This window comes from Streptomyces himalayensis subsp. himalayensis, from assembly GCF_013778455.1.
GTDB lineage: Bacteria > Actinomycetota > Actinomycetes > Streptomycetales > Streptomycetaceae > Streptomyces > Streptomyces himalayensis.
In genome coordinates this window covers 344,869-393,971 of the sequence record NZ_JACEHE010000005.1, presented here as the reverse complement: position 1 = coordinate 393,971, position 49,103 = coordinate 344,869, and the positions used below count along the sequence as shown (strand labels likewise).

At 70.6% G+C, this 49,103-nt stretch carries 43 protein-coding genes and 1 tRNA gene (1 of these 44 running past the window's edge); 23 read left to right on the top strand and 21 right to left on the bottom strand.

Annotation, left to right across the window (positions count from 1 at the left end):
- A partial coding sequence (locus H1D24_RS11810) for a penicillin acylase family protein (RefSeq protein WP_181657383.1) occupies positions 1–797 on the top strand: 797 nt, incomplete at its 5' end.
- Positions 798–902: 105 nt separating this feature from the next.
- On the opposite strand, the gene H1D24_RS11805 is transcribed toward H1D24_RS11810, so the two are convergent.
- On the bottom strand, positions 903–2,219 hold the full coding sequence (locus tag H1D24_RS11805; protein ID WP_181657382.1) for an exo-beta-N-acetylmuramidase NamZ family protein: 1,317 nt from the start codon (positions 2,217–2,219) through the stop codon (positions 903–905).
- A gap of 185 nt (positions 2,220–2,404) precedes the next feature.
- Here H1D24_RS11805 and H1D24_RS11800 point away from each other — a divergent pair, with 185 nt between their 5' ends.
- Together H1D24_RS11800 and H1D24_RS11795 are read left to right on the top strand one after the other, a co-directional pair.
- The gene (locus H1D24_RS11800; RefSeq protein WP_181657381.1) at positions 2,405–3,172 is read left to right on the top strand and encodes an SDR family oxidoreductase; all 768 of its coding nucleotides are present in this window, start codon (positions 2,405–2,407) and stop codon (positions 3,170–3,172) included.
- Between the two features lie 186 nt (positions 3,173–3,358).
- The gene (locus H1D24_RS11795; RefSeq protein WP_181657380.1) at positions 3,359–3,952 is read left to right on the top strand and encodes a TetR/AcrR family transcriptional regulator; all 594 of its coding nucleotides are present in this window, start codon (positions 3,359–3,361) and stop codon (positions 3,950–3,952) included.
- Positions 3,953–4,086: 134 nt separating this feature from the next.
- On the opposite strand, the gene H1D24_RS11790 is transcribed toward H1D24_RS11795, so the two are convergent.
- From H1D24_RS11790 to H1D24_RS11765, 6 genes are all read right to left on the bottom strand, one after another.
- Positions 4,087–5,301, bottom strand: coding sequence for an acyl-CoA dehydrogenase family protein (locus tag H1D24_RS11790; RefSeq protein ID WP_181657379.1), 1,215 nt, complete (start codon positions 5,299–5,301; stop codon positions 4,087–4,089).
- A gap of 8 nt (positions 5,302–5,309) precedes the next feature.
- On the bottom strand, positions 5,310–6,458 hold the full coding sequence (locus H1D24_RS11785) for a phosphotransferase family protein (RefSeq protein ID WP_181657378.1): 1,149 nt from the start codon (positions 6,456–6,458) through the stop codon (positions 5,310–5,312).
- A gap of 257 nt (positions 6,459–6,715) precedes the next feature.
- The gene (locus H1D24_RS11780; protein WP_181657377.1) at positions 6,716–7,033 is read right to left on the bottom strand and encodes a DUF202 domain-containing protein; all 318 of its coding nucleotides are present in this window, start codon (positions 7,031–7,033) and stop codon (positions 6,716–6,718) included.
- Positions 7,030–7,422, bottom strand: a complete 393-nt coding sequence (locus H1D24_RS11775) for a YidH family protein (protein ID WP_181657376.1) — start codon at positions 7,420–7,422, stop codon at positions 7,030–7,032. The genes H1D24_RS11780 and H1D24_RS11775 overlap by 4 nt, the downstream gene beginning before the upstream one ends.
- A gap of 52 nt (positions 7,423–7,474) precedes the next feature.
- A complete protein-coding gene (locus tag H1D24_RS11770; RefSeq protein WP_181657418.1) occupies positions 7,475–7,996 on the bottom strand; it encodes an NUDIX domain-containing protein in 522 nt (173 codons plus the stop codon).
- A 55-nt stretch (positions 7,997–8,051) separates the two neighbouring features.
- Entirely contained in the window at positions 8,052–8,945 is an 894-nt protein-coding gene (locus H1D24_RS11765; protein WP_181657375.1) for a DMT family transporter, read from the bottom strand.
- A 221-nt stretch (positions 8,946–9,166) separates the two neighbouring features.
- On the opposite strand from H1D24_RS11765, the gene H1D24_RS11760 reads away from it, so the two are divergent.
- The 5 genes from H1D24_RS11760 (at position 9,167) to H1D24_RS11740 (ending at position 15,049) form a co-directional block, all read left to right on the top strand.
- Positions 9,167–10,822: an FAD-binding dehydrogenase gene (locus H1D24_RS11760; RefSeq protein ID WP_181657374.1), complete on the top strand. Its 1,656-nt coding sequence runs from the start codon at positions 9,167–9,169 to the stop codon at positions 10,820–10,822.
- Between the two features lie 184 nt (positions 10,823–11,006).
- Positions 11,007–11,951 carry a hypothetical protein gene (locus tag H1D24_RS11755; protein WP_309484279.1) on the top strand — a complete coding sequence of 315 codons (945 nt, stop codon included), beginning with the start codon at positions 11,007–11,009 and terminating at the stop codon, positions 11,949–11,951.
- Positions 11,952–12,035: 84 nt separating this feature from the next.
- Positions 12,036–13,568: an APC family permease gene (locus tag H1D24_RS11750; RefSeq protein WP_181657373.1), complete on the top strand. Its 1,533-nt coding sequence runs from the start codon at positions 12,036–12,038 to the stop codon at positions 13,566–13,568.
- Positions 13,569–13,647: 79 nt separating this feature from the next.
- Complete coding sequence (locus H1D24_RS11745) at positions 13,648–14,406, top strand: molybdopterin-dependent oxidoreductase (protein WP_374064212.1); 759 nt, start codon at positions 13,648–13,650, stop codon at positions 14,404–14,406.
- Positions 14,390–15,049: a cytochrome b/b6 domain-containing protein gene (locus tag H1D24_RS11740; RefSeq protein WP_181657372.1), complete on the top strand. Its 660-nt coding sequence runs from the start codon at positions 14,390–14,392 to the stop codon at positions 15,047–15,049. The genes H1D24_RS11745 and H1D24_RS11740 overlap by 17 nt, the downstream gene beginning before the upstream one ends.
- Before the next feature lie 95 nt (positions 15,050–15,144).
- Here the strand turns inward: H1D24_RS11740 and H1D24_RS11735 are convergent, their stop codons facing one another.
- Together H1D24_RS11735 and H1D24_RS11730 are read right to left on the bottom strand one after the other, a co-directional pair.
- Positions 15,145–16,542 (bottom strand): GntP family permease, encoded by a 1,398-nt coding sequence (locus H1D24_RS11735; RefSeq protein WP_181657371.1) that lies wholly within the window; start codon positions 16,540–16,542, stop codon positions 15,145–15,147.
- Between the two features lie 110 nt (positions 16,543–16,652).
- Positions 16,653–17,177 (bottom strand): gluconokinase, encoded by a 525-nt coding sequence (locus H1D24_RS11730; protein WP_181657370.1) that lies wholly within the window; start codon positions 17,175–17,177, stop codon positions 16,653–16,655.
- A gap of 130 nt (positions 17,178–17,307) precedes the next feature.
- Here H1D24_RS11730 and H1D24_RS11725 point away from each other — a divergent pair, with 130 nt between their 5' ends.
- Positions 17,308–18,009, top strand: a complete 702-nt coding sequence (locus H1D24_RS11725) for a FadR/GntR family transcriptional regulator (protein WP_181657369.1) — start codon at positions 17,308–17,310, stop codon at positions 18,007–18,009.
- Positions 18,010–18,061: 52 nt separating this feature from the next.
- Here the strand turns inward: H1D24_RS11725 and H1D24_RS11720 are convergent, their stop codons facing one another.
- Together H1D24_RS11720 and H1D24_RS11715 are read right to left on the bottom strand one after the other, a co-directional pair.
- The gene (locus H1D24_RS11720) at positions 18,062–18,481 is read right to left on the bottom strand and encodes a YchJ family protein (protein WP_181657368.1); all 420 of its coding nucleotides are present in this window, start codon (positions 18,479–18,481) and stop codon (positions 18,062–18,064) included.
- A gap of 302 nt (positions 18,482–18,783) precedes the next feature.
- Positions 18,784–18,868: transfer RNA gene (locus H1D24_RS11715), tRNA-Leu, on the bottom strand.
- Between the two features lie 215 nt (positions 18,869–19,083).
- Between H1D24_RS11715 and H1D24_RS11710 the strand changes: the two genes are divergently transcribed.
- From H1D24_RS11710 to H1D24_RS43545, 3 genes are all read left to right on the top strand, one after another.
- Positions 19,084–20,418 (top strand): M20/M25/M40 family metallo-hydrolase, encoded by a 1,335-nt coding sequence (locus H1D24_RS11710; RefSeq protein ID WP_181657367.1) that lies wholly within the window; start codon positions 19,084–19,086, stop codon positions 20,416–20,418.
- Between the two features lie 204 nt (positions 20,419–20,622).
- On the top strand, positions 20,623–20,856 hold the full coding sequence (chpH, locus tag H1D24_RS11705; RefSeq protein WP_181657366.1) for a chaplin ChpH: 234 nt from the start codon (positions 20,623–20,625) through the stop codon (positions 20,854–20,856).
- 135 nt (positions 20,857–20,991) lie between these two features.
- A complete protein-coding gene (locus H1D24_RS43545) occupies positions 20,992–21,690 on the top strand; it encodes a chaplin (protein ID WP_181657365.1) in 699 nt (232 codons plus the stop codon).
- A 143-nt stretch (positions 21,691–21,833) separates the two neighbouring features.
- Here H1D24_RS43545 and H1D24_RS11695 read toward each other — a convergent pair whose 3' ends face one another.
- Positions 21,834–22,022 (bottom strand): DUF5703 family protein, encoded by a 189-nt coding sequence (locus H1D24_RS11695; protein WP_067272272.1) that lies wholly within the window; start codon positions 22,020–22,022, stop codon positions 21,834–21,836.
- A gap of 47 nt (positions 22,023–22,069) precedes the next feature.
- Between H1D24_RS11695 and H1D24_RS11690 the strand changes: the two genes are divergently transcribed.
- Positions 22,070–22,753: a hypothetical protein gene (locus tag H1D24_RS11690; RefSeq protein ID WP_181657364.1), complete on the top strand. Its 684-nt coding sequence runs from the start codon at positions 22,070–22,072 to the stop codon at positions 22,751–22,753.
- A 106-nt stretch (positions 22,754–22,859) separates the two neighbouring features.
- Here H1D24_RS11690 and H1D24_RS11685 read toward each other — a convergent pair whose 3' ends face one another.
- Together H1D24_RS11685 and H1D24_RS11680 are read right to left on the bottom strand one after the other, a co-directional pair.
- Complete coding sequence (locus tag H1D24_RS11685; protein WP_181657415.1) at positions 22,860–25,526, bottom strand: helix-hairpin-helix domain-containing protein; 2,667 nt, start codon at positions 25,524–25,526, stop codon at positions 22,860–22,862.
- A 26-nt stretch (positions 25,527–25,552) separates the two neighbouring features.
- Entirely contained in the window at positions 25,553–26,536 is a 984-nt protein-coding gene (locus H1D24_RS11680) for an aldo/keto reductase (RefSeq protein ID WP_181657363.1), read from the bottom strand.
- 261 nt (positions 26,537–26,797) lie between these two features.
- Here H1D24_RS11680 and H1D24_RS11675 point away from each other — a divergent pair, with 261 nt between their 5' ends.
- Complete coding sequence (locus H1D24_RS11675) at positions 26,798–27,862, top strand: LLM class F420-dependent oxidoreductase (RefSeq protein WP_181657362.1); 1,065 nt, start codon at positions 26,798–26,800, stop codon at positions 27,860–27,862.
- A 266-nt stretch (positions 27,863–28,128) separates the two neighbouring features.
- On the top strand, positions 28,129–28,917 hold the full coding sequence (locus tag H1D24_RS11670; RefSeq protein ID WP_181657361.1) for a ferritin-like domain-containing protein: 789 nt from the start codon (positions 28,129–28,131) through the stop codon (positions 28,915–28,917).
- A 285-nt stretch (positions 28,918–29,202) separates the two neighbouring features.
- Here the strand turns inward: H1D24_RS11670 and corA are convergent, their stop codons facing one another.
- Positions 29,203–30,201, bottom strand: coding sequence for a magnesium/cobalt transporter CorA (corA, locus tag H1D24_RS11665; protein ID WP_181657360.1), 999 nt, complete (start codon positions 30,199–30,201; stop codon positions 29,203–29,205).
- A 137-nt stretch (positions 30,202–30,338) separates the two neighbouring features.
- Here corA and H1D24_RS11660 point away from each other — a divergent pair, with 137 nt between their 5' ends.
- The 4 genes from H1D24_RS11660 to mshC all read left to right on the top strand — a co-directional run bounded on the left by H1D24_RS11660 (position 30,339) and on the right by mshC (position 34,085).
- Positions 30,339–31,028 carry a histidine phosphatase family protein gene (locus H1D24_RS11660; RefSeq protein WP_181657359.1) on the top strand — a complete coding sequence of 230 codons (690 nt, stop codon included), beginning with the start codon at positions 30,339–30,341 and terminating at the stop codon, positions 31,026–31,028.
- Between the two features lie 205 nt (positions 31,029–31,233).
- The gene (locus tag H1D24_RS11655) at positions 31,234–31,824 is read left to right on the top strand and encodes a DUF3090 domain-containing protein (RefSeq protein WP_181657358.1); all 591 of its coding nucleotides are present in this window, start codon (positions 31,234–31,236) and stop codon (positions 31,822–31,824) included.
- Positions 31,788–32,612, top strand: a complete 825-nt coding sequence (locus H1D24_RS11650; RefSeq protein WP_181657357.1) for an SCO1664 family protein — start codon at positions 31,788–31,790, stop codon at positions 32,610–32,612. Before H1D24_RS11655 ends, H1D24_RS11650 begins: the two co-directional genes overlap by 37 nt.
- 243 nt (positions 32,613–32,855) lie before the next feature.
- A complete protein-coding gene (mshC, locus tag H1D24_RS11645; protein WP_181657356.1) occupies positions 32,856–34,085 on the top strand; it encodes a cysteine--1-D-myo-inosityl 2-amino-2-deoxy-alpha-D-glucopyranoside ligase in 1,230 nt (409 codons plus the stop codon).
- Positions 34,086–34,631: 546 nt separating this feature from the next.
- Here mshC and H1D24_RS11640 read toward each other — a convergent pair.
- Complete coding sequence (locus H1D24_RS11640; RefSeq protein ID WP_181657355.1) at positions 34,632–35,651, bottom strand: PAC2 family protein; 1,020 nt, start codon at positions 35,649–35,651, stop codon at positions 34,632–34,634.
- A 242-nt stretch (positions 35,652–35,893) separates the two neighbouring features.
- Between H1D24_RS11640 and H1D24_RS11635 the strand changes: the two genes are divergently transcribed.
- From H1D24_RS11635 to H1D24_RS11625, 3 genes are read left to right on the top strand one after another with little or no spacing between them, the layout of a single operon-like run.
- Positions 35,894–36,943, top strand: coding sequence for a sugar ABC transporter substrate-binding protein (locus tag H1D24_RS11635; RefSeq protein ID WP_181657354.1), 1,050 nt, complete (start codon positions 35,894–35,896; stop codon positions 36,941–36,943).
- Between the two features lie 23 nt (positions 36,944–36,966).
- Positions 36,967–38,490 (top strand): sugar ABC transporter ATP-binding protein, encoded by a 1,524-nt coding sequence (locus tag H1D24_RS11630; protein ID WP_181657414.1) that lies wholly within the window; start codon positions 36,967–36,969, stop codon positions 38,488–38,490.
- Positions 38,487–39,518, top strand: coding sequence for an ABC transporter permease (locus tag H1D24_RS11625; RefSeq protein WP_181657353.1), 1,032 nt, complete (start codon positions 38,487–38,489; stop codon positions 39,516–39,518). The genes H1D24_RS11630 and H1D24_RS11625 overlap by 4 nt, the downstream gene beginning before the upstream one ends.
- 86 nt (positions 39,519–39,604) lie before the next feature.
- Here the strand turns inward: H1D24_RS11625 and H1D24_RS11620 are convergent, their stop codons facing one another.
- The 5 genes from H1D24_RS11620 to H1D24_RS11600 form a co-directional block, all read right to left on the bottom strand.
- A complete protein-coding gene (locus tag H1D24_RS11620; protein ID WP_181657352.1) occupies positions 39,605–40,276 on the bottom strand; it encodes a FadR/GntR family transcriptional regulator in 672 nt (223 codons plus the stop codon).
- Positions 40,277–40,657: 381 nt separating this feature from the next.
- On the bottom strand, positions 40,658–42,283 hold the full coding sequence (locus tag H1D24_RS11615; RefSeq protein WP_181657351.1) for a glycerol-3-phosphate dehydrogenase/oxidase: 1,626 nt from the start codon (positions 42,281–42,283) through the stop codon (positions 40,658–40,660).
- Positions 42,284–42,291: 8 nt separating this feature from the next.
- Complete coding sequence (glpK, locus tag H1D24_RS11610) at positions 42,292–43,872, bottom strand: glycerol kinase GlpK (RefSeq protein WP_181657350.1); 1,581 nt, start codon at positions 43,870–43,872, stop codon at positions 42,292–42,294.
- A 147-nt stretch (positions 43,873–44,019) separates the two neighbouring features.
- On the bottom strand, positions 44,020–44,808 hold the full coding sequence (locus H1D24_RS11605; RefSeq protein ID WP_181657349.1) for an MIP/aquaporin family protein: 789 nt from the start codon (positions 44,806–44,808) through the stop codon (positions 44,020–44,022).
- 450 nt (positions 44,809–45,258) lie between these two features.
- Positions 45,259–46,023: an IclR family transcriptional regulator gene (locus H1D24_RS11600; protein WP_181657348.1), complete on the bottom strand. Its 765-nt coding sequence runs from the start codon at positions 46,021–46,023 to the stop codon at positions 45,259–45,261.
- 260 nt (positions 46,024–46,283) lie between these two features.
- Here H1D24_RS11600 and metH point away from each other — a divergent pair, with 260 nt between their 5' ends.
- Positions 46,284–49,103 carry the 5' portion of a methionine synthase gene (gene metH / locus H1D24_RS11595; RefSeq protein WP_181657347.1) on the top strand. Its footprint extends 699 nt past the window's final position, so 2,820 of the gene's 3,519 nt are visible here — the first part of the coding sequence; it begins with the start codon at positions 46,284–46,286; the stop codon falls past the right edge of the window.

The following is a 49,103-nucleotide window of genomic DNA, read 5'->3' as shown; positions in this document are numbered from 1 at the left end:
AGCAGGCCAAGGACTACAGCGCCGCCAACTTCAGCCTGGGGGCCGTCCATCGCGGCGATCTCCTCGACGGGCGCGTGAAGAAGCTCGTCGAGAAGGGCGGGGTCACCCGGGCCTCGCTCACCCGGGCGATGGCCGACGCGGCGGTCACCGATCTGAGGGGCGAACAGGTGCTCCCGGAGCTGCTGAAGGTGCTGCGCTCCGCACCCATCAGCGATCCCGCGCTCGCCAGGGCGGTGCAGCAGCTGGAGTCCTGGCGGGCGGCGGGAGCGCAGCGCAAGGAGACCTCGGCCGGCTCGCACACGTACGCCCACACCGACGCGGTGCGGATCATGGACGCCTGGTGGCCGCTGCTGGTGGACGCCCAGTTCAAGCCGGGCCTGGGCGATGACCTGTGGGACGCGCTGACCGCGCAGCTCACGGTCGACGAGTCGCCGTCCGCAAGCCACGGTCCCACGGGCGGGCATGCGGGCTCCGCGTTCCAGTACGGATGGTGGGGCAACGTCGACAAGGACCTGAGGAAGGTACTCGGGGAGCCCGTGGAGGGCGCGCTCGGCCGTGCCTACTGCGGCGACGGGGCACTCGACGCCTGCCGCGGCGTGCTGACCGACACGCTCACGCGGGCCGCCGCCAAGCCCGCGACCGAGGTCTACCCGGGCGACGACAGCTGCGACGCGGGCGACCAGTGGTGCGCGGACGCGATCGTCCATCGCCCCCTCGGCGGCATCAAGCACCGCGCGATCCAGTGGCAGAACCGCCCGACGTACCAGCAGGTCGTGGAGTTCCCGGCCCATCGGTAGCGCACCTGGGGCGGCGGGCCTGGGAGGTACGGTCCGCCGCCGCACGGCGCCTGTCGCCACCAACGGCCCGCCACGCGCGCGTGAGCCCGGTCCCGTACGGGCGCGTCAGCGGTAGAGCAGATAACCGGCGCGCACCCGCCGGAACGCCGCGAGTTCGCTCTGCCAGGCCGCCACCACCTCGTCCGTGTCCGCTCCCGCGTCGATCATCGTGCGGACCTGCGTACTGCCCGTCAGCTTGTCGATCCAGTTGTCGGAGCGCCACGCGAAGCCGCTCCACACCCGCTTCGCGGTCACCAGCAGCGCGATGCCGGTGCGCACCGGGTCGTACGCCGCGTGGTCTCGGACATGGATCTGCACGCCGCCCACCGTCTTGCCCTGGAACTTGGAGAACGTGGGCGCGAAGTACGCCTCGCGGAAGTCCACGCCCGGCAGTTCGAGGGCGTTCGCGGACTCGGCCCAGCGGCGGTCGATGCCCTCCGCGCCGAGCAGCTCGAAGGGGCGCGTCGTGCCGCGCCCCTCGGAGAGGTTGGTGCCCTCGAAGAGGCAGGCCCCCGCATAGACGAGCGCGGTGTCGGGCGTCGGCATGTTGGGGCTCGGCGGGACCCAGGGAAGCCCCGAGGTGTCGTAGAACTCGGTGCGCTTCCAGCCGGTCATGAGCACGGTGTCCAGCGGAACCGGCGTCCCCAGGAACTCGCCGTTGAACAGGCGCGCGAGCTCCGCGACCGTCATCCCGTGCGCCTGCGAGATCGGCTGCCGGCCGACGAACGTCGCGAACTCCTTGTGCAGGACCGGCCCTTCGGCGCTGCGGCCCGTCACCGGGTTCGGGCGGTCCAGGACCACGAACCGCTTGCCCGCGAGCTGCGCGGCCTCCATGCAGTCGTAGAGCGTCCAGATGTACGTGTAGAAGCGCGCGCCCACGTCCTGGATGTCGAAGACGACCGTGTCCACACCGGACGCGGTGAAGATGTCGGCCAGCGGCCGCCCGCTCTTCAGGTACGTGTCGTACACCGGCAGTCCGGTCGCCGGATCGTCGTACCGGCCCTCCGAGCCGCCCGCCTGCGCCGTCCCGCGGAAGCCGTGCTCGGGCCCGAAGACCGCGATCAGGTTGACGCGCTCGTCCTCATGCATCACGTCGACGATGTGGCGTACGCCCCCGCTTCCGGTGCCCCCGCGGGTGACCCCGGTCGGGTTGGTCACGATGCCGACCCGTTCGCCGTCCAGCAGCGCGTAGCCGTCGGCGGCCAGCTGTTCGAAGCCGGTGCGCAGCGGGCGGCCGCCCTCCGCCGCGGCGGCCGGTCCGGCGGACAGCGGTCCTGCGACGGCTGCGGCTCCCGCTGCCGAGCCTGCGGCGAGCAGGCTGCGTCTGGACACGTCACGTCTGGACAGGTCGCGTCTGGACTCGTTGCGTCTGGACTGGTTCATGGTGCTACCTCCGTGTTCTGAGTGATCGCGGAAGATCGCATGGCCTCGCACGCTAGCGCGCATGCCGTTCGCCGGGAACAGGGCGTTCCCGGCAGCGGGGAGCGGCGTTCCCTCTTCCCATACCCCTTCCGTTCCTCCTGACCGACTGCTTAGTCTGTACTTCGCAGTCGAGTCGAGGGAGACCGATGGTGGACACCCTGCAGGGGTCGGGAGTCGTCGTCACCGGAGCCGGTGGCGGCATCGGGGCGGCGCTGGCACGCAGATTCGCCGCGTCCGGGGCGCGCGTCGTGGTCAACGACCTGGATCCCGTGAAGGCGAAGGCCGTGGCCGAGGAGTTCGGCGGCATCGCGCTGCCGGGCGACGCGTCCGCGATCGTGGCGGACGCACGGGACGCACTGGGCGGCACCGTCGACGTCTACTGCGCCAACGCCGGGCTCGCCTCCGGAGGCACGGAGGGCGCCGACGAGGAGGTGTGGGCCACCGCCTGGGACGTCAACGTCATGGCTCATGTGCGCGCCGCCCGGGAGTTGCTCCCCGGCTGGCTGGAGCGCGGCGATGGCCGCTTCGTCTCCACCGTCTCCGCCGCCGGACTGCTCACCATGGTCGGCGCCGCGCCCTACAGCGTCACCAAGCACGGCGCGTACGCCTTCGCCGAGTGGCTCTCGCTCACGTACCGGCACCGCGGCATCAAGGTCCACGCGATCTGCCCGCAGGGCGTACGCACGGACATGCTCACCGCTTCCGGATCGGCCGGCGAACTCGTGCTGGCTCCCACGGCGATCGAGCCGGATGACGTCGCGGACGCCCTCTTCGCGGGCATGGCCGAGGACCGCTTTCTGATCCTGCCGCACCGCGAGGTTGCCGAGTACTACCGGTTGCGGGCCGCCGAGCCCGATCGCTGGCTGACGAGCATGAACCACATCCAGCAGAAATGGGAGGCGGCCGGGCAGTGACGGCTGTTCCGCGCGTGCGGCGGGTTCGTCGGTCCGCGTGCGGCAGAGCAAACGGTCCGCGTGCGGTGGGTCCTGCCCGACACGCCGGAGTCGGCAAGTGGGAAGATCCTCTCGCGGGATGTGCGTTCCGGACCAGGGGACGCGTGACGCCCCGCGCGCAACGACACGGAAAGGCAGGTGGCGGCAGTGCCCAGGACGACGGACGGAGACGGCACGCCCGTCCCGCGGCGGCTGCTCGCCGCCGCCACCCGGCTCTTCGCCGAACGCGGCTACGACCGTACGTCGGTGCAGGAGATCGTCGAGGCGGCCGGGGTCACCAAGGGTGCGCTCTACCACTACTTCGGTTCCAAGGACGACCTGCTGCACGAGGTGTACGCGCGCGTGCTCCGCGTCCAACAGGAGCGCCTCGACGCCGTGGCGGACACCGACGCACCGGTCGAGCAGCGACTGCGCGACGCCGCGGCCGACGTCGTGGTCACGACCATCGAGAACCTCGACGACGCGGCGATCTTCTTCCGCTCCATGCACCACCTGAGCCCCGAGAAGAACAAGCAGGTACGGGCCGAGCGGCGCCGCTACCACGAGCGGTTCCGGGCTCTTGTCGAAGAGGGCCAGAAGAGCGGGGTGTTCTCCACCGCGACGCCCGCCGACCTGGTGGTCGACTACCACTTCGGGTCCGTGCACCACCTGTCCACGTGGTACCGGCCGGACGGACCGCTCGGCCCGCAGGAGGTCGCCGACCACCTGGCGGACCTGCTGCTGCGGGCGTTGCGGCCGTAAGCTGACCGCTGCAGAACTCATCGCTGTGCAGAACGCTGTGCAGAACTAATCGCTGTAGAGAGCCCCTGAGCGCCTGAGCCCCTGAGCCCCTGAGCCCCCCCAGCCGGACGGCCGGGGGGCTCACGTACGTCTGGCTAGAGGTACCGCTTCAGCTCGCGCCGCGCCAGCGACCGCTGGTGCACCTCGTCGGGTCCGTCCGCGAGCCGCAGCGTCCGTGCGGCCGCCCAGAGTTCGGCGAGCGGGAAGTCCTGGCTCACGCCGCCCGCGCCGTGCAGCTGCACCGCCTGGTCGAGGATGTCCACGACCGCCCGCGGTGTCGCGATCTTGATGGCCTGGATCTCGGTGTGAGCGCCCTTGTTGCCGACCGTGTCCATCAGCCAGGCCGTCTTCAGCACGAGCAGCCGCAGCTGCTCCACGGCGACCCGCGCGTCCGCGATCCACTCCTGGACGACGCCCTGCTGGGCGAGTGGCTTGCCGAACGCCGTACGCGCCACCGCCCGCTTGCACATCAGCTCGATCGCCCGCTCGGCCATGCCGATCAGCCGCATGCAGTGGTGGATACGGCCCGGGCCGAGCCGCGCCTGAGCGATCGCGAAGCCGCCGCCCTCCTCGCCGATGAGGTTCGACACCGGCACGCGCGCGTGGTCGAAGACGACCTCCGCGTGGCCCCCGTGGTAGTGGTCCTCGTACCCGTACACCTGCATCGCGCGCCGGATCTCGAGGCCCGGGGTGTCGCGCGGCACCAGCACCATGGACTGCTGGCGGCGGATGTCCGGGCCGTCCGGGTCGGTCTTGCCCATCACGATGAAGATCTTGCAGTCGGGGTTCATGGCGCCCGAGATGTACCACTTGCGGCCGGTGATGACGTACTCGTCGCCGTCCCGCTCGATGCGCGTGGTGATGTTGGTGGCGTCGGAGGAGGCCACTTCGGGCTCGGTCATCGCGAAGGCGGAGCGGATCTCGCCCGCGAGGAGCGGCTCCAGCCACTGCTTCTTCTGCTGCTCGTCGCCGAACTGGGCGAGCACCTCCATGTTGCCGGTGTCCGGGGCGGCGCAGTTCAGCGCGGTCGGCGCCAGATGGGGGGAGCGGCCGGTGATTTCGGCGAGGGGAGCGTACTGGAGGTTGGTGAGCCCGGCGCCGTACTCCTCGTCCGGAAGGAAGAGGTTCCACAGGCCCCGCCTGCGGGCCTCGGCCTTGAGGTCCTCGACGACCGCCGGGGTGTCCCACGGCGAGGCGAGCCGTGTGCGCTGTTCTTCTGCGATCGCCTCGGCCGGGTAGACGAACTCGTCCATGAAGGCCAGCAGCTTGCCCCGCAGCTCTTCCGTACGCGCATCGAATGCGAAGTCCATGGTCTTGGTCAGCCTTCCTGGAGGGTGGTGAGGCCGTGCTCGATGAAGACGGGGACCAGGTCGCCGATGCGGTCGAACCCGGCGCCGACCGTCTGGCCCAGCGTGTAGCGGTAGTGGATGCCCTCGAGGATCACGGCGAGCTTGAACCAGGCGAACGCCGTGTACCAGGAGACGGCGGACACGTCGCGCCCCGAGCGCGCGGCGTACCGCTCGATCAGCTCGGCGGGGTCCGGGTGACCGGCCGCCGTGGCGGTCGTGCTGACGGGGGAGTCGGGCGTCTGAAGCGGGACGCTGTACATCACCAGCAGACCCAGATCGGTGAGCGGGTCGCCGAGGGTGGACATCTCCCAGTCGAGGATCGCCTTGATCTCGTCGTCACCCTTTATTGGCTCGCTCGCCTCCGGGGCGCTTTCAGCCGGTGTCGAGAGGCCGATCGTGCTCAGCCCTTCGGGCCTCCGCGCGTTCGCCCTCTCAACACCGGCGCGCCCCTTCGGCTCGCTCGCGGCGCCGATCAGCACGTTGTCCAGCCGGTAGTCGCCGTGGACGACCGTCGGGGCGGGCGATGTGGGCAGCTCGCGGCCGAGTGCGGCGTGCAGTTCGTCGATCCCGGCCAGTTCGCGGTTGCGGGAGGCGTCGAGCTGCTTGCCCCAGCGGCGCAGCTGCCGGTCGAGGAAGCCCTCGGGCCGCCCGAAGTCCTCAAGGCCCACGTCGGCCGGAGCCACGGCGTGCAGTTCGACGAGGGTGTCGACGAGCCCGAGCACCGCGGCCCGGGTCCGGTCGGGGCCGAGCGGGGCGAGCTGCTCGGCGGTGCGGTACGGGGTGCCGTCCACGAACTCCATGACGTAGAAGGGCGCGCCGACCACGTCCTCGTCCTCGCACAGCAGCACCGGCCGCGGCACCGGCACCGCCGTGGGATACAGCGCGCTGATCACCCGGTGCTCGCGCTTCATATCGTGCGCGGTCGCCAGCACATGGCCCAGCGGCGGGCGGCGCACGACCCACTTCGCCGCCCCGTCGGAGACCGCGTACGTGAGGTTGGACCGCCCGCCCTCGATCAGCCGGCCGGTCAGCGGACCGCTCACCAGGCCGGGCCGATCTCTGTCCAGCCGCTGGCGCAGCCGGCCGAGATCGAGGCCTGGGGGGTGGTCTGAGCTCATCGTTCGCTCCTCCGTGCGCGGCTGGCGGGATGCGTTCCCAAGGACACCACAGAATGATGCCGACCGGTCGGTATGTAGTCCAGGGGTGGAGCGGAACGTGATCCGTTTCGCTCTCGTGGCAGCGGCACCAGAGTCGTGGACGACACCAGATTCGCAGGTCCGCGTCGGCGTCGTAAGGCCGCGTCGGCGTCGTAAGGCCGTGTCAGCGTCGTGAGCCGTGTCAGCGTCGTGAGGCGTGTCAGCGTCCTGACGCGGTGTCACAGGACGACCGCCGCCGCGAATGCCGCCAGGGCCAGCGTGCACGCCGCGGCCGCGACCGCATGCCGGGGCGTCAACGGAGCCGGGGGCGCCCCCGCCAGCGCGCGGATCCGGCGATGGGCCAGGGCCAGGAACCCCAGCCACGCGAGGAAGCAGAGGGCGCAGGCCACCACCCCGATCGTGGTGGGACCGCCGTGCAGGGTCGTCCGGGCCGCCAGCACCGCGGCCACCGTGCAGGCCAGCGTCGTACGCCGCCACGCGAGCCTCGTACGTTCCGGCTGCAGCCCCGGGTCCCGGGCCCCGGACGGGCCGGTCATCCTTCCCAGCCGACGAGCACGACCACCACCATCGCCACCGCTACCACCGCGACGGCGAGGCTCAGCAGCGCGGGGAACCGCGACACCGGCAGGTCCTCGCCACGCCGCATGGCCCGCTCGCAGCGCACCCAGTGGTTCACCGCCCGCAGCGAGCACAGCACCCCGGCCGCGAGCAGCGCGAGGGCGAGCCCCACGCGCCATGCCCACCGCAGGTCCGGCAGGAACTGATCCACGGCGAAGCCGCCGCCGATGAGCGCGAGCGCGGTGCGCAGCCACGCGAGGAACGTGCGCTCGTTGGCCAGCGAGAACCGGTAGTCGGGCGTCCGGCCCTCCTCCCGGATGGCCTGGGGGACGAACCAGAGCCGGAGGTTCCGTACGAACTCGATCACGCGCAGGACCCTACCGGGGAGCGGACAGGCCGCCGGTGCTCCGGCGGGCCACTCAGCTCGGGCGACCCGCCCGATACGCCTTCAGCCGCTCGTACGCCGCCAGACCGTCCGGCACCCACACCCACTTGCTGAGCCGCCGCTCCAGCTCGGGGTCGGTGAGGAAGCCGTGCCAGGCGACCTCCTCGACCTGGGGGCTCACCGGCAGCTCGCAGCGGACCTCGTACACGGACGACCACCAGCTCTGCCCGTCGCCACCGTCGTACAGGAACTTGAACAGCGGCACAGGGCGCGGCAGCCCCGAGACGCCGAGCTCCTCCTCGGCCTCGCGCAGCGCCGCCGCGTCGTACGACTCGCCCGCCCCCACGACCCCGCCGACGAACATGTCGTACATCGAAGGGAAGACCAGCTTCGTCGGCGTACGGCGATGCACGAAGATCCGTCCCTCGGCGTCCCGCGCCTGAATGAACACGCAGCGGTGCCGCAGACCAAGCGCATACGCCTCGCCGCGCGGCACCTGCGCCACGACCCGGTCGTCCTCGTCGACGATGTCAAGCAGCTCGTCCGCGGCACTCATGGCGTCACTCACAGCGGCATCTTCTCAGGCTCTCACCACTCGGGTGGGCTGCTGTTCAGCTCGGCTGCACATCCGGTACGCGCTCCACCGGCGCCCCGCCCCGCGGCATGGCCGGATGGATTCCGAGCAGCACGATGCCGGCGACGACCGCGGCAAGACCCGCCGCCTGCCACGCCAGTGCGCCCGCGTCCGTGCGCAGCTGGTCGCCGAGGAAGCCGACCCCGCACGCGATGCCGGCCAGCGGCTGGGCGGCCGTCAACGCGGGCAGGGACATCCGCAGCGAAGCCGTCTCGAAGGCGCTCTGGACGAGGATGAGCCCGACGACGCCCAGTACCAGCACGGCGTACGGCTGCCAGCCCGTGAAGAGGAAGAGCCAGCCGCCTTCCGTGAACCGCTGCCCGCTCACCCGGGTCAGCGCGTCCTGCACGCCGTACAGGATTCCGGCCGCCGCCGCCAGCAGGGCCGGCCCCGCACTGAGCCACGACCGCTTCGCGAACACCGTCAGCACCAGGGCAGCAGCGACCATCAGCCCGATGATCAGCCACTGCCGCAGCGGACCGGCGACGTCGTCACCTCCGGTCGGCTGTCCCGCCAGGATGAACGCCGTCACGCCGCCCGCGAGCAGAGCGAGACCCGCCCAGCCCTGGCGGCCCAGCGGCTGCCCGGTCTGCCGGCGGGAGAGGGCCATCGCGAAGAGCAGGTTCGTCGCCAGCAGGGGCTCGACCAGGGACAGCTCGCCATTGCCCAGAGCGAACGCGCCCAGCACCATGCCGCAGACCATGAGCCCGATCCCGGCCAGCCACCGCGGCATACGCATCAGGTCGAGCAGGAGGCGAGGCGAGAGGAAGTCGCTCAGCGGGGCGTGCTGCGCCGCGTTCTGCTGCAGGACGTATCCGAGGCCCAGGCAGCAGGCCGCTGACAAGGCGAGGACGAGAACCAGAACCGACACGCAGCACCTCAAGACTCGGATCCGGCCACGGGCGCGTCACGGCCGTGCCGGGGTACCAGCCTGACGATAGCTCTCCTCCCGGCGCCCCGCAGTTGGCTCGGTCACGTCCAGCCCAAGACTCGGTCATGTCCGTTCCCCAAGACTCGGTCACGTCCGTTCCCGAAGATCCGACCGACCGGTAAGAATGTCGCCCACTGATATTCGAGGAGGGGACGGGGCTCATGGCCTACGACGCAGATGTGATCGTGATCGGGGCGGGTCTCGCCGGGCTCGCGGCGACCGCGGAGCTCGTCGACGCGGGGCGCAAGGTCATCCTCCTCGACCAGGAGCCCGAGCAGTCGATCGGCGGCCAGGCCCACTGGTCCTTCGGCGGCCTCTTCTTCGTCGACTCGCCCGAGCAGCGCCGCATGCGTATCAGGGACAGCCACGAGCTGGCCCTCCAGGACTGGATGGGCACGGCCGCCTTCGACCGTGACGAGGACCACTGGCCGCGGAAGTGGACCGAGGCGTACGTCGACTTCGCGGCCGGTGAGAAGCGGGCCTGGCTGCACGGTCAGGGTGTGCGCTTCTTCCCGGTCGTGGGCTGGGCGGAGCGCGGGGGCTACGACGCGAACGGGCACGGGAACTCCGTACCGCGCTTCCACATCACCTGGGGAACGGGCCCCGGCCTCGTCGCGCCGTTCGAGCGGCGGGTACGGGAAGGCGTCGCGCGGGGGCTGGTGCAGCTGAGGTTCCGCCACCGCGTGACGGGCCTCTCGCGCAGCGCGGGCGCGGTGGACACGGTCAGCGGCGAGATCCTGGAGCCCTCGGACATCGAGCGCGGCCAGGCCAGCGGCCGGGCGGTCACCGGCTCCTTCGAGCTCCGGGCCCAGGCCGTGATCGTCACCTCCGGCGGCATCGGCGGCAACCACGATCTCGTACGCGCCAACTGGCCGAAGCGCCTCGGCCAGCCGCCCGCCAAGATGCTCTCCGGTGTTCCCGCGCACGTCGACGGCCTGATGCTCGGGATCGCCGAGAAGGCGGGCGCCCGCCTCATCAACCGCGACCGCATGTGGCACTACACCGAGGGCATCGAGAACTGGAACCCCATCTGGGGCAAGCACGGCATACGCATCCTGCCCGGCCCCTCGTCCCTCTGGCTCGACGCGCGCGGCAACCGGCTGCCGGTGCCGCTCTTCCCGGGCTTCGACACGCTGGGGACTCTCGAGCACATCATGAAGACCGGGTTCGACCACACGTGGTTCGTCCTCGACCAGAAGATCATCGGCAAGGAGTTCGCGCTCTCCGGCTCCGAGCAGAACCCGGATCTGACGGGCAAGTCCGTCCGCGACGTCATCGGGCGGGCACGCGCCGACGTCCCCGGTCCCGTCAAGGCGTTCATGGACAACGGTGTCGACTTCGTCGTCGAGAAGGATCTCGGCGCTCTCGTACGCGGCATGAACGCCCTCACCGAGGAACCGCTGATCGACGAGGAGCAGCTGCGGCGCACCCTCACGGCACGCGACCGCGAGATCACCAACCCCTTCACCAAGGACCTCCAGGTGACCGCGATCCGCGGCGCCCGCAACTACCTCGGCGACAAGCTCATCCGCACGGCGACCCCGCACCGCATTCTCGACCCCAAGGCGGGCCCGCTGATCGCCGTACGCCTGAACATCCTCACCCGCAAGACGCTCGGCGGCCTCGAGACGGACCTGTCGTCGCGGGTGCTGACGGAGGGCGGCGAACCTCTGCCCGGCGTGTACGCCGCGGGCGAGGCCGCCGGCTTCGGCGGCGGCGGAGTCCACGGCTACCGCTCCCTCGAGGGCACGTTCCTCGGCGGCTGCCTCTTCTCGGGCCGAACGGCGGGGCGGGCGGCGGCGAGGGCGGTGGCGTAGCGGATACCCGCTGGGGCAGGGGTGCGTCCTACTCGTGTTGACCGGCGGAGCAAACCAGCCCAGTTGACACGAGTAGGCACCAAGGCGCCCTTGACGGAAACAACCCCCTCCGCTTTGCTGTCCGTGATCACCGCTGGCACACCGTGCCATAACCGCGCATAGCCGTGTCATAAAGGAACCCACGGTGTCCCCACCCCCCTTCGGCCGTGCCCGCAAGCGGACAGAACGCGCATTCGACCCCGCGCTGGACGACACGGAACTCGCCTCCGCCCGTACCGCCCTGGCCCAGGGCCGCTGGACCGCCGTCCGCTCGCTGCTGGCGGCCACCGGCGACGACTGGGACCGCCGCGGCCACCGGATCACCGTCCTCGCCCAGGAGCCGAGCACCGCCGCCTGGTCCCGCGAGTGGCGGCTGGCGGAGCCCGAGTCGGCCGACGCGGTCGTACTCCAGGCCTGCGCCATGGTCTTGCGCGCCCTGAACGGCAAGGAGCGCCCCGACCACGTGCGCAAGGCGTGCCACGCCGCGGCCGCACTCGTCCCGGACGACCCGACGCCCTGGCTCTCGCTGCTGATCCTCGAGCGCGCGACGGGCCGTGACGAAGACGTCGTACGGCTCTTCGACGAGGTCCGCCACCGCCACCCGGACCACCACCACGCCCACCATCTGATGGTGGCCCGCCTGGCGGAACGGCACGTCGAAGCCGGCCAGGACCCGATGCACGAGGTGTACGACTTCGCGTCCTGGGCCGCCGAACAGGCGTCCGAGGACTCTCCGCTGGCCATCCTGCCCGTCGTCGCGCACGCCGAGCGCTACCGCGTTCTGGCCGCCGCCGGCATGGAACCCCGCGACGCGGCGTGCGGTCGGCACTGGACGGGACGCCGGGCCCGCCAGGTCATGAAGGCGGCATTCGACTGGTGGCTGGAGTGGGAGCGTGACGACCATCCCCGCAACCGCATCGATCTGAACTTCCTCGCCCACGCGAAGGTCTGCGAGGGCCGTCCCGCCGAGGCGGCCGCGCTGTTCCACCGCATAGGACCGCATGCGACCCGGGCCCCCTGGTCGTACCCGGACCGGGATCCGTACGACGCCTTCCACACCGCGCGCAACATCGCACTCGGCACCGCCTAGCCCGCACCCGACCGCCGTTTCCGCCGTTCCTTCCCAGCCGTTCCTCATCCGCAAGTCGCCTGCCGCGAAAGGACAACCCCCGTCATGACCACGGGCAGTTCGAGCACGAGCGAGATCAGAACCTACAAGGGGCAGGAGCGTGCCCTGCGCGCCGACCGCCTCGGCACGGCAGGGCTGCTGCTGTCCGTGCTCGCCGCCACGGCACCCCTCATGGTCGTCGCGGGTGTCATGCCCACCACATTCGGGGTGATGGGGATCGTCGGACAGCCCCTGCTCTTCGTCATCCTGGGCGTGGTGCTGGCGCTGTTCAGCTTCGGGTACGCCGAGATGAGCCGGCACGTCCACAACGCCGGTGCCTTCTACGCGTACATATCGCGCGGCCTGGGCGGCACGGCGGGCTCGGGCGCGGCGCTGGTCGCACTCGTCGCCTACAGCGCGCTGCAGGTCGGCGTCTACGGCATCCTCGGTTTCGAGGTCTCCGGGCTGTTCGCCACCTACCTCGAGACGGAGGTCGCCTGGTGGATCCCCGCCCTCGCGGCCGCGCTCGTCGTCGGCGCCCTGGGCTGGCTGAAGATCGACCTCAACGCGCGCGTGCTCGGCGTGCTGCTGGTCATCGAGGTGGCGCTCGTCGTGATCTTCGACATCGCGGCGGTCGCCGACCCCGCCAAGGAAGGCCTGTCGCTGCAGGCGTTCAACCCCGAAACCCTGACCGGTGCGGGCCTCGGTACCGCACTGTGCTTCTGCGTCGCGGCCTTCCTCGGCTTCGAACAGGCGCCTGTCTACGCCGAGGAGACAAGCCGTCCCCACCTCGTCGTCGCCCGCGTGATGTTCCTGGCGATCGGGTTCGTCGCCGTCTTCTTCGCCCTCAGCTGCTGGGCGCTCACCGTCGCCACGGGCCCGTCCGGCATCGTCGCGGCCGCTCAGAAGCAGAGTGCCGGCCTGCTGTTCTTCCTCACCGAGAACACCCTCGGCGCCACCTTCACCGACGTCCTGCACGTCCTGTTCGTCACCGGCATGTTCGCCGCGATGCTCAGCTTCCACAACGTCGTCGCCCGGTACGCCTTCGCCATGGGCCGCGAGGGCCTGCTGCCCGCCGCCTTCGGCCGTACCAGCAACGCCAGTGGCGCGCCCGGCACCGGTTCGCTGCTGCAGACCGCGATCTCCGTGGTGGTGGTCGTGGCCTTCGCGATCACCGACGAGGGAGCGGCCGGCGATCCGACGGCGCCCGTGCTGCACCTGTTCACCTGGATGGGCAACGTCGGCGCGCTCGGCGTCATCCTGCTGATGGCCACCGCGTCGCTCGCCGTCATCGTCTTCTTCGCCCGCCGGGGCGCCGCGCGCGCCCAGGCCTGGCGCCTGGTCACGTCCGCGGTCGCCGGGATCGCCCTGCTCGTCATCGCGGTCTACACCGTCAAGGACTTCGACGTCCTCGTCGGCGCGGGCCCGGATTCGTCCCTCAGCTGGGTGCTGCCCGGCATCATCGCGCTGGCCGCCGTGGTCGGGCTCGTCCACGGCGCGGTGCTCCGCAGCCGGAGGCCGGAGGCGCATGCGCGTATAGGCCTGGGGAACGAGGCGTTCCAGCTCGAGAAGGCGGCGGAGTACGAAGTCTCGCGATGACGCTGTAGCGAGATGACAGAAGTCTGACGAACACCCGCGGCCCCTGGTCTCCAGGGCCCGCGGGTGTTCGAATCGATGGGTGACCTCAGAACAACCCGCAGAGCCCTCGGAGCTCCAAGAGCCCGAAGAAGAGGGGCACGGGACACCGGTCGGCCGCCGTCTCGTGCTCGGCATGCTCGGGCTCGGCGCGCTGGGCGTGGCCGCCGCCCCTCCGCTCCAGCGCGGTCTTGAGTCCTTCCTCGGCAACGCGGCGGACAAGGACCCGACCGGCCTGACCGGCCTGCTCCCCAACGGCGGCGGCTTCCGCTACTACTCGGTCGCCTCGTCCGTACCGCACAAGGGCGCCGACGACTACCGGCTGACGATCGACGGACTGGTCGACCGCCCCACCACGTACACACTCGCCGAGCTGCGTGCCATGCCGCAGACGCGGCTCGTGCGCGACGTCCAGTGCGTCACCGGATGGCGGGTGCCGGACACGCCCTTCGAGGGCGTACAGCTGTCGAGGCTGCTGGACGCCGCGGGAGTGCGCCCGGCGGCCACGGCGGTCCGCTTCACGTGCTTCGACGGCACGTACACCGAGAGCCTCACGCTGCGGCAGGCCCGCGGGGACGACGTCCTGGTGGCCCTGCGGATGCAGGACAAGCCCGTGAGCCACTCGCACGGCGGTCCTGTCCGCCTCTATGTGGCACCGATGTACTTCTACAAGTCCGCGAAGTGGCTCTCCGGCATCACTCTCACAGAGGACGTCCGGCCCGGGTACTGGGAAAAGCGCGGCTACGACGTGGACGCGTGGGTGGGCCGCTCGAACGGACGGGACGATGAGCCCACGACCTGAACTGCGGGGCGGACACGGCCTTGTGCGGGAAGGCGCCGCGTCCGAACAGCCGTCCCGAGTTCGCCGCTTCACTCGTGCCGAGCGCTGGGTGCACCGCACCACGGCCGCCCTGATGAGCGTCTGCGTGGCGACGGCCGCCAGTCTCTACGTGCCCCAGCTCGCCGAACTCGTCGGCCGCCGCGCCCTCGTGGTCATCCTCCACGAATGGTCGGGACTGCTGCTGCCGGTCCCGGCGCTGGCGGGCCTAGCCTCCCGCGCCTTCCGCGCGGATCTGCGGCTCCTGAACCGCTTCGGCCCGCACGACCGGCGGTGGCTGCGTGCGGTCGTACGCCGTGACAGGCGCCCGGAGTCGCGTCCGGCAGGGAAGTTCAACGCCGGACAGAAGACCTACGCCGCGTGGACCGCCGGAGCCGTGCTGGTGATGCTCGGCACCGGGCTGCTGATGTGGTTCACACATCTGACCCCACTCGTGTGGCGCACCGGCGCGACCTTCGTCCACGACTGGCTGGCACTGACGATCGGCATCGTCCTGGCCGGCCACATCGGCATGGCCCTGGCCGACCCGGAGGCCCGCCGCGGCCTGCGTACGGGTTCCGTGGACCGGGAGTGGGCGAAACGCGAACATCCGCTGTGGCGGCCGTAGGCGCGCTGGTCTCATCGCCCGTCATGCGAACGGCGACGGTGAGAACCCATCGTCGTGGGGTCTCACCGTCGCCGCGAACGCCGTGTCGGCCGACGCTAGATGATCAAGGACAGCAGCAGTACCAGGGCTCCCGCCACCACCGAGATGATCGTCTCCATCACGGACCAGGTCTTGATGGTCTGGCCGACGTTCAGCCCGAAGTACTCCTTGACGAGCCAGAATCCGGCGTCGTTGACGTGGCTGAAGAAGAGCGAGCCCGCGCCGATCGCCAGTACCAGCAGGGCGGCGTGCGTGGTCGACATGTCGGCAGCCAGCGGAGCCACCAGTCCGGCCGCGGAGATCGTCGCCACGGTCGCCGAGCCGGTCGCGAGGCGGATCGCCACCGCGATCAGCCAGGCCAGCAGCAGCGCCGGGATCGACCAGTCCTTGGAGAAGTCCAGGATCATCTGGCCGACACCGGAGTCGATCAGCGTCTGCTTGAAGCCGCCGCCCGCGCCGACGATCAGCAGGATCCCCGCGATCGGGGCGAGCGACGTCTCGACGGTGGAGGAGATCCGCTCCTTGGTGAATCCAGCTGCGCGGCCCAGCGTGAAGATGCCGACGATCACTGCGGCGAGCAGCGCGAACATCGACGAACCGATGACGTCGAAGACCCGCTGCACGGAGTTCTCGGGGTCGTCGATGACGATGTCCACAAGGGCCTTGGCCAGCATGAGCACGACGGGCAGCAGCACCGTGGCGAGGGTGATGCCGAAGCCCGGGCGCTTGTCCAGGTCCTCGGACGGGCGCTGCTGGGTCATCCGCTCCGGCACCGGTACGTCCACCCAGCGGGCCGCGTACTTCGAGAACAGCGGACCCGCGATGATCACTGTCGGGATGGCGACGACGATGCCGAGGGCCAGCGTCACGCCGAGGTTGGCCTTGATCGCGTCGATCGCGACCAGCGGGCCGGGGTGCGGCGGGATGAGGCCGTGCATCACGGACAGACCGGCGAGCGCCGGGATGCCGATGCGCATCAGCGAGTAGTTGCCGCGCTTGGCGACCATCAGCACCACCGGGATCAGCAGCACGATGCCGACCTCGAAGAAGAGCGGCAGCCCGATCACGGAGGCGATCAGCACCATTGCCCAGGGCATGGTGCGCCCGCTCGCCTTGGCGAGGATCGTGTCGACGATCTGGTCCGCGCCGCCGGAGTCGGCCAGCAGCTTGCCGAGGATCGCGCCCAGCGCGATCAGCACGCCCACGCCCGCCACGGTGGAGCCCAGGCCGGTGGTGAAGCTCGCGATGGCCTTGTCGAGCGGGGCGCCCGCGAAGGCGCCGAGCGCGAGTGACCCGATGGTCAGCGCCAGGAACGCATGGAGCTTGAACTTCGTGATGAGCAGGACGATGACGGCGATGCCCGCGAGGACGGCTATCCCGAGCTGGGCATTGCCCGCCGAGGTGATCGGCTCGACAGCGTCCGCTGCCAGCGTCTCGACGCTGAGACTGGTCACGGTCTGTTTCCTTGCATGGGTTGGGAGGTTTGCGGGTCAAGAGCTGTGGGGTGCGGCGGTGGGAGCAGGCAGGCGCGCCCGCCGGCCGGACCGGCCACGGGGGAGGGGTGCTACTCGGCCGGCTGCCGCCGCGCGAAGGCGCGGAGCGCTTCGACCGCCCGGTCGGTGATCTCGTCCGGGCTGCCCGACACATCGACGGCGACGCCCGCCTCGTCCGGCTCCAGCGGCTGGAGCGTGGCGAACTGGGAGTCCAGCAGGGCGGTCGGCATGAAATGGCCTTCGCGATGCGACATGCGGTCCTCGATGAGCTTCCGGTCGCCGGTGAGGTGGACGAAGACGACGCCGGGAGCGGCGGCGCGCAAGCGGTCGCGATAACTCCGCTTCAACGCCGAGCTGCTGACGACGCCACCGAGACCGTCCCTGCTGTGCGCCCAGGCGCCGATGGCGTCGAGCCAGGGCCAGCGGTCGTCGTCCGTCAATGGCGTCCCGGCCGACATCTTCGCGATGTTGGACTCGGGATGAAAGTCGTCGCCCTCGGCGTAGGGAACGCCGAGCCGGGCCGCGAGCAGGGGGCCGATCGTCGTCTTGCCGGTCCCTGCCACGCCCATGACCACGACGACCTGGGGGGTGCTCATCAGTTGCCTCGCTGTCTTCATCGACATCGTGTGTCGACGTAACTGAAGCTTAAAGGTCTGATGAATTCAAGGGAGTGTGATGTAAAAGTCTGACTTTTGAGCGCGGCCCGGTGCCTCGTACGCTGACCGCATGACGACGCAGGCCCAGGGGCTGCACGCACGCGTACTGGAGACCCTCGGGCCCGCCATCACCGCCGGGGAGTACAAGCCGGGCAGCGTGCTGCGCACCGACGAGCTGGCCGAGCGCCTCGAGGTGTCGCGCTCCGTGATGCGCGAGGCGGTGCGCGTCCTGGAGTCGATGCACCTCGTGGAGTCCCGTCGTCGCGTGGGCGTGACGGTGCGCCCCGTCGCGGAGTGGAACGTCTACGACCCCCAGGTCATCCGCTGGCGCCTCGCCGGCGCCGACCGCCCGCGCCAGCTGCGCTCGCTGACCGTGCTGCGCTCGGCCGTCGAACCCGTCGCCGCGGGACTGGCCGCGCGCAACGCCACCCCCGAGCAGTGCGCGGAACTCACCGAGTGCGCCCTGGGCATGGTCGCCACCTCACGCGGCCAGCAGCTGGAGGCGTACCTGGTGCACGACATCGCCTTCCACCGGGTGATCCTCAACGCCTCCGGCAACGAGATGTTCGCGCACCTCGGCGACCTCGTGGCCGAGGTACTGTCCGGCCGCACCCACCACCAGGTGATGTTCAAGGACCCCGATCCGCCGGCGGTCCGCCTGCATGTGCAGGTCGCGGAGGCGGTACGGGAGGGCGACGCGGCCCGCGCCGAGGAGCTCACCCGCGAGATCGCGGTGGGCGCGCTCCAGGAGCTGGACATCCTGGCGCCCTGAGGCGGGCCCGGCCCTCCGGCTCCGACCGGGGCACCGGCAGTCGGGCGCCCCGCTATGCGACGAACTCCCCGTCGACATAGACCCACGCCCCGTCGACCCGCGTGAAGCGGCTGCGCTCGTGCAGAACGCCCGGCCGGCCGCCGTCCGTGTAGTGCGCTCGGAAGGTCACCGTGCCCGTGGTGTGGAAGGCCGACCCGTCGGTCGTCCCGACGATCTCCAGGCCCGTCCAGCGCATCCCCGGATCGAACTCCACCCGCGGCGGCCGCGTCTCCGGATGCCAGGTCCGCAGCAGATACGCCTCGTCCCGTACCGCGAACGCGCTGTACCGCGACCGCATCAGCGCCTCGGCGGTCGGCGCCGAGGAGGCCCCGGAGTGGGGGCGGCCGCAGCACTCGCCGTACGTGGTGCCGGAACCGCAGGGGCACAGGGCGGGGGCCGCCGGAGCGGAGGGACGGATCTTGCGTCGGGCCATGCGGCCATTGTGCCCGGCAGGTGCCCGGCACCCGCTCAGGCGTACGTGCCGTGCGATCTGCACCCGAGGCCTCCGCAGGCCGGTAGGGGGCAGGCGCTGGCCCGCACCGAAGCTGTGGACCGTGCGTCGTGCTGCTCGTCGCCGGCCCGACCGCCGAGCACTGGGCCGACGTCCGGCAGGCCGCGGCGCAGTGCCCAGCCATCGCCGTCACGGTGGAGGAGTGACACGGTCGAGGAGTGACATCGCATGCCCGACCACACGCAAAACTGCCGGTCACCGAAGTGACCGGCAGTTCGCCGATGTGTCCGAGGGGGGACTTGAACCCCCACGCCCGATAAAGGGCACTAGCACCTCAAGCTAGCGCGTCTGCCATTCCGCCACCCGGACTTGGTGGTCTCTCGCGGTTTCCCGCGGCGACGTGGAAAACCATAGCAAACATTCGGAGGTGCCTGATCACCCGACTGATCACCCACCTGATCACCAGGTGATCACGGGCACTGCCGCTGTTAACGCTGCATGACCGGGCCGGGACCGGCCTTGGGCCCCGCCCGTCCGAGGGGGAGGATGGGGTACCACCAGCAGCTACAGCGGGAGGAAGCAGCGTGAGCGAGTCGAGCGGCGCCAGCAGGGCCGGGTCCGTCTCCGGCGAGGACGAGGTCGTCGACCTCTGCCGCGACCTCATCCGGATCGACACCAGCAACTACGGAGACCACTCGGGGCCGGGTGAGCGCAAGGCCGCCGAGTACATGGCCGAGAAGCTGGCCGAGGTCGGGCTCGAGCCGCAGATCTTCGAGTCCCACCCGGGCCGCTCCTCCACGGTGGCCCGCATCGAGGGCGAGGACCCCTCGCGGCCCGCACTCCTCATCCACGGCCACACCGATGTCGTACCGGCCAATGCCCACGACTGGACCCACCACCCGTTCTCGGGCGAGATCGCCGACGGCTGCGTGTGGGGCCGCGGCGCCGTCGACATGAAGGACATGGACGCGATGACCCTCGCGGTCGTGCGCGACCGGCTGCGCAGCGGGCGCAAGCCCCCGCGGGACATCGTGCTGGCCTTCGTCGCCGACGAGGAGGCGGGCGGGGTGTACGGCGCACGTCACCTCGTGGACAGGCACCCCGCGCTCTTCGAGGGCGTCACCGAGGCGATCGGCGAGGTCGGCGGCTTCTCCTTCACCGTCAACGAGCAGCTGCGGCTCTACCTCGTCGAGACCGCCCAGAAGGGCATGCACTGGATGCGGCTCACCGTGGACGGCACGGCCGGCCACGGCTCGATGACGAACGACGGCAACGCCATCACGGAACTCTGCGAGGCGGTCGGGCGGCTCGGCCGGCACAAGTGGCCGGTGCGCGTCACCAAGACCGTACGGTCCTTCCTCGACGAACTCTCCGACGCGCTCGGCACCGAACTCGACCCCGAGGACATGGACACCACCCTCGCCAAACTCGGGGGCATCGCGAAGATGGTCGGTGCCACACTGCGCAACTCCGCGGCCCCGACCATGCTCGGCGCCGGGTACAAGGTGAACGTGATCCCGGGCCAGGCCACCGCACACGTGGACGGGCGCTTCCTGCCGGGGTACGAGGAGGAGTTCCTGGCCGACCTCGACCGGATCCTGGGGCCGCGCGTCCGGCGCGAGGACGTGCACAGCGACAAGGCCCTGGAGACTGACTTCGACGGCTCGCTCGTCGACGCGATGCAGTCGGCGCTGCGTGCCGAGGACCCGATCGCGCGGGCCGTTCCGTACATGCTCTCCGGTGGTACGGACGCGAAGTCCTTCGACGATCTCGGCATCCGCTGCTTCGGCTTCGCGCCGCTGCAGCTACCGCCCGAGCTGGACTTCGCCGGCATGTTCCACGGGGTCGACGAGCGGGTCCCGGTCGAGGGGCTCAAGTTCGGCGTGCGCGTACTGGACCGGTTCATCGACGCATCCTGACGTGATGTCAACTCAATGTATGAGCATGGCACTTGACCGATTCGCTTGGAGGGCCCTGAGGAATCGGCACTCCAACAATCGTCCATACGTGCGCAGTTATCAGAAAGAGTGAATGGAACGATAAGGACGTAGCCCGATTACCGGCTCCTCGTTACTGATGATGCGGTCCGAGACCGGGGCCGCATTTGCCAATGAGGAGGAAGAATGATCAAGAAGGTCGTCGCTGCCGCGGCTGCCACGGGTGGTCTCGTACTCGCGGGTGCGGGTGTTGCCGCTGCCGACGCCGGTGCTCAGGGTGCCGCTGTGAACTCGCCCGGCGTGCTCTCGGGCAACGTCATTCAGGCCCCGATCCATGTGCCGGTGAATGTCTGTGGCAACACCGTCTCCGTGATCGGGCTGCTGAACCCCGCCTTCGGCAACACCTGCATCAACGACTGACGTTGTGCACCACCCCATGAGGGTCTGAGTCCTAGGCTCCGGAGTTCGCGGGACGAGCTCCGGGGCCGACGGATCTTCCGCGCACGTGCAAGCGGGCCCGTGCGCATTCCGGAAGGTACAAGGCAGGGAAAACCTATGCGACAGGTCACGCGCAAACGCCTCACTCTGGCAGCCGCGACCGGCGTAATCGCCATGACCGGCGGCTACGCACACGCCGACTCGGGAGCGAACGGGACCGCTTCCGACTCGCCCGGCGTGCTCTCGGGCAACAGTGTCCAGGTCCCCGTGGACGTCCCGGTGAACGTGTGCGGGAACACGGTGAACGTCGTCGGGGTCCTCAACCCCGCGGCGGACAACGACTGCGGCAACGTCTCCGAAGACAACGGCGACAACGGCAACGACCAGGCGTCCGGCGGCGGCTCTGAGGCGGGCGGTCACGCGAGCGACTCGCCCGGCATCGGCTCCGGCAACAACATCCAGGTGCCGGTCGACGTGCCGGTCAACGTCTGCGGCAACAACGTCACCGTCGGCGGCCTCGGCAACGCGGCGGCGGACAACGAGTGCGGCAACTCCTCGGACGGCAACGAGGCGGCACCGCCGGGGGGCAACACGCCCTCCGACCCGGCGCACCCGGACGAGCCGCAGGCGCCGGTCGGGGACCCGGGCGCCTCCGACCCGAACCAGCCGGAGACGCATACCGTGACGGCGCCCCAGGGCGCCGAGCAGCTCGCTGCGACCGGCAGTTCACTGCCGGTGGGCATGGTCCTTCCGGTGGGCGCGGGTGCGCTGCTCGCGGGTGCCGTGCTCTACCGCAAGGCCCGGTCGGCCGCGTAACTGCGGGTAGCGCAGGCGTAACCGAGAGCGCGCACGTATCTGCGCAGCACGCCGAAGACCACCAAGTGACGCATGTCACCGAGGTGGTGCACGGAACGGAGTGGGCCCGCAGCCGCGGGGCCGCTCCGTTCCGCCGTCTCAGGTCACCACGTGGCACGTACCTGGCGGATGATCCGTCGGCGCAGCCGCACCCTGCGGCTCCCGTCCGGGTGGAGCCTGAGACGGTCCAGCTCCCAGTGTCCGTACTCGGCATGGTCAGTCAGCAGACGTGTGGTCTCCTTACGGGACACCCCGCGCGGTACGTACACGTCGACAAATTCGTATTCCGGCATCGCATCTATTGTGCGGGCAGAGGCTCCGTACGGATAGCGTCTGCAGTATGTCTGATGCTGCGCAGCCCACCGCTGCCGAGGTACGCGCCGCCGCAGAGGCGGTCAAGGCTGCGCTCGACCGCCACCTGGCAGCGGTCGAGCGCAGGTCGGGAGAGGACGACCCGGCCGTCTACGAAGCGTTCAACGAGCTGGCCGCGGCGGCCGAGGAGTACGACGAGCTCCTCTACGACCGCTACGACGAGGTCACCCCCTTCGAGATCCCCGGCACGGAGGACACGCTGCCGCCGTACACGGGTCCCGAGGAACCGAACGCGCTCAGCGTGCTGATCCGCCGCGACTATGCCGTGGTGGAGCCGCAGCGACTGATGGCCCAGGCCCAGCGGGTCGCGGCCGTGGAAGAGGAATCCGCAGGGGGCGCGGCGAACGGCTCCGCCCACGGTGCGCTGGGCATCCTGTTCGGTGAGTTCGAACCGGATGAGATCGCATCGCGGCACAAGGAGTTCGGCCTCGAGGAGGGCGACTCCACGCTGTGGGTGACCGTCGCCGACGAGCCACCGGAGCCCGGGGAGTGGCTGGACGCCCCCTTCGAACAGGTCGACCCCCAGCGGGTCGCGTGCCGCTTCGACGTCAGCTCCGTCTTCGACGACGAGCCGGAGGACGACGAGGACGACGATCTGGAGCCGCTGGGCCCCGACGACGACCTTGAGGAGGATCTGCGGGCCGAGCCCTGATCCTTGGCGTGGGCCCGGGAGACCCGGCCCACTCCAGGGTTTGCCTACAAGGGTTGCTTATGGGCATGGGAGGTACCCCATCGCCTTGGGTACCTCCCATGCCTGGCTAACCTCCGGCGGGAACCTGCATCCGCATCAGTGTCTGCAGCCGCGTCGTCCGTGGCTTCGCCGGGATCTCCGCCACCGCCCGCGGCAGAGCCTGGTCCGCCCCCTGCACCACGGACAGATGCCGGTCGGCGCGGCCGAAGGCTGTGTATACCCAGGCGCGGGTCAGGGCCTGGGCCGCATCGCCGGGAAGGACGACGACCGCGGCGGGCCACCGCTGTCCCACCGCCTGGTGCGCGGTCAGCGCCCACCCGTGCCGCACGAGGCGCTCCACCTGCTCCTTCGGTACGACCACGGGCGTGCCCTCGCAGTCCAGGTGCAGCCCGTCCGCGTCGGCCATCACCACGCGCCCCGGCACCGTACGGCCGAGGGCCGGCGAGTATGCGACCCGGTCGCCGGGGTCGAAGCCGCCGAACCGGCCGGGGCCGGGGTTCAGCCGCTCCTTCAGCGCCGTGTTCAACGCGCGCGTACCTGCCGCGCCGCCATGCCCCGGCGTGATCACCTGGGTGTGTTCGGAAGGCACCCCGATCGCCCTGGGCACGGAGTCGGCGACCAGCTGCACCGTGCGGTGCACCGCCTCGCCGGGGTCCCGCACCGGCACGATCACGACTTCCTTGCCGGGGGCCGCGACCTCGTTGAGCTCGCCGATGCCGATTCCGGAGACCAGCTCGCCGATGGGCCCCGGGTCGGGCGTACGGGAGGCGATCTGCGGGCAGACGCGGGCGGCCAGCAGATCCCCGAAGACGCGGCCCGCGCCGGCCGACCACAGGACGGACGGGTCACCGCTCAGCACCAGCCGCTCTCCGTCCGGCAGGGACTCGACGACCATCGCCGCGGTCTCGACGTCCAGCTGGGGTGCGTCCAGCACGACCAGCAGATCGACCGCCAACGCTCCGTCGGCGTCCCGGCCAGGCCCTTCCGCACCGGAGAGGAGCCCGGCCACAGTGGCGACGGCGTCGGTCGGCTCGCCCTGTTCCGCTGCTACGCCCGCAGTCTCCGCGCCGGCCGCCGCCGAGCCCTCCGCAGCGGCGAGGAGAGCGGCGAAACGGCGCCGCCCGTCAGGACTGTGGGTGGCAGCACACACACGCAGGCCCATGGCCCGCGCGGCGGCGACCAGCGCGGCCGGTTCTGCCCGCGCCGCCTCACCTCCGGTGTGCAGCACGAGACCGTGCCCGGCCACCGCTCGAATCAGCTCCGCGGCGGAGCGGGACGCTGCACCGGCGGCACGCTCCCAGGCGGCGACGTCCGTCTCATCGGCCTTCACCAGGGAATTGATCACCCGTGCCAGACCGTCGGCCAGGCTCTCCTCGGCCAGTGCACAGCGCTCGAGGCCGATGAGGACCCGGACCGGCCGCTCGCCTTCGGCATCTTCCTGGACCTCGCCCTCGCCGGAGGGCGGGAGCGCGGCGGTGGACGGGGATGCGTCGAGTGCGTCCTGAAAGACGAGCACGTCGCCGTCCGCGATGGCGTTCTGCACGGCGGCGTCCGGATCGGGCACCGAGCGTTGCGCGAGCGCGGCGCGGAGTTCGTCGGCGTCGAGGGCCGTGTGCCCGGCCAGGGCCGCCTGCTCCAGCAGCCATACGGTGATCGCGCGGCCCCTGCGCTCGTCGTCCGGGCCGCATTCGGCACCGAGCAGGGCCCGGGCGAACCCGTCGGCCTGCTCGGGCCGCACACCGGCGATCCGGAGCAACTGCCAAGGGTCGTCGCGCAGTTGAGCGGCCGCACCGTCGCCCAGAGCGGCGGTGGCCGGTACGGCGAGTGCGGCAGGGGCGCCGCCCGCGGTCAGTACCTCCCGTGCCGCCTCGACGGTCTCCGGCGAGTGCGCCGCACCCGACGCGGGTGCCGCAGCAGGCGTGGGCGTGGGTCTGCGCACCGGTTCCTTGACCGGCTTGCGCGGCGCCGGTTCCGGCTCGTCGAAGACATGGGCGACGGGACGCTCGCCGCTCTCCACCGCCCGCACCGCGGCCAGCAGATCAGCTGCCTTCCCGGTGAGCTTCGCCCCAGCCGTGACCGGCCCCTGCTTCTCGGCCTTCCGCTTCTCGATCCGCTCCCGAAGGGCCCGCTGCGCCGCCAACTCGGCCTCGGCATCGGACATCTCACCGCCGACGCCCGCGCCCTCATCTCCACCACGACCCGCGCCACCCTCAGCGTCCACGGCCGCATCGCCATCCGCGCCCGCGCCGCCCGCAGTCTCCCTGGCCGGGGTGTGCTTCTCGGTCTCGTCGCCGCCGGCTCCCGATCCGCTGCGGTCTGCAGCCGGGGTTCGGTCGTGCTCCCCGGCCCCCGTAGCGCCGTCTTCCGCGGCCCCGGATTCGGCGGCACTCTCGGCCTCGCCGTCGCCCGGGACTGCGGGCTGTGCCGGCGCAGCAGTGTCCGCGCCGGGCCGAGCTGCGCGCTCCTCCGAGGGCTCAGCCTCGCCATCGCTGTGGCCACCGCCCCTGGCCCCCGCCGCGCCTTCTGGCGGCCCTCCGGCCCCCGGGTCCCCAGGCCCCCCGACACGGGCAGCCGCGCCTGCCCCGGCGGAGGCGGCGCCGGAGTCGGCGGCCGTGCCGGGCCCGTCGGTCCGGGCGCCGACGCCGACGGCCCCCGCACCTCCGGCGCCCGGGCCCCCCGCAACACCCTCGGGTTTCCCCGGGACGCCCGCGGAACTCCCCGGCTCGGTTCCCATCGCGGCAGCGGACTCCCGCTCCGTACTCACAGCGTGCTCCAGTCCTGGTCGGGATAGCGGTGCACCGGCGCCGACACGTCGTCGAGCGCCTCGCAGATCTCGTCAGGAAGACTAAGCGTCTCCACTGACAATGCCGCCGTGAGCTGCTGTGCGGTGCGGGCGCCGACGATCGGTGCGACGACTCCGGGGCGGTCCCGTACCCAGGCGAGGGCCACCTGCAGGGGCGTCGAGGCGAGCCCGTCGGCCGCCGTCGCCACCGCGTCGACGATGCGGCTCGCGGCGTCGTCCAGGTAAGGCGCGACAAACGGGGCGAGGTGGTCGGAGGCGCCGCGGGAGTCGGCCGGTGTCGCGTGCCGGTACTTGCCGGTGAGCACGCCACGGCCCAGCGGCGAGGACGGCAGCAACCCCACGCCGAGGTCCAGCGCTGCGGGCAGCACCTCCCGCTCGACGCCGCGCTGCAGCAGCGAGTACTCCATCTGCGTACTGGCCAGCCGCGTCCGCACACCGGGCGCCGCGAGCTGCCACGTCGCCGCCTTGGCGAGCTGCCAGCCGCAGAAGTTGGACACCCCGGCATAGCGCGCGCGACCGCTGCTTACGGCGATGTCCAAGGCCTGCAGCGTCTCGTCGAGAGGCGTCTCCGGGTCGAACGCGTGCACCTGCCACAGGTCGACGTAGTCGGTCCCCAGGCGGCCGAGCGAGGCGTCGAGGGCCGCCAGCAGATGGCCGCGCGAACCGTCGAAGCGCCGGTCCGGATCCGGCACGCTGCCCGCCTTGGTCGCGATCACCAGATCGCGCCGCGGAACCAGCCCTTCCATGAGCTGTCCGAGCAGATACTCCGCCTCACCGTCGCCGTACACATCGGCGGTGTCGACGAGCGTGCCGCCCACCTCCCAGAAGACCTTCAACAGGTCCGCGGCGTCGCGCTCGTCGGTGTCCCGCCCCCAGGTCAGGGTGCCGAGTCCGATGCGGGACACACGCAGGCCGGTACGGCCGAGATGCCTCTGCTCCATGGGCGCTGAGATTACTGGCCGGACGTCTACGTGTGTGGCCCTGTGGACAACCACCTGTGGACAACGCCGTCCGTGGACAACGCCGTGTGGACCCCGCCGTGCGGACCCCGCCGTTTGGACATCGGATCGTGGACATCCTGCGCACGGGTTGCTCCCGCCCGTCTTGCTCCGTCTTGCTCCACCCGTCGCTGACGCAGGCCGCACCAGCGCGCTAGGGTCTCGGGCACAAGAGACGTTACTGATGGGTAAGGGGATTCGGCCATGAAGCTCGGTATCAACCTCGGCTACTGGGGCGCCGGGATGGACGCGGACAATCTGGCCGTCGCCCAGGAGGCCGACCGGCTGGGCTACGCGGTCTGCTGGGCGGCCGAGGCCTACGGCTCCGACGCCGCCACCGTGCTGACCTGGGTCGCCGCCCACACCGACCGCATCGACGTCGGATCCGCGATCTTCCAGATCCCGGCCCGCCAGCCCGCGATGACCGCGATGACCGCGGCGACCCTGGACTCGCTCTCCGGCGGCCGCTTCCGGCTGGGCCTCGGCGTCTCGGGTCCCCAGGTCTCCGAGGGCTGGTACGGCGTGAAGTTCGACAAGCCGCTGGCACGCACGCGTGAGTACGTGGAGATCGTGCGCAAGGCCATGACGCGCGAGCGCCTGTCGTACGAGGGCGAGCACTGGACGCTGCCGCTGCCGGGCGGCCCGGGCAAGCCGATCAAGCTCACCGTGCATCCGCAGCGCGAGCACATCCCGCTGTACATCGCGGCGATCGGCCCGAAGAACCTGGAGCAGACCGGCGAGATCGCCGACGGCGCGCTGCTGATCTTCCCGTCGGCCGAGCACCTGGAGGAGACGGCACTGCGGCATCTGCGGGCGGGCCGCGAGAAGGCGGGTCTGACGATGGAGGGCTTCGACGTCGCCCCGACCCTGCCGATCGCCGTGAGCCCGGACGGCTCGGACAAGGACGTGTCCGCGCTGGCCGACCTGTTCCGCCCGTACACCGCGCTCTACGTGGGCGGCATGGGCAGCCGCAAGCAGAACTTCTACAACCAGCTCGCGCAGCGCATGGGGTACGAGAAGGAGGCCGCCGAGATCCAGGACAAGTACCTGTCCGGCGACAAGGAGGGCGCGGCCGCCGCTGTCCCGCAGCAGCTGATCGACCAGACCACTCTGCTCGGCTCGGTGGACCGCATCGCCGAGCGGATGCGTGCCTACGCCGCGGCCGGGGTCACCACCCTCACGCTGGCCCCCGCGGGCTTCACGCTGGACGAGCGGATCGCGTCCCTGCGGGCCGGCGTCGACGCCCTGGAGCGCGCCGGACTGGCGTAACAGTAGAGGCCGCAAGCGCGGGAGAAGGTTTCTGCGGCCGTGGTGGGGGCTCGGGGGTCTTCCCCGCCACGGCCGTCGCCCGGAACAACGCGTCAAGGCCCCCTCGGTTACGCGGTCTTCCGACCCTACGCGGCCCTTCTCCGTCTACGCGGCCCTTCCGACGCAGGCGTCCTCCGTTTGGCGGAGTTGTCCGACACACCTGTTGCCCCTCGCGTGCCACCGCATTTGACTCGTTCTTTGCGGACCCCTGCACGGAGGTGGCAGTGATGCTTTCAGCGAAGAGCCTTTTCCAGGAGATCCTCGACAACGACGAGTCCTTCCGGCTGTTCTGTTCCATCGCCGCCAGCGGAGAGGCCCAGGGCGGCTGGGAGAACGGCCGTATCGCCGCGCTCGTGCCCGAGAGCGAGCGGGGGCTGGCGCCCAAGGTCGCGCGCCACGGCGCGGACGAGGACAAGCACGGGCGGATCTTCAACGCCCTGCTGAAGAAGCGCGGTCTGGAACCGGTCGAGGTCCCGCAGGAGACGGACTACACGATGCTCCTCGAGAAGCACGGCATCGGGCTCGCACACGAACAGCTCAAGCGCGACGAGCCCCTCACCGTCCAGGACATCGTCACGTATCTCGCCCACAGCCGGGTCACCGAACAGCGCGCCTCCGAGCAGATGGAACTGCTGCGCAAGCACTTCGCCGACCACCCCGACATCGGCCGCGCGGTCAAGATGATCTCGAGCGACGAGGACAACCACCTCGCGTACTGCCACGAGGAGCTGCTCCGCTTCGCGCGCGCCGGGCACGGCCGCACCATCCAGCGGATCCTGCGCGAGAGTGCCCTCGCCGAGATCCGCATCTACCGCGACGTGAGCCTCGCCGTGATGGACCACATGGGCCGCATCCTGGGCTGGCCCCGGGCCAAGGCGGCCCTGCTCGCCGCGGGCATCCACGCCGTGTACGTGTACGAGCGGCTCGGCGGCTGGCGTCGGATGGTGTCCCTGAAGATGCCCGAGCGGCGCGACGCCCTGGGCGGGCCCGCGACGTCGGCACCGGAATTCGCGTAGGGCACGCGCGCGTGCGGGCTCGTTTCCGAGTGCTGTGCGTCCGCACGCGCGCGTGGAGCGCGGTCGGCGTGGTCTGTGGTGGGCGCGGTCTGTGACTAGTGCCCCGGCAGGCAACGTTTGCCCGTCAAGGAGCGGCGTCCGGTGCGTGCTCTGGGGGTCCCCCCGGCCGGAGGCTGGGGGAGTGCCGGCCGGAAGTCCTCGTACTGGACGTACTTGGGCTTTCGGCCGGTGCGGCGAGAGTGCGTGCCGGGCGTCGCGACGGGGCGAACGTTGCCTGTCGGGGCACTAGAGCCAGCCGCGGCTCTTGAACAGCCTGTACAGGCCGATCTCCAGCGCGGCCATCAGCAGGATCACCGCCGGGTACCCCCATGTCCACGTCAGCTCGGGCATGTGCTCGAAGTTCATGCCGTAGATCCCCGCGATCATCGTGGGGACCGCGGCCATGGCCGCCCACGACGAGATCTTCCGCATGTCGTCGTTCTGCCGGACGCTCATCTGCGCCAGATGCGCCGAGAGGACGTCAGAGACCAGCCGGTCGAGGCCCTCCACGGACTCGTTCACGCGTGTCAGATGGTCGCTGACATCACGGAAGAACGGCTGAGCGGCGTCGCTGGCGAACGGCACGGCCGCCGAGTAGGGGCCCGTACCCGCCAGCCGGGCCAGCGGCAGGGCCAGCGGACCGGTGGCCCGGCGGAACTCAAGTACCTGCCGCTTGAACGTGTAGATCCGGGGCGCGGTGTGCCGCGACTCGCCGCGCTCCGGCGAGAACACCTCCGCCTCGAGCTCCTCGAGATCGGTCTGGAGCTCCGTCGCGACCTCCAGATAGCGGTCCACGATCGCGTCGGCGACTGCGTACATCACGGACGTCGGGCCCTGTTTGAGCAGGTCCGGCTCTGCCTCCAGCCGCTGTCGTACCGCCCTCAGAGGCGCCCCTTCGCCGTGCCGGACGCTCACCACGAACGAGTCGCCGAGGAACAGCATCACCTCGCCCGAGGACACGGTGTCACTCTGCGGCTCGTACACCACCGGCTTGAGGACGAGGAACAGCGAGTCGTCGTACACCTCGAGCTTCGGGCGCTGATGCGCCTTCAGGGCGTCCTCGACCGCCAGCGGGTGCAGGCCGAACTCCTTCGTGACGTGGTCGAATTCGCGTTCAGTGGGCTCGTGTAGTCCGATCCAGACGAACGCGTCCCCGGTGGCCCGCGCCTCGTCCAGCGCGTCGGAGAAGTCCGCGGGCCCCTCTGTCCGGCGCCCGTCGCGGTAGATGGCGCAGTCCACGATCACGCAGCGTCTCCTTCCCGGAGGCAGCCGAAGGCACACCCCTCTGAGGGAACTGAAGAGCGCGCACCCCGAGGCAGCCGAAGGGCACACACCTGGAGGCAGCCGAAGGTGCACCCTCTCGCTCGGCCTAGGCTTGCGGCATGCCCACGCTGATCCTCGTCCGGCACGGACGCTCCACCGCCAACACCGAAGGACTGCTCGCCGGGTGGACTCCCGGAGTCGCCCTCGACGAGCGGGGCGCGGCCCAGGCGGCCGCCCTGCCCGCCCGGCTGGCCGGTCTGCCGCTCGCCACGGCCGTCACGAGTCCCCTGCAGCGCTGCCGGGAAACGCTGGAGCCACTGCTCGCAGCCCGCCCCGAGCTGTCTCTCCACACCGACGAGCGCATCGGTGAGTGCCGCTACGGAGACTGGTCCGGCCGCAAGCTCGCCGAACTCAAGGACGAGCCGCTGATGGAGGTGGTCCAGCAGCACCCGACGGCGGCCGCCTTCCCCGGCGGCGAGTCCATGCGCGAGATGGCCACCCGGGCCGCCGAGGCCGTACGCGAGTGGAACGCGCGCGTGGAGCGCGAGCACGGAGCCGACGCGGTGTACGTCATGTGCTCGCACGGCGACATCATCAAGTCGCTCGTCGCGGACGCACTCGGCCTTCACCTGGATCTCTTCCAGCGCATCAGCGTGGAACCCTGTTCCGTCACCGCGATCCGCTACACACGGTTGCGCCCCTTTCTCCTCCGCCTCGGCGACACCGGGGACTTCGCCTCGCTGGCTCCGCGCACGGAGCCGGAGAACGGAGGCGATGCCCCGGTGGGAGGCGGTGCGGGAGCACCGTGATCGTCAACCGCAGTAGGGTGAAGCGGTCGAAGTAGCGCAGCAGTCCCCACACCAGCGTTCCCTACCTGTTCAGCACGGTCGCCAGCCATCGCAAATACTGGTCGCACATCCCGCACCAGCAGCATCAACCGCAGCCGATCCGGTCAGCGGCAACCGCAGCCGACCGGATCGCAGCAACCGAAGTCGATCCCAATGGAGACAGGACGTGTCCCGTCAGGTGTTCCTCTACAACCCGCCGGACCGCTTCGTGGCCGGTACGGTCGGGCTGCCCGGGCGCCGCACCTTCTTCCTCCAGGCCTCCTCCGGAACCCGAGTGACCAGCGTCGCTCTGGAGAAGACCCAGGTGGCCGCGCTCGCCGAGCGCATGGACGAGCTTCTCGACGAGGTCGTACGGCGCAGCGGGGGAAGCGCGGCCGTTCCGGCCGTCGCCCCCACGGAGGTCTCGGACACCGCGCCCCTCGAAACCCCCATCGAGGAGGAGTTCCGGGTCGGCACCATGGCGCTGGCCTGGGACGGTGAAGAGCAGCGCATGATCGTCGAAGCCCAGGCACTCGTCGAACTGGACGCCGACTCCGAAGAGGACCTCGCGGCCGCAGAGGAGCGGCTGCTGCAGGACGAGGAGAACGGCCCGCCGATGCTCCGCGTCCTCCTCACCGGCGCCCAGGCCAGGGCCTTCGCCAAACGGGCCCTGGACGTCGTCAACGCGGGCCGCCCGCCGTGCCCGCTGTGCAGCCTCCCGCTCGACCCGGAAGGACATGTATGTCCGCGCCAGAACGGATACCGCCGCGGAGCGTGACCGCGACCGAGCTGCTCGCCAAGGGCGAGCTGACGGTGCGCGGCCGCATCCGCGACGCCTCCAACGCGGCGCTCTTCTGCGCGGTTTCGTACGAGGGCCAGGAGGCCACCTGCATCTACAAGCCCGTCGCCGGGGAGCGGCCCCTGTGGGACTTCCCGGACGGCACCCTTGCGCAGCGCGAGGTCGCCGCGTACGAGGTGTCCGAGGCCACCGGATGGGGGCTCGTACCGCCCACCGTGCTGCGGGACGGGCCGTACGGCGAGGGCATGTGCCAGCTGTGGATCGAGGCATCCGTCGAGGACGGCGCGGAGCTTCTGGCCCTCGTGGAAGGGGATGAGCCGGAGGGCGGATGGAAGGCCATCGGTTTCGCGGAGGTGGGCGGCGGGCGCACGGCGCTTCTCGTGCACGCCGACGACGAGCGGCTGCGGCGGCTCGCGGTGCTCGACGCGGTGATCAACAACGCCGACCGCAAGGGGAGTCATCTCCTGCCGACCGCCGATGGGCGTCTGTACGGGATCGACCACGGGGTCACGTTTCATGCCGAGGACAAGCTGCGGACGCTGTTGTGGGGGTGGGCGGGGGAGGCGCTGACCGTCGAGGCGGTGGCGGTGCTCGGGTCCCTGCGGGATGCGCTCGACGACGGTTCGGGGCTCGCCGTGCGGCTTCGTGAGCTGATCACCTCGGATGAGGTCGAGGCGCTGCGCGCGCGTGTCGAGGCGTTGCTGGTGTCCGGGCGGCATCCGGAGCCGTCGGGGGAGTGGCCGGCCATTCCTTGGCCGCCGGTTTAGGGGCGCTCGCATTCTTGTCTTCGGGTGCGGGTGGTGCGTGGTTGCGTTCATGCGGGAGCGCTCTATGCCGCTGAGCACAGGCTGGTGGGGCACAGTTCCGCTGTGCCACGCTTCGAGAACGACTGCCGCAGGCGCGTGGGGAAGGCCCTGATCATAGGCGGCGCCGTTGTGCAAGAGGGCCTTTCCGGTCGTCAGGGGCGGTCCGGTTCGTAGGCGGAACATCCGTCCGGTTAGGCTCAGGGCATGCATGCCTGGCCCGCTTCTGAGGTCCCCGCCCTGCCTGGCAAGGGCCGCGACCTTCGGATCCACGACACCGCGACCGGCGGCCTCGTCACCCTCGACCCCGGTCCCGTCGCCCGTATCTACGTCTGCGGCATCACCCCGTACGACGCGACCCACATCGGTCACGCCGCGACCTACAACGCGTTCGACCTCGTGCAGCGCGTGTGGCTCGACACGAAGCGGCAGGTGCACTACGTCCAGAACGTGACCGACGTCGACGACCCGCTGCTCGAACGCGCCGAGCGCGACGGTGTCGACTGGACAGGGCTCGCCGAGCGCGAGACCGCCCTCTTCCGCGAGGACATGACCGCGCTGCGGATGCTCCCGCCGCAGCACTACATCGGCGCGGTCGAGGCCATCCCGGGCATCGTCCCGCTCGTCGAGCGGCTGCGGGACGCCGGCGCCGCGTACGAGCTCGAGGGGGACGTCTACTTCTCCGTCGAGGCCGACCCGCACTTCGGCGAGGTCTCGCGCCTCGACGCCGCCGCCATGCGGCTGCTGTCCGCCGAGCGTGGCGGCGACCCGGACCGTCCGGGCAAGAAGAACCCGCTCGACCCGATGCTCTGGATGGCCGCCCGCGAGGGCGAGCCGAGCTGGGACGGCGGTTCGCTCGGCCGCGGCCGGCCCGGCTGGCACATCGAGTGCGTGGCCATCGCCCTGGACCACCTCGGGATGGGCTTCGACGTGCAGGGCGGCGGCTCCGACCTCGCCTTCCCGCACCACGAGATGGGCGCGTCGCACGCGCAGGCGCTGACCGGCGAGTACCCCTTCGCCAAGGCGTACGTCCACGCGGGCATGGTGGCGCTGGACGGCCAGAAGATGTCGAAGTCCAAGGGCAACCTCGTCTTCGTGTCGAAGCTGCGGCGCGACGGGGTCGACCCCGCCGCCATACGGCTCGCCCTGCTCGCCCACCACTACCGGGCCGACTGGGAGTGGACCGACGACGTCCTCGAGGAGGCCGTCGCGCGGCTCGGGCGGTGGAGGTCCGCCGTCTCACGCCCCGACGGCCCGCCCGCCGAGGCCCTGGTCGAGGAGATCCGCGACGCCCTCGCGAACGATCTGGACGCCCCGGCCGCGCTCGCCGCGGTCGACCGCTGGGCGGCGCTCCAGCATGAGCAGGGCGGTACGGATGAGGGGGCGCCCGGCGTGGTGTCGCGCGCCGTCGACGGGCTGCTCGGCGTCGCGCTCTAGGAACACGGGCCGCGGGCGCGCTCCAGGTGCACGGCCTGTGGGCGCGCCCGGCGTCGTGTCGAACGCCGTCGACGGCGGCGTCGCGCTCTAGGAACACGGGCCGCGGGCGCGCTCCAGGTGCACGGCCTGTGGGCGCGCCCGGCGTCGTGTCGAACGCCGTCGACGCGCTGCTCGGCGTCGTGCTCCGAGTACACGGCCGCGGGCACACTCAGGTACACGGGCGGCAGGCGCCCTCCGGGCAAGCGGGCTGCGGGCGTGCTCCAGGCACACGGGCGGCAGGCGCCCCCGGGGCAAGCAGGCTGCGGGCGCGCTCCAGGCACACGGGCCGCGAGGCGCGCTCCAGGCATTCGAGCCGTCGGCGCGTCGCGAGCCGAGGGCTGGGCCCGGGGCAGCACCTGACGGCCGCCGAGGCCCCGGGGCGAGGACACGCCCGTCCGCACCGCGGACGGCCTGCCCGTCCTCGGCCCGGCGGACGTCAGCGAGACCCGACGAACAAAGGGGCGGTGCGCCTGTGGCGCACCGCCCCTCTCGCTCTTCCGGTCCGGCTCACTCCTCCGGCGAGTCCTCGGAGCCTCCGCTCGCTGCCCCGCCGCCCTCGTCGTCGCTCCCCGGCCGCTGCGGCTTCGGCGGCCGGGTGCGGTCGGCCGGGCCCTCGCGCAGATACGGGGCACCGTCGCCGCCCTCCGTGGCATGACCGCCGGCCTGGCCCGCGGCCGGGCCGACACCGCCGTCCCGCCTGCGCAGATAGCGCTCGAACTCACGGGCGATCGCCTCGCCCGACGCCTCCGGGAGCTCGGCGGTGTCCCGCGCCTCCTCCAGCGTCTGCACGTACTCGGCGACCTCGCTGTCCTCGGCCGCCAGCTGGTCCACGCCCAGCTGCCATGCACGCGCGTCATCGGGCAGCTCTTCCAGCGGGATACGCAGGTCGATCAGGTCCTCAAGCCGGTTCAGCAGGGCGAGAGTGGCCTTGGGGTTCGGTGGCTGCGACACGTAGTGCGGGACGGCCGCCCACAGCGACACCGCCGGCACACCCGCGTGCGTGCACGCCTCCTGAAGGATGCCGACGATGCCCGTCGGACCCTCGTACTTGGTCTCCTCCAGGTCCATCCTGCGGGCAAGGTCCGGGTCGGACGTGGTGCCGCTGATCGGGACGGGACGCGTGTGCGGTGTGTCGCCGAGCAGTGCGCCCAGGATGACCACGAGTTCCACGCCGAGTTCGTGCGCGAACCCCAGCAGCTCGTTGCAGAACGACCGCCAGCGCATGGACGGCTCGATGCCGCGGACCAGCACCAGGTCACGCGGCTTGTCGCCGCCGATGCGGATCACCGAGAGCCGGGTCGTCGGCCATGTGATCTTGCGGACGCCGCCGTCCAGCCACACCGTGGGGCGGTTCACCTGGAAGTCGTAGTAGTCCTCCGCGTCGAGCGCCGCGAAGACCTCGCCCTTCCATACCTTGTCGAGATGCGCGACCGCGGTGGAGGCGGCGTCGCCGGCGTCGTTCCAGCCCTCGAACGCGGCCACCATGACCGGGTCGACCAGCTCGGGAACCCCCTCGAGCTCGATCACCCAGCGCCTCCTTCCGACGTGCCCTCGCTTACGGACCAACCTTACGGCGTCCGCGGGGGCCCTCCGCAGCCCCTTGCACAGGGGAGTGAACCGATCACTGCCCCGGCGACGACCTGCGAACACCCGGCAGTCATCCGAGCTGTATCCCGTCAACTTCGTCCAGTGGCCTAGACGTTGCCCATGCTCCGCGCTATACATCGGATGATCCTCAGAGGTCCGATGTTCAGCGATGGGGGCAACGCATGGACCAGAGCGTCACCGGCAGACTCCGTACGACGATCGCCGCGGCCTGTGTCGCGCTGCTCGCCACGACCGCCCTCGCCGCCTGCAACCGGGAATCGGACGGCGGATCCGGTAGCGGCAAGGTGGGCATCGACGTTCCGCGCAACGACAGCGACTTCTGGAACTCCTACCAGGACTACCTGGAGAAGGACATCAAGGCCGAGAGCGTCGACGCGCTGCCGCTTACGAACTCGCAGAACGACATCGGACGGCTCGCGGCCAACGTGCAGACTTTCACGGACCAGGGTGCCAAAGCCGTGATCATGGCTCCGCAGGACACCGGTGCCGTCGCCGAGACGCTCAACACCCTGGAGGAGAAGAAGATCCCGGTCGTCAGCGTCGACACCCGCCCGGACAAGGGCTCGGTCTACATGGTCGTACGCGCCGACAACCGCGCGTACGGCGAAAAGGCCTGCGAATACCTCGGCGAGCAGCTGAAGGGCAAGGGGAAGGTCGCGGAGTTCCAGGGCGACCTGGCGTCCATCAACGGCCGTGACCGCTCCGAGGCGTTCAAGTCGTGCATGGACGAGAACTATCCCGGCATCAAGGTCTTCGAGCTGGCGACCGAGTGGAAGGGCGAGGTCGCGTCGGCGAAGCTCCAGTCCACACTGGCCGCGCATCCTGACCTCAACGGCATCTACATGCAGGCCGGCGGCGTCTTCCTGGAGCCGACCCTCGCACTGCTCGAGCAGAAGAAGCTGCTCAAACCAGCCGGCACCGAGGGCCACATCACGATCATCTCCAACGACGGCATCCCGCAGGAACTCGACGCCATCCGCGACGGCAAGATCGACGCGACCGTCTCCCAGCCCGCGGATCTCTACGCCAAGTACGCCCTGTACTGGGCACAGCAGGCCCTGGACGGCAAGAAGGCCAAGACGGGCCCGACCGATCACGACTCGACCGTCGTCAAGATCCCGAACGGCTACGAGGACCAGCTGCCCGCGCCCCTCGTCACCAAGGACAACGTCGACGATCCCGAACTGTGGGCCAACCAGCTGGAGAAGTAGCCGTGACGACCGGAGAGGGAGCCATGGCTGCCGCGGCGGTGGTGCATGCGGAAGGCGTCGTCAAGCGCTTCGGGCCCACGCTCGCGCTGGACGGCGTCCGGCTGACCGTACGGCCCGGGGAGTCGCACGCCCTCGTCGGACGCAACGGCGCAGGCAAGTCCACGCTGGTCGGCGTACTGACGGGGCTGCACCGGCCCGACGCGGGGACGGTGCACTTCGACGGCGCACCCACTCCCGCCTTCGGGGACACCGCGGCATGGCGCTCCAAAGTGGCGTGCGTCTACCAGAAGTCGATGGTGGTGCCCGAGCTCACCGTCGCCGAGAACCTCTTCCTCAACCGCTTCCAGGAGGGCGAGCGTTTCATCCGCTGGGCGAAACTGCGGGCACGCGCGCGTGCACTGCTCGCCGAGTACGGCGTGGACGTCGATCCCGGAGCGCGGGCCAAGGATCTCGCCGTCGAGCAGCGCCAGTTCGTGGAGATCGCGAAAGCCCTCTCCTTCGGAGCCCGGCTGATCATCCTCGACGAGCCGACGGCGCAGCTCGACGCGCGCGGCATCCAGCGTCTGTTCGACAAGCTCAGGGACCTGCAATCACAGGGCGTCGCATTCCTCTTCATCTCGCACCACCTCCAGGAGGTGTACGAGCTGTGCACCGCGGTCACGGTCCTGCGTGACGCCCGCCATGTGCTCACGGCGCCCGTCCAGGGGCTGGCGAAGGCCGACCTGGTGGCGGCCATGACAGGCGAGGAGACCTCCGTCGTCCCCGACTGGGAGCCCGCTCCCCACCGGGTACGGGAGGCCGAGCCGTTGCTCCGTGCCGAGGGGCTAGCTCTGGAAGGCGCCTACGAGCCGCTGGACTTCGCCGTACGCCCCGGCGAGGTCGTCGGCCTCGCCGGGGCCGCGGCGAGCGGCAACACCGCGCTCGGCGAGACACTCGTCGGCATGCGCGCGCCCACGGCCGGCGCGGTCCGGGTGCGCGGCCGGGAGGTACGCCCCGGAAGCGTGCCCGACGCCCTGGAGGCCGGTATCGGTTACATCCCCGAGGACCGCCACCGCCAGGGACTCGTCGCCGAACGCAGCGTCGCGGAGAACGCCACGCTGACCGTGACCGACCAGCTCGGCCGCTGGGGCACCGTACTGCCCTCTCGTACACGGGAGTTCGCGGCCTCGGTGATCCGCTCGCTGGACATCCGGACCCGCGGCCCGGACCAGCCGGTCTCCGGGCTCTCCGGCGGCAACCAGCAGAAGGTCGTCGTCGCCCGAGCCCTGGCCCGGCGCCCGCACGCCCTGGTGGCGATCCGCCCCACCGCGGGCGTGGACGTCAAGTCCAAGGAGGCGCTGCTGGCCGTGGTCCGGCGGGTCGCGGACGAGGGGCGGGCCGCGGTCATCGTCTCCGACGAACTCGACGATCTGCGGGTCTGCGACCGGCTGCTGGTGCTCTTCCACGGGCGGCTGGTCGCCGAGTACGACACCGGATGGACGGACCGTGAGCTGGTCGCGGCCATGGAGGGCGTGGCCGAAGGAACCGTGGGAGGGGAAAGGGCATGACGGAGACGATGCGGCCGCCCACCACCGGCAAGGAGGGCGGCGGCGGAGGCCCGCTGCCGTATCTGCGGTACGTCCGCTGGAGCGACTTCTCACTCGTCCCCGTGATCCTGGTGCTGCTGGTGATCGGCTACGTCGTCTCGCCGGTCTTCCTGACCTCCACCAACCTCATCAACGTCGTCCAGCAGTCCAGCGAGCTGAGCCTGCTGGTGCTCGGCCAGGCGCTGATCCTCATCTGCGGCCGCATGGACCTGTCGCTGGAGTCGACGATCGGCATCGCGCCGGTCGTCGCCATGTGGCTCGTGCTGCCGACGTCCGGCGGCCGGTTCGCGGGCCTCGACCTGCTGCCCGTATGGACGGCGATCCCCGTCTGCCTGCTGGCTGGGCTCCTGATCGGCGGCATCAACGGCTTCCTGATGCTCAAGCTGCGGGTCAACGGCTTCATCGCCACGCTCGGCATGCTCACCATGCTGCGCGGCCTCCACATCGGCATCACCGAGGGCAAGTCGATCACCGACGTCCCCGAGTCCTTCCGCTACCTGGGCAAGACGGACTGGCTCGGCGCGCCGGCCGCCGTCTGGATCTGCCTCACACTGTTCGCGGTGGGCGGCGCGGCCCTGGCCTGGCTGCGCCACGGACGGGCGCTGTACGCGATCGGCGGCAATCCGGAGGCCGCGCGGGCGGCCGGTATCCGGGTCGACCGGCTCACCTGGATCGTGCTGGCGATCGGCGGCCTGCTCGCCGCCTTCGCGGGCGTGCTGTACACCGGCCACTACGGCTCGGTCGCCGCCACCCAGGGCAACGGCTGGATCTTCCAGGTCTTCGCCGCCGCGGTGATCGGCGGCATCAGCCTGAAGGGCGGCCGCGGCACGCTCTTCGGCGCGCTGACCGGCGTGCTCACGCTGCAGCTCGTCGTCAACGTGATGACGCTCGGCGGGGTTCCCGCGCTGTGGAACCAGTTCCTCAACGGCGCCATCATCATCGTCGCGCTGGTGATCTCGCGGTTCGCGAGCGGCGAGAAGCAGGACTGAGACCGGGGCGCCACCAGATCCGGGGGCGGGCCGGCTGAGGCGGGTCTGCTTTACAGGGCGGGTCGGCTTTACAGGGCGGGTCGGCTTTACAGAGTCGAACGCAGCCACTGCTCCACGCTCGCGATGTGCACTGTCGCCCAGGAACGGGCCGCCTCCGCGTCACGGTCGCGCAGGGCGGCAAGGATGGCCCGATGCTCGTGGAGCGTCCGGCTGACCGCGTCCTCCTGGGTCAGACCGCGCCAGATACGGGCCCTGGTGGTGGGACCCGACAGCCCGTCGAGCAGGGAGCACAGCACCGAGTTCCCCGAGCTCTGCACGATGCCGCGGTGGAACTCCAGGTCGCAGGCGACGAGTTCCTCCACAGACGGCGACGTCCCGAGCGCGTCCAACTGGGCGGTCAGCACGTCCAGTTCCGCCTCGCTGATGCGCGTGCTCGCCATCGCCGTCGCGGCCGGTTCCAGTATGCGGCGGACGGCGAGGAACTCCAGCACCGTGTCGTCGCGATGGAAGTCCACGACGAAGCTCAGCGCCTCCAGCAGGAGTTGGGGGTCCAGGCTCGTGACGTACGTTCCGTCGCCCTGCCGGACGTCGAGGATCCGGATCAGCGACAGCGCGCGCACCGCCTCGCGCAGCGAGTTCCGGGACAGGCCCAGCTCGGCCGCGAGCTCGCTCTCCTTGGGGAGCCGGTCGCCGGGGCGCAGCGCGCCGGAGACGATCATGCCTTTGATCTTCTCGATCGCCTCATCCGTGACAGCCATCGCCGCCCTCCCTGTACCTCAGGCCCGTCGCTGAGACATCCGATGTCTTGCGACCATTATGCGGCTCGGACCCCCTGGATCAGCCAAAGCGCTCGATGCGGATCCGCTCGACGGGCTGGCCCGGACCGGTGAGCAGCCGGGAGGCGTGTCCTGGTGTCCGCACCGGCGCAGCGGGACGGTCGGGCAGGGCGTGCTCCAGCCGCTTGTGCCGCGGCCTGGCCTCCCAAGCCGCTGCCAGTCTTCTCTTCTGCGGCGAAGCGGTCAGAGAGGGCGGGGCGCGGCATGGCGGAGGGGCGACTTCCCCCCGTAGAAGCCGCCCCTCGGTCCTGCGCCGCCCACTCGGCCGGTTTCGGCCCGCCTACCCGGCCGGTCCTGCGCCGCCTACTCGGCGTCCCCCGCGTTCAGCAGGTCCTTCACCCTGGCCCGTACGTCCTCCGTGTCCAGGCCCCGGATCGTCAGCGTCGTCCGCCGGCGCAGCACGTCGTCCGCCGTCTCGGCCCACTCGTGGTCGCGGGCGTAGACGACCTGCGCCCAGATCTCCGGAGCGTCGGGGTGGATGCGCTCGCCCAGCTCCGGGTTCTCGTTCGCCAGCCGTGCGATGTCGAAGGACAGCGATCCGTAGTGCGTGGCGAGGTGCTTGGCGGTGTCGGCGGCCATGCGCGGGCCCGGGGTGCCGCCGTCCACCAGCAGCCGGTGCGCGACCGCCTGCGGGTTGGAGATGCCCGGCAGCGGGAGCTTCTTCGGCAGCTGCGACATGGGCTCCATGTCGTCGGCGAGCGGGTGCCCTGGCAGGGCCGCCAGCTTGTTCATGACCGTACGGCCGATGTGCCGGAAGGTGGTCCACTTGCCGCCCGCGACGGACAGCATGCCGCCCTTGCCCTCGGTCACCACCGTCTCGCGCTTGGCCTTCGACGTGTCGCCGGGGCCGCCCGGCAGCACCCGCAGACCGGCGAAGGCGTACGTGATCAGTTCCCGCTTCAGCTGCTGGTCACGGACGGAGAAGGCCGCCTCGTCGAGTATCTGGGCGATGTCCTGCTCGTTGACCGCGACATCCGCCGGGTCGCCCTCGTACTCCTCGTCGGTCGTGCCCAGCAGCAGCATGTCCTCCCAGGGGAGGGCGAAGGTGATGCGGTACTTGTCGATGGGAGTGGCCAGCGCTGCCTTCCACGGCGAGGTGCGCTTGAGCACGAGGTGCGCGCCCTTCGACAGGCGGATGGACGGGGCCGCGTTCGGGTCCTCCATCCTGCGCAGGTGGTCGACCCAGGGGCCGGTCGCGTTCAGTACGAGACGGGCGGTGACGCCGAACTCGGTGCCGTCGAGGCGGTCCTTCAGTTCGGCGCCGGTGACCCGGCCCTTGGTGAAGCGCAGGCCGGTGACCTCGGCGTGGTTGAGGACGGCCGCACCCGCCTCGACCGCCGCGCGCACCGTCATCAGCGCCATACGGGAGTCGTTCATCTGGTCGTCGCCGTACACGGCCACGGCCTTCAGGTTCTCCGTGCGCAGCTCCGGCACGTCGCGCTGCGCCTTCGCCGGGCCGATCACATGGCCGACGCCGTCGCCGAACGCGGACAGCGCCGAGTAGGCGAAGACTCCCGCGCCGAGCTTGGCCGCGCCGTGCGGGCCGCCCTTGTAGACCGGCAGGTAGAAGGTGAGGGGGTTGGACAGGTGCGGTGCCACCTGGCGGGACACCGCACGGCGCTCGAAGTGGTTCTCCGCGACCAGCTTCACCGCGCCGGTCTGCAGATAGCGCAAGCCCCCGTGGAGCAGCTTGGAGGAGGCGGAGGAGGTGGCACCGGCGAAGTCACCGGCGTCCACCAGCGCCACCCGCAGACCTGACTGCGCGGCATGCCAGGCGGTGGAGATGCCCAGGATTCCGCCGCCGATGACGAGAAGGTCGTACGTCGCCTTGGAAAGCTGCTCCCGGGTCTCGGCACGGCCGGGGAGGGAGCCGGAGACCGGGTGCGTACCGAGGGCAGGCGCGGTCTGCAGGGTGGGCTGGCTGCTCATGGGGTTTCTTACTCCTCGTCCTCGATCCAGCCCATGGTCCGCTCGACGGCCTTGAGCCAGCTCTTGTACTCGCGGTCCCGCTTGTCCGCGTCCATACGGGGGGTCCACTCGGCGGCCCGGCGCCAGTTGGCGCGCAGCGCGTCGGTGTCCGGCCAGAAGCCGACGGCAAGGCCGGCGGCGTAGGCGGCGCCGAGGCAGGTGGTCTCGGCGACCATCGGACGCACGACCGGTGCGTCCAGGAAGTCCGAGAGCGTCTGCATCAGCAGGTTGTTGGAGGTCATGCCGCCGTCGACCTTGAGCGCCGCGAGCTCGACGCCGGAGTCCTTGGTCATGGCGTCGGTGATCTCACGGGTCTGCCAGGCGGTGGCCTCGAGGACCGCGCGCGCGAGGTGCGCCTTGGTGACGTACCGGGTCAGACCGGCGAGCACACCGCGGGCGTCGGAACGCCAGTACGGGGCGAACAGGCCGGAGAAGGCCGGCACGAAGTAGGCGCCGCCGTTGTCCTCGACCGAGGAGGCCAGCGTCTCGATCTCGGCGGCCGTGCTGATCAGGCCCATCTGGTCGCGCATCCACTGCACCAGGGAGCCGGTGACGGCGATCGAACCCTCGAGCGCGTAGACCGGGTCCTGGTCGCCGATCTGGTAGCCGACGGTGGTCAGCAGTCCGCTGTACGAGTTGATGACCTTGTCGCCGGTGTTCATCAGCATGAAGGTGCCGGTGCCGTACGTCGACTTGGCCTCGCCCTCGCTGAAGCAGGTCTGGCCGAACAGGGCCGCCTGCTGGTCGCCGAGCGCGGAGGCGACGGGGATGCCGCCCAGGAGGTCGCCGAGCTTGCCGCCCTTGACCTCGCCGTACACCTCGGCGGAGGAGCGGATCTCCGGCAGCATCTGCATCGGGACGCCGATGGAGGCGCAGATGCGCTCGTCCCACTGCATCTCGTGGAGGTTCATCAGCAGGGTGCGCGATGCGTTGGTGACGTCAGTGACGTGCACGCCGCCGTTGACACCACCGGTCAGGTTCCAGATGACCCATGAGTCCATCGTGCCGAAGAGGATGTCGCCCCGCTCGGCGCGCTCGTCGAGGCCGTCGACGTTGTCAAGCAGCCAGCGGGCCTTCGGGCCGGCGAAGTACGAGGCGAGGGGGAGGCCCGTCTCGCGGCGGAAACGGTCCTGGCCGACGTTGCGGCCGAGATCCTTGCACAGGGCGTCGGTGCGGGTGTCCTGCCAGACGATGGCGTTGTGGACCGGCTCGCCGGTGTTCTTGTCCCACAGCAGCGTCGTCTCGCGCTGGTTGGTGATGCCGATCGCCTTGATGTCGTCACGGGTGATGCCGGCCTTGGCGATGGCTCCGGCGACGACCTCCTGGACGTTCGTCCAGATCTCGGCGGCGTCGTGCTCGACCCAGCCCGGCTTGGGGAAGATCTGCTCGTGCTCCTTCTGGTCGACGGAGACGATGCGGCCGTCCCGGTCGAAGACGATGCAGCGGCTGGACGTGGTGCCCTGGTCGATGGCCGCGATGAACGGCCCTGCGCCGTGGGAATGTGCCCCTGCGCCGTGGGAGAGGGGGCCGGCGGTGTGTGCGTCGGTCACGGTGTGCTCCTGGAAGTCCGTATATGGGGGGCTGGCGACATGTGTCGGGCTGGCTTACGACGTATTGCTTGCGGCTCTGGAAGCTCTGGGTGCGTGGCCGTGAAGCGCTGTGGTGCGGCGGCGCAGCGGCTCAGCAGCTCGGCGGCTCTAAGCGAAAGCAACGTTGTAGATGCCTGCGGCGATCGCGCCGCCGACCAAGGGGCCGACGACCGGGACCCAGGCGTAGCCCCAGTCGGAGCCGCCCTTGTTGGGCAGGGGCAGAAGGGCGTGCACGATACGCGGACCGAGGTCGCGGGCCGGGTTGATCGCGTAGCCCGTCGGGCCGCCCAGCGAGAGACCGATGCTGACCACGACCAGGGCGGTGACCAGCGCTCCGAGGGTGCCGAGGCCCTTGCCGCTGTCGTTGAGGCCCTGGGTGAGGACCGCGAGGACCAGCACGATGGTGCCGAGGATCTCGGTGGCCAGGTTCTGAACCGCGTTCCGGATCTCGGGGCCGGTGGAGAAGATGCCGAGCACCGGTCCGGCCTGAGCCTCCTGTGCCTCGACGGACTTGGTGTCCTGTGCGCCCGGTCCGCCGACGATCTCGCGGTCGGTGAGGTGGGCGAGGAACTGTCCGTAGTACGCGACCCAGACCAGGGCGGCGCCGATCATGGCGCCGAGCAGCTGTCCCGCCCAGTAGGCGGGGACGTTGCTCCAGTCGTTGTCCTTGATCGCGAGGGCGAGGGTGACGGCCGGGTTGAGGTGGGCACCGGAGAGCGGCGCCGAGGTGTAGACCGCGGTGAGGACCGCGAAGCCCCACCCGAAGGTGATGGCCAGCCAGCCGGCGTTGCGTGCCTTGGAGGCCTTCAGTGTGACGGAGGCGCACACGCCACCGCCGAGCAGGATGAGTACGGCGGTACCTATCGTCTCGCCGATGAAGATGTCGGAGCTGGACACCCGCGACTCCTTTGTCCTTCGTCCAGGGGAAGGCGAACCCCGGGTCCCTCCGGTGGTTCGCGCCCTCGGGGTGAGGGCGTTTGTGGCGGCCCTGGCGTCGGGCACTCTACCGCGTTTACCGGTAGGTGTTCGACAATGCCGACCGATGGACGGAGTCTTGTCCGAGGCCGCGGGATCGTCAAGAGGTTCCGGCGCCGGAAAATCCGATCGTTATCCCGGCCTTGATCAGCGGGGCGGCGCGCGCAGTGGGATCACCTCGCACCGGGCGTCGTGGAGATGCGCTCACCTCGCACCGGGCGTCGGGTGCGCTCACCTCGCACCTGTTGTCGGCGGCCTGCGCGCCGAGGGCCCGCGCATGCGCTGCACGGGCCCTGATGGGGTACGTCGGTCACCGAGTCGGCATCGGTTTCAGTGGTACTCAGGCGGACCGGCGGCGAACGGTCAGAACGGTCAGAACCGGCTCGCGCCCAGATCCCGGGACACAGCGCGGGCACAGTCCCTAACCGCCGCTATGAGCTCGTGGCGCAGCTGCCCGTCCAGGCAGACCCGCTCCACAGCGCCCGTGATGCCCACCGCGCCGACGGGCATGCGCCGCCGGTCGTGGATCGGGGCGGCGATCGACGCCACGCCCTCCCAGGTCTCCTCGACATCCGCTGCGTACCCGCGCGCGCGGGTCAGATCGAGCACGCTCTCGAAGCCGTCGGAGTCGCTGACGGTCCGCGAGGTGAACGCCTTGCGCTCGGCCTCCATGACCTCGCTGTGCGCCACCGGGTCGTACGCGGACAGGACCTTGCCCAGGGCTGTGGAGTGCAGCGGCTGCATGGCGCCGACCTCCAGCACCTGGCGGCTGTCGTCGGGGCGGAAGACGTGGTGCACGATCAGCACGCCCTGCTGGTGCAGGACGCCCAGGTAGACGCTCTCGCCGCTCGACCTGGCCAGATCGTCGGTCCACACCAGGGCGCGGGCCCGCAGCTCGTGGACGTCCAGATACGTCGTGCCGAGCCGGAGCAGCTCGGCGCCCAGCTGATAGCGGCCCGAAGCGGCGTCCTGCTCGACGAAACCCTCCTGCTGCAGGGTGCGCAGGATGCCGTGGGCCGTACCCTTGGCGAGGCCGAGGGAGGAGGCGATGTCCGAGAGGCCCAGCCGGCGCTCGCCACCCGCGAGCAGACGCAGCATTGCGGCCGCCCTTTCCAGCGACTGGATGTTCTTCGCCATCGTAGCCCGCCCTCCCATCCCCTCGACCAACAGCGTTCGACAATGACGAACATTATCGGTCGTTGCCGAACTGCGCGACCAGCCCCGTGCCGTGGGGCACGCCGGTCCGGGAGCGTAATCTGGCAGCCTGCCTGATCAGGCGGCCCGTCCGGCTCGTGGACGCGCGTACGGGCGGACGGCCGTCCCGGCTACCCTGGCGGAGTGCGTCCTCCACGAGAAGGGCGCAAAGCCGACAGCCGTCGCACTCCAGGGAGCACTACATGGCCTCGTTGCCGACCCCTTCCACCGTCCCCTCCGACAGCCGCGCCCGGGCAGGGGCCCTGCGCGAAGCACTCGCCACCCGCGTAGTGGTGGCCGACGGTGCGATGGGCACGATGCTCCAGGCCCAGGACCCGACCCTCGAGGACTTCGAGAACCTCGAAGGCTGCAACGAGATCCTGAACATCACCCGCCCGGACATCGTCCGCTCCGTCCATGAGGCGTACTTCGCCGTGGGCGTGGACTGCGTGGAGACGAACACCTTCGGGGCGAACCGCACGGCCATGGCCGAGTACGACATCTCCGACCGGGTGTACGAGCTCTCCGAGGCCGGGGCCCGCATCGCCCGCGAGGCCGCCGACGAGTTCGGTGCCCGCGACGGCCGCCAGCGCTGGGTACTGGGTTCGATCGGCCCGGGCACGAAGCTGCCGACCCTCGGCCACGTCGGCTACAGGACCCTGCGCGACGGCTTCCAGGCCAACGCCGAGGGTCTGCTCGCCGGGGGAGCGGACGCCCTGATCGTGGAGACCACTCAGGACCTGCTCCAGACCAAGTCCTCGATCCTCGGTGCCCGGCGCGCGATGGAGGCGACCGGCATCGAGGTGCCCCTGCTGTGCTCGATGGCGTTCGAGACCACCGGCACGATGCTGCTGGGTTCGGAGATCGGTGCGGCGCTGACGGCGCTGGAGCCGCTGGGCATCGACATGATCGGCCTGAACTGCTCGACCGGCCCCGCGGAGATGAGCGAGCACCTGCGCTATCTCACACGCCATTCCCGTATTCCGCTGCTCTGCATGCCGAACGCGGGTCTGCCGGTGCTCACCAAGGACGGCGCGCACTTCCCGCTCGGCCCGGAGGGACTGGCCGACGCCCAGGAGACCTTCGTACAGGAGTACGGCCTCTCCCTCGTCGGCGGCTGCTGCGGTACGACGCCGGAGCACCTGCGCCAGGTCGTCGAGCGGGTGCGGGACCTCACCCCGACCGAGCGGCAGCCGCAGCCTGAGCCGGGCGCGGCTTCGCTGTACCAGACGGTTCCGTTCCGCCAGGACACCTCGTACCTGGCCATCGGCGAGCGCACCAACGCCAACGGCTCGAAGAAGTTCCGTGAGGCCATGCTCGAGGGCCGCTGGGACGACTGCGTCGAGATGGCCCGCGATCAGATCCGCGAGGGCGCGCACATGCTCGACCTGTGCGTCGACTACGTGGGCCGCGACGGCGTCGCCGACATGGAGGAGCTCGCCGGACGCTTCGCCACCGCCTCCACGCTGCCGATCGTCCTGGACTCCACCGAGGTCGACGTCATCCGGGCCGGCCTGGAGAAGCTGGGCGGCCGGGCGGTCATCAACTCCGTCAACTACGAGGACGGCGACGGGCCCGAGTCGCGCTTCGCGAAGGTCACCCGCCTCGCACAGGAGCACGGCGCCGCGCTGATCGCGCTGACCATCGACGAGGAGGGCCAGGCCCGCACCGTCGAGACCAAGGTGGCGATCGCCGAGCGGCTGATCGAGGACCTGACGACGAACTGGGGCATCCACGAGTCGGACATCCTCATCGACACCCTCACCTTCACGATCTGCACCGGCCAGGAGGAGTCCCGCAAGGACGGCATCGCCACCATCGAGGCGATCCGCGAGCTCAAGCGCCGCCATCCGGACGTACAGACCACACTGGGTCTGTCGAACATCTCCTTCGGCCTCAACCCGGCCGCCCGGATCCTGCTCAACTCGGTCTTCCTGGACGAGTGCGTCAAGGCGGGGCTCGACTCGGCAATCGTGCACGCGAGCAAGATCCTGCCGATCGCCCGGTTCGATGAGGAGCAGGTCACCACCGCCCTCGACCTGATCTACGACCGCCGCTCGGAGGGCTACGACCCGCTGCAGAAGCTCATGCAGCTGTTCGAGGGCGCCACGGCGAAGTCGCTGAAGGCGGGCAAGGCCGAAGAGCTGGCGGCGCTGCCACTGGACGAGCGCCTCAATCGCCGCATCATCGACGGCGAGCGCAACGGCCTGGAGGCCGACCTCGACGAGGCGCTCCAGGAGCGCCCGGCCCTCGACATCGTCAACGAGACCCTGCTCGACGGCATGAAGGTCGTCGGCGAGCTGTTCGGCTCCGGCCAGATGCAGCTGCCCTTCGTACTGCAGTCCGCCGAGGTCATGAAGGCCGCCGTGGCCTACCTCGAGCCGCACATGGAGAAGTCGGACGCGGAGGGCAAGGGCACCATCGTCCTGGCCACCGTGCGCGGCGACGTCCACGACATCGGCAAGAACCTGGTCGACATCATCCTGTCGAACAACGGCTACAACGTCGTGAACCTGGGCATCAAGCAGCCCGTCTCCGCGATCCTCGAGGCCGCCGAGGAGCACCGAGCCGACGTCATCGGCATGTCCGGGCTCCTGGTGAAGTCCACGGTGATCATGAAGGAGAACCTGGAGGAGCTGAACCAGCGCAAGCTGGCCGCCCAGTACCCGGTCATCCTCGGCGGCGCGGCGCTGACCCGCGCATACGTGGAGCAGGACCTGCACGAGATCTACGAGGGCGAGGTGCGCTACGCCCGCGACGCCTTCGAGGGGCTGCGGTTGATGGACGCCCTGATCGGGGTCAAGCGGGGCGTGCCCGGCGCGGCCCTGCCCGAGCTGAAGCAGCGCCGGGTGCGGGCGGCCACGGTCCAGGTCGAGGAGCGTCCTGAAGAGGGCGCCGTGCGCTCGGACGTGGCTGTCGACAATCCCGTCCCCAACCCGCCGTTCTGGGGCACCCGCGTCGTCAAGGGCATCCAGCTCAAGGAGTACGCCTCCTGGCTCGACGAAGGCGCGCTGTTCAAGGGC

Excerpts from the sequence above, each read along its gene's own strand:
- H1D24_RS11695 (WP_067272272.1), bottom strand. The coding sequence starts at position 22,022 with ATGCCGGAATACGAATTTGTCGACGTGTACGTACCGCGCGGGGTGTCC.
- H1D24_RS43545 (WP_181657365.1), top strand. The coding sequence starts at position 20,992 with ATGCGACAGGTCACGCGCAAACGCCTCACTCTGGCAGCCGCGACCGGC.
- H1D24_RS11770 (WP_181657418.1), bottom strand. The coding sequence starts at position 7,996 with ATGAGTGCCGCGGACGAGCTGCTTGACATCGTCGACGAGGACGACCGG.
- H1D24_RS11785 (WP_181657378.1), bottom strand. The coding sequence starts at position 6,458 with ATGAGCTCAGACCACCCCCCAGGCCTCGATCTCGGCCGGCTGCGCCAG.
- H1D24_RS11670 (WP_181657361.1), top strand. The coding sequence starts at position 28,129 with ATGCTTTCAGCGAAGAGCCTTTTCCAGGAGATCCTCGACAACGACGAG.
- H1D24_RS11675 (WP_181657362.1), top strand. The coding sequence starts at position 26,798 with ATGAAGCTCGGTATCAACCTCGGCTACTGGGGCGCCGGGATGGACGCG.
- H1D24_RS11635 (WP_181657354.1), top strand. The coding sequence starts at position 35,894 with ATGGACCAGAGCGTCACCGGCAGACTCCGTACGACGATCGCCGCGGCC.
- chpH (WP_181657366.1), top strand. The coding sequence starts at position 20,623 with ATGATCAAGAAGGTCGTCGCTGCCGCGGCTGCCACGGGTGGTCTCGTA.
- H1D24_RS11740 (WP_181657372.1), top strand. The coding sequence starts at position 14,390 with ATGAGCCCACGACCTGAACTGCGGGGCGGACACGGCCTTGTGCGGGAA.
- H1D24_RS11600 (WP_181657348.1), bottom strand. The coding sequence starts at position 46,023 with ATGGCGAAGAACATCCAGTCGCTGGAAAGGGCGGCCGCAATGCTGCGT.
- H1D24_RS11760 (WP_181657374.1), top strand. The coding sequence starts at position 9,167 with ATGGCCTACGACGCAGATGTGATCGTGATCGGGGCGGGTCTCGCCGGG.
- H1D24_RS11620 (WP_181657352.1), bottom strand. The coding sequence starts at position 40,276 with ATGGCTGTCACGGATGAGGCGATCGAGAAGATCAAAGGCATGATCGTC.
- H1D24_RS11660 (WP_181657359.1), top strand. The coding sequence starts at position 30,339 with ATGCCCACGCTGATCCTCGTCCGGCACGGACGCTCCACCGCCAACACC.
- H1D24_RS11690 (WP_181657364.1), top strand. The coding sequence starts at position 22,070 with ATGTCTGATGCTGCGCAGCCCACCGCTGCCGAGGTACGCGCCGCCGCA.
- H1D24_RS11685 (WP_181657415.1), bottom strand. The coding sequence starts at position 25,526 with ATGGGAACCGAGCCGGGGAGTTCCGCGGGCGTCCCGGGGAAACCCGAG.
- H1D24_RS11615 (WP_181657351.1), bottom strand. The coding sequence starts at position 42,283 with ATGAGCAGCCAGCCCACCCTGCAGACCGCGCCTGCCCTCGGTACGCAC.
- H1D24_RS11730 (WP_181657370.1), bottom strand. The coding sequence starts at position 17,177 with ATGAGCACCCCCCAGGTCGTCGTGGTCATGGGCGTGGCAGGGACCGGC.
- H1D24_RS11750 (WP_181657373.1), top strand. The coding sequence starts at position 12,036 with ATGACCACGGGCAGTTCGAGCACGAGCGAGATCAGAACCTACAAGGGG.
- H1D24_RS11650 (WP_181657357.1), top strand. The coding sequence starts at position 31,788 with ATGTCCGCGCCAGAACGGATACCGCCGCGGAGCGTGACCGCGACCGAG.
- H1D24_RS11805 (WP_181657382.1), bottom strand. The coding sequence starts at position 2,219 with ATGAACCAGTCCAGACGCAACGAGTCCAGACGCGACCTGTCCAGACGT.
- H1D24_RS11720 (WP_181657368.1), bottom strand. The coding sequence starts at position 18,481 with ATGGCCCGACGCAAGATCCGTCCCTCCGCTCCGGCGGCCCCCGCCCTG.
- H1D24_RS11790 (WP_181657379.1), bottom strand. The coding sequence starts at position 5,301 with ATGGACTTCGCATTCGATGCGCGTACGGAAGAGCTGCGGGGCAAGCTG.
- H1D24_RS11625 (WP_181657353.1), top strand. The coding sequence starts at position 38,487 with ATGACGGAGACGATGCGGCCGCCCACCACCGGCAAGGAGGGCGGCGGC.
- H1D24_RS11680 (WP_181657363.1), bottom strand. The coding sequence starts at position 26,536 with ATGGAGCAGAGGCATCTCGGCCGTACCGGCCTGCGTGTGTCCCGCATC.
- H1D24_RS11780 (WP_181657377.1), bottom strand. The coding sequence starts at position 7,033 with ATGACCGGCCCGTCCGGGGCCCGGGACCCGGGGCTGCAGCCGGAACGT.
- H1D24_RS11630 (WP_181657414.1), top strand. The coding sequence starts at position 36,967 with ATGGCTGCCGCGGCGGTGGTGCATGCGGAAGGCGTCGTCAAGCGCTTC.
- H1D24_RS11800 (WP_181657381.1), top strand. The coding sequence starts at position 2,405 with ATGGTGGACACCCTGCAGGGGTCGGGAGTCGTCGTCACCGGAGCCGGT.
- H1D24_RS11725 (WP_181657369.1), top strand. The coding sequence starts at position 17,308 with ATGACGACGCAGGCCCAGGGGCTGCACGCACGCGTACTGGAGACCCTC.
- mshC (WP_181657356.1), top strand. The coding sequence starts at position 32,856 with ATGCATGCCTGGCCCGCTTCTGAGGTCCCCGCCCTGCCTGGCAAGGGC.